The organism is Megasphaera jansseni, assembly GCF_047974155.1.
Taxonomy (GTDB): domain Bacteria; phylum Bacillota; class Negativicutes; order Veillonellales; family Megasphaeraceae; genus Megasphaera.
Map to the genome: position 1 here is coordinate 1 of NZ_JBHYRR010000024.1, position 49,621 is coordinate 49,621.

The following is a 49,621-nucleotide window of genomic DNA, read 5'->3' on the forward strand; positions in this document are numbered from 1 at the left end:
GAGTCAAACTGGTGTCTTTGTACCCGGATTTAAGCAAATGACCGATTGTTGTATATATGGAAGAGACTATACACTAGTTTTATTCACTTTTTCTTTTTTCGATGATTTCATCCATAATCTTTTTCGGTACTTCTTCATAGTCGAAGAATTCCATGTTGAACGTGCCTTTGCCCTGGGTCATGGAGCGCAGGACGGTGACGTAATCTTTCATTTCTGCCAGCGGGACCTGGGCTTTGACGACGATGATGCCCTTGCGGTTGCGATGGTGTTCCATGCCGAGGATGCGGCCGCGGCGGCTGCTGAAGTCGCCCATGACATCGCCCATGTAGTCTTCAGGGATGACGACGTCGACGTTGTAAATCGGTTCCAGGAGAATCGGCTTGGCTTCCGGTACGGCTTTCTTGAGAGCCTGGGCAGCGGCTACTTTGAAGGCCATTTCCGACGAGTCGACAGGATGATAGGAGCCATCGGTCAGGGTAACTTTGACGTTGATCATGGGGAAGCCGGCGATGAGGCCTTTTTCCAGGGTTTCGCGGACGCCTTTTTCAACGGCCGGGATGTACTGTTTCGGTACGGCACCGCCAAAGATCTTATCGACGAATTCAAAGGGTTCGCCTGTCGTCAGTGGTTCGATGTCCAGGAAGACATGACCGAACTGGCCGTGGCCGCCACTCTGTTTCTTGTGTTTGCCTTCGGCTGTCGCCTTGCTCTTGATGGTTTCGCGATACGGGATATAGACGTCTTCCTGTTTGGCTTTGACACCGTATTTCCGTTCAATCTTGGTCAGGATATGGTCGAGGTGGACGTCACCCATGCAGCGGACGATGAGCTGTTTGCCTTCACTGCTCTTTTCGACCTGGCACGTCGGGTCTTCTTCGCTGACGCGCAGCAGGGCGTTCATCAGTTTTTCTTCTTCGCCCTTCTTTTCCGGAACCAGGGCTACCGTATGCAGCGGGTTCGGGAAACGGATGGGGTCATAGACGACGGGGAAATCAGGAGCCGCGAAGGTATCGCCGGTCCGGGCATTCGGTAATTTCGGCAGGACGACGATATCGCCGGCAATGGCAGCCGGGACGGGAATCTGTTCTTTACCGACCAGGGTCAGGACTTTGCCCATCTTTTCTTCTTTACCCTGTGACATGTTGTATAATTTATCCCCTTCTTTGAGTTCGCCCGAGAAAATGCGGACATAGCTCAATTTGCCGGCAAAGGGGTCGATGAGGGTCTTGAATACGAAGGCCGTGAACGGCTTGTTGGGATAGACCAGGACCGGTTCGCCTGTATTCTTATCCGTACCCATCATGACTTTCTGCGAAGCATCGGGCATGTAGGTGATGATACGGCGCAGGAGTTCGGCCGTACCGATATGGTTGATGGCGCTGCCGCACATGAGCGGGCAAACGCGGCCGGTCAGCATGCCCTGGCGCAGGCCTTTGCGCAGTTCTTCGATGGTCAGTTCGTCACCGTTGAGGTATTTTTCCAGCAATTCATCGTCGCCTTCGGCAGCGGCTTCCATGCACATTTCGCGGACTTCGCGGGCTTTGGCCATGTATTCTGGCGGGACCTTGATTTCCGTGCATTCACCATTATTCCATTCCCAGGCTACCATCTTGCAGACGTCGATGATGCCGCGGAAATCCGTGCCTTCACCGATAGGGATCTGGAGCGGCATGATCGATTTGCCGAAGACAGCGCGCAATTTTTCCAGGCAGCCGAAGAAGTCAGCATGTTCGGCATCCATCTTGTTAACGTAGACCATGCGCGGCAATTTCAATTCGACGCCGTAGTCCCAGGCCCGTTCCGTATCCATTTCGACGCCCGATTCGGCCGAAACGACGAGCAGGATGCCGTCACTGGCACGCAAGGCCGCGCGGACTTCGCCGCAGAATTCGGAATACCCCGGCGTATCGAGGAAGTTCAGCTTATAGCCTTCCCATTCGCAGGGCGCAATCCCGAGCTGGATGGTGACATTTCTCTTAATTTCTTCCGGTTCATAGTCCATAATATGCTTGTTGTCTTTGCCGACGCCAACGGCATCGACAGCACCGCAGGCAAGCAGCAGGGATTCAACAACAGCCGTTTTGCCGGCGCCATCATGCGAAAGTACAGCAACGTTGCGAATTTTATCACTTGTGTATTCTTTCATAAAACAATCGCCTCCTATGGAATCTCAGTTAATATTATATATTCGAGATGAAGGGGGCAGATTCCTTTTTTAAGTTGCATTTTTCTGAAAAGAATTATGATTTTTTGTGGGACAGTGTGAAGCTCTTTCTTTATACAGCCAACAGGCCCTAACCAGCAAAAAGGGACCGTCGCATGATGGCAGAAACCTTCATGCGACGGTCCCATAACATATCACCCCATGCATTGTGTAGAAGAGGTCAGGAGGAAGGGGCGATAGTGTCAGCTAAAGCAGCGGCTAGTTGTTCCAGTTCCTGCGCTTTATCGGCATGCATGGCCGAGGCCAGCGTCAGGCGTTCGTTGAGGACCGTCATGTCTTTCAAATTCTTGTCGATGAAGTCCTGCATCAGATCGCCGGATTTAACGGCCCAAGAACCGTTTTCAATGATTGCAATCGTCCGTTTCTGGACGTGGAGGCCCTTCATATGTTCCAAGAAATCGAGCATAACGGGATAGATACCCAGGTTGTAAGTGACCGAAGCCAGGACGAGATGGGAATATTTAAAAGTCTCGGCAATGAGTTCAGAAACATGGGTATTCGAGACGTCGCAGAGGCGTACTTCCGTGATGCCTTTTTCGCAGAGACGAGCAGCCAAGTTTTGGGCAGCTGCCTCTGTATTGCCATACATCGAAGCATAGGCGATGAGGACGCCTTTCGTCTCCGGTTCATATGTGCTCCAATGTTGATACTTATCCAGCAGATAGGCAAAGTCCTTCCGCCATACGGGCCCGTGAAGCGGGCAGATATACTTAATTTTATCCAGGACTTTTGCGGCTTTCCCTAGCAAGAGCTGGACGTGGGGGCCGTATTTGCCAACGATATTCGTATAATAACGGCGGGCTTCATCAATCCAGTCCCTGTCAAAATTGACTTCATCAGCAAAAAGCTTGCCGTCGAGCGCGATGAAGGAACCGAAAGCATCGGCCGAATAGAGAACGCCGTTGGTCAGGTCCAACGTCACCATCGCTTCCGGCCAATGGACCATCGGGGCTTCGACATAGGTAACGGTATGCTTGCCGAAACAGGTCGTATCCCCTTCTTTGACTTCAATCAATTCCTGTTTATCAATGGAAAAACCAAACTGCCGCATGAGCATGAAGGATTTTTCAGTACTGATGATTTTGACCTTCGGATAGCGGAGGATGATCTCTTCCATGCTGGCACAATGGTCCGGTTCCATATGGTTGATGACCATGTAATCCAGCGTCCTTCCCTGCAGCACGTGCTCTACGTTTTCCAAGAACTGGCGGCAGCATGACCAGTCTACGGTATCGAACAAAACCGTCGCCTTGTCGAGAAGGACGTAGGCATTATAAGAAACACCTAATGGAATAGGATGGATATTTTCAAATAAATGCAGTCTGTGGTCGTTGGCTCCGACCCAGAAAACATCTTCTGTTACTTTACGAACGCAGTACATAGATTATCGTCTCCTTTCGCCGGATCATTCCTGAATAAAATGACTTTTTTCTTCGGCACATTCCGGGCATACCCAATCGTCCGGCAAGTCCGCAAACTGTGTTCCCGGTGCAATATCCGCTTCTTCATCGCCAAATTCCGGGATATATTCGTAGCCACAGCCGTTGCAGACGAAGCGTGGACCGATGGGTTCGGGTTTCGGGACGACCGGGCGTTTCATCTTAATCATCGGCGGCGCTGGTTTCTTTGCGTCCCGTCCCAATGCGTCCGCCAGCAAAGGCAGGATTTCCCGGACATCACCGACGATGCCGTAATCGCAATTCTTAAAAATCGGTGCATTGCCATTTTTATTGATGGCAACAATCGTCGAAGCTTCCTTGATGCCTTTCAAATGCTGTTTCGCCCCGGAAATCCCGCAAGCGATGTATAGATTCCCCGTGAATTTCTGTCCAGACATGCCGACATATCGATTCAAAGGCACATAGCGCAATGTTTCTGCAACCGGACGGGATGAGCCGATAGCTGCGCCTGCCGCCTGCGCCAGGTCTTCGATGAGCTTCATATTTTCTTTTTTACCGATTCCCTTGCCGGCCGAGACGACGCGTTCTGCCTGGACAATCGGCGTATCTGCCGGAATACCGACTGAAAAATCATATCCATCATGGCGCAGGGCCTCTGCCAGCGCTGCCACTTTGTCTTCAGCACTGCCGTCGCGAAAAATCTGATTCTTGCGGATACCCGTAATAGGCGCCGCTTTTTTCACGGCCGAGCGGCTTTCACCGTGGCTGGCTTTTCCTAATTTTCCCAAAAGATGGGCAGCGATGACGACGCGCTGGATTTCATTCGTCCCTTCGTAAATCGTCGTAATCTTGGCATCGCGATAAGCCCGTTCAACGTCCATCCCTTTGAGGAAACCAGAACCGCCAAAGACCTGCAACGCATCGTTAGCAATTTCAACGGCTGCATCAGAAGCATACATCTTGGCCATAGCGGCTTCCATACTGTACGGCTGGTGTGCCTCTTTCAATTCGGCTGCGGAATAGACGAGGAAGCGGGAAGCACGCAGTTTCGTCGCCATATCAGCGAGTTTGAAGGAAATCCCTTGATGGACGCCGATAGGCTGGCCGAACTGGATGCGTTCTTTCGCATAATCCAACGCACTTTCATAGGCCCCCTGAGCAATGCCCAGGGCCTGCGAAGCGATGCCGATACGGCCACCGTCCAAGGTCGCCATAGCAATTTTGAAACCCTGTCCTTCCTTTCCCAACAGGTTTTCTTTCGGCACTTTGACATCATTGAAGATCAATTCTGCCGTCGACGAAGAACGGATACCGAGTTTATCATAATGGTCACCAAAGCTGAAACCGTCCCAACCTTTTTCGACGATGAAAGCAGAAATCCCTTTCGTCCCGATGTCCGGCGTCGTTACAGCAAAGACAACGTAGACATCCGCTTTCGGAGCGTTAGTGATGAAGATTTTACCGCCGTTAAGTACATAATAATCTCCTTTATCGACAGCTGTCGTTTCCGTACCCCCTGCATCGGAGCCGGCATTTTCCTCGGTCAGGCCGAAAGCGCCTAACTTTTCCCCTTTTGCCAAGGGTACTAAGTATTTCTTTTTCTGCGCTTCATTGCCAAACGCTGCAATGGGATACGTGCCCAAGGACGTATGAGCTGAGACGATGACGCCGACACCCCCGTCGACACGGGATAATTCTTCGACAGCAATCGCATAGCTCATCACATCCAGGCCGGCACCGCCGTATTCTTTCGGATAGGGCAGGCCCAGCCAGCCCTTCTTTGCCATTTCCTTGACAATATCTGCAGGAAATTCATTATTCTGATCCAAGGAAAAAGCAATTGGTTTTATTTCAGCTTCCGCAAAACGACGGATTTCCTTGCGTAATGCTTCATGTTCAGCAGTCGTTTGAAATAACATTAAGTACTCCTCCTTCCAATGATGTCCCAAAGACTTTTGGCACGCAGCCTCTGATTGATTTCTTCCTGGACGGCATGTAAGTTCAGATGAATCTTACAGATACCATGTGTACGGCGCCATTCACAGTCGTAATGACCTTGCATACAGGCCGTCACATTCGTATCGCCTTCCATGACGCAAATCAAGTCGTAGAGACTGACGTTTTTCAAATCAGCCGTAAGTTGACAGCCGCCTCCGGGGCCTCGTTCAAGCCGGACCCAACCGGCCAGTGATAATTTTTTTAAAATTTTGTAGGTAATCGCCTGAGGAACGCGTTCATTTTCTGCCAGGTCCCGGACACAGTGCCGTGTCTGGTCAGTCAAAGTCCGCAGCATCCGAAGCGCATAATCTGTTTGTTTGTTCATGAACATAACGGATTCTCCGTATTTATTAATTTTAATTTTCCGGTACGTCTGTATCATAATTCAGTGGACTAAAAAAGTCAAGAATAATGACCATGCTAAAATCTAAAGAAGAACCAGGTTAATATGCGTTTTATTTACAGCTTTCTGCTGCTTATCCTTGCAAAACCAGAAAGAAGCGCAAAAAAAAAGACTAATTCTTATCTATTATGAAAAGAATTAGTCTTTTGAACGTCCCCTTAGCGTAGCCGCCATCGTCATCTCATGAGGTTCATTTTTTTCAATACCAAAGAAACCATCAGTTCGACGCCGACAGGCAGGCAGGCTTCATCGACGGCAAAATGGGTGTTGTGCAGGGGATAGACTGTATCACCGGGCTTGGTTGCGCCGAGCCAGAAGAAGCCGCCATCGAATTTCTGGAGGTAGCCGGAAAAGTCTTCGGCCGTCATCGCCGGTTCCTCTACGTTGGCCAGTACATCTGGTCCAAAGCATTCCTGGGCGACCTTAGCAACAAAGGCTGCCTGTTGCGGAGTGTTGCGGACTGCGGCATAGCCCCGTTCATAGTCGAGATGGCTGACCGTCCCGTACATGGCATCGATGCCTTTGAGCGTATCCTGGAGATGGGCCTCGACGGCATCCTGGGCTTCTGCGTGATACGTCCGGCATGTCCCTTCGATTTCGACCGTATCGGCGACGACGTTGTAGCGCGTACCGCCGGTAATCTTGCCAAAAGTCAGGACGGCCGGATAGAGGGGATTGACGCGGCGGCTGATGATGGTCTGGGCTGCCGTCAGGAACTGAGCGGCGGCGACAATGGTGTCGACCCCTTTGTGGGGCATGGCGGCATGGCTGGCCTTACCGTTGAGGACGATGCGGATATGGTCCGAAGCGGCCATCATCGGCCCTGGCAGGACACCGATCTTGCCGCTGGGCAGGGTCGGCCAGACGTGGAGGCCGTAAACGGCATCGACCCCGTCGAGGGCACCGGAAGCCACCAGGCCTTTGGCCCCGCCGACAGGCGATTTTTCTTCGGCCGGCTGGCAGATGAAAACGACCGTACCGGGAATGTCCGCCTTCAGCTGGCTCAAAACTTCTGCCGCGCCGAGGAGGATGCTCATGTGACCGTCATGGCCGCAGGCATGCATCTTGCCGGCAAAATTAGACGCAAAGGGCAGGCCCGTTTCTTCCGTCATGGGCAGAGCATCCATGTCGGCCCGCAAGGCGATGACCGGGCCTGGCCTGCCGCCTTTGAGCGTCCCCAGGACTGCCGTCGTACCGGCGACGTGCTCCTGTACGTCGATGCCGAAAGAACGCAGCTTGGCTGCCATAAAGGCAGCCGTTTCCACTTCCTGGCCGGATAATTCCGGATTTTCATGAATGTGACGGCGCATGGCGCAAATATCAGGCACAGCCTGCTTTACTAAGTCTTTGATAGTCATTTTATCGATCATGGCAAACCCTCCCATGTGTGAATTATTATTTATTAAATATGATTAATAATACCACATAATATAAAGAAATACAACGACTCCCCCTCTCTTTTTCAAGAGCTGGCCCAGCTCCCATAAGTGCGTTATAATAAGGTTGCAATGTCACACATCATCATGTACAGAGGAGGCTTATTCATGAAAGCATTTGATACAGAAAACAGCGTCTGGGCCCGCTTCTCGCCGGAACAGCGCGGCCAGATGGAAGCCTACAGCGTCCACTACCGCCAGTTCCTGGACACGGCCCGGACCGAACGGCTGGCCAACCAGGAAATCATCCGCCAGGCTAAAAATGCCGGCTTCCAGCCGCTGACTGACTTCACCAGCCTGAAAGCCGGTGACAAGGTCTACTGGGACCAGAAAGGGAAATCGGTCATCTTGGCCGTCATCGGCTCCGAGCCCATCGAAAAAGGATTGAAAATCGTCGGTTCCCATATCGACTGCCCGCGTCTGGACGTCAAGGCCATGCCGGTCGTCGAAAAGAATAAAATCGTCTATTTCAAGACCCATTACTATGGTGGCTTGTTAAAATATCAATGGGTCTGCCTGCCATTGTCCCTGGTCGGCGTCGTCTATAAAGCCGACGGCAGCCGCGTCGATGTCTCCATCGGCGAAGACCCGGGCGATCCGGTCTTGTTCATCAACGACCTCCTGCCCCACCTGGGCAAGGACCAGGCCGCCAAAAAGCTCTCCGAAGCGATCAGCGGCGAAATGCTCATGCCGTTGGCCGGCACGAACGGCGAAGGGGAAAAGACGAAACCGGCCATCCTCTCCCTGTTAAAAGAAAAATACGGCATCGAAGAAGAAGATTTCACCAGTGCCGAACTGGAAATCATCCCGGCCGTCAAGAGCCGCGATGTCGGCCTCGACCGGTCGATGATCATGTCCCACGGCCATGACGACCGCGTCTGCTCCTATGCCAACCTGGCGGCCATCCTCGATGCCGCGCCAGGCGAAAAGACACAGGCCGCCCTCTTTGCCGATAAAGAAGAAATCGGCTCCGTCGGCAATACCGGCGTCCACTCCTCGTATTTCCCGGATTTCATCGCCGAACTGCTGTCCCTCCAGGGCCATGACGAAGAAATCTGGCTGCGCCGGACCCTGCGTAACAGTGAAGTCCTGTCGGCTGACGTCTGCGCTGCCTTCGACCCGGTCTTTGCCGATGCCTATGAAGAACAGAATTCGGCCAAGCTCGGCTACGGCATCTGCCTGTGCAAATACACCGGAGCCCGCGGCAAGGCCGGCAGCAACGATGCCAATGCGGAATTCATGGCCAAGATCCGCCGCATCTTCAACGAAAAAGAAGTTCCCTGGCAGGTCGGAGAACTGGGCAAGGTCGACCAGGGCGGCGGCGGTACCATCGCCTACATCATGGCCGACTGGGGCTGCGACGTCGTCGACTGCGGCGTAGCCATGCACAGCATGCACGCTCCCCTGGAAATCGTCGCCAAAGCCGACGCCTACAGCGGCTACCTGGCCTATAAAGCATTCTTTGAAAGTAAGTGATGAAAAAGGCGCTGTCTTCCTGCGACAGCGCCTTTTTTAGGGGTTAGGGGTTAGGGGTTAGGGGTTAGGGGTTAGGGGTTAGGGGTTAGGGGTTAGGGGTTAGGGGTTAGGGGTTAGTGGGATGGTATGAGCCTTCGTGCGATAGTCCCTTTTTTCTGTAGGGGTCGCCACGTGGGCGACCCCCGAGTATTTGAATCGTTCTCTTAGCAAACTAGCCGGGAAATCGTACATATCCTGACGCGGGCTCGCCACGTGCGAGCCCCTACATCGTCATTCATAAACAGAGACCGTGCCTAATGGTATCCGCTTTCCCGGAGCCCTTTGATAGTTTGGTAAAGGCCGTACATGTAAAGGGCGACGGCGGTCCAGGCGAAGCAGAAGGTCAGGCGCAGGGGCGGTGTGATGGTTTCGCCGCTCAAGAGGCCGATGACCAGGGTGATGCTCGGCGAGAGGTACATGAGCATGCCGCCAGTCGTAATGGGGACGCCTTTGACGCCGGCTGAAAAGAGCATCATCGGAATGGCCGTGACGACGCCTGTCGCCGGCAGGAGCAGCCATTGCCAGCCCTGGAAGGTCCCGACAGCTCCCATGCCGTGATATTCGCTGAAGGCAATGAACAGCAGGGACAGGGGTACCATGGAAAAGGATTCGATGAAGACCGAAACCTGGCTGTCCAGGCGGACTTTCTTTTTCAGCATGCTGTACGTCGCCCAGGTCAGGCAGATGAGGAACGATAGCCAGGGGACGACGCCGTACAGGCAGAAGGCCAGAACCAGGCCGGTAGCGGCGACGACGACGGACAGTTTCTGGACCGGCCGCAGCCGTTCATGGAAGATCAGTCCGCCAAAGAAGACGAGGACGATAGGATTGATGAAATAGGCCAGGCTGGCCTGGAGGATGAATCCCTGTGTCGTTGCGTAAATATAAGACCCCCAGTTCAAAGTGATGAAGATACAGGCCCCGGCAATATACGGCCATTGCCAGCGCTCCTGTCGGACCCCTTTCAGGTCGGGCAGGAGCTTTTTCTGCAATATCAGTAAAAAACAGAAGACCGAGGCCCAGATAATCCGCGAGGCCAGGGTGTACAGCGGCGGCAGCTGCCGCAATAGCAGCCAGAAAGCCGGCAGTACGCCCCAGATGGCCTGACTCAAAATGAAATAGATATAACAGATTTTGCTCCCGTCCATAAGACATCTCCTTTACCTCACTCATTGTTCCTACTATCATGCAATAAGTAGTTGCGTTTGTCAATAACGAGGGCGATGTCCCTGGCGGGAGCGCTGTTAGTCTTCTTCGATATGATGGGAGCCGTATTTTTTGAGTACCAGTTCGGTCAAATACTGGGCCGTCGCTTCGACGCCGAGGAAGCTGCTGTTGATGAGCAGGTCCGTATGGTGGAAATCGCCTGGCAGATAGCCTGCGTAGCGAACCTGATAAGCATCGCGGGCCCGGTCGACGTTGCGTATCATTTCCTTGGCCGTCCGTTCGTCCATTTTGAGCCGTTCGACGCAGTTTTTGAGCCGTTCTTTATACGGCGCATAGATAAAGATGCGCAGCAAATGCTTAGAACATTTCAAGATGGAATCCGAGCAGCGTCCGACGATGATGCAGGACTTGGCATCGGCCAGGTCCAGGATGATTTTCTTTTCGACCTGGAAGAGTTCATCCTGTTTCCGCGATTCATCGTGCCCCAAGGGGAAACACATGCGCCAGAAGCGGTTCGGCTTGGCCGATTCTTCCAAATCACTGGCCATGGACAGCGACATGTTCATCCGTTTCGCTGCCGCTTCAATGAGGTCACGGTCATAAAACTCGACGTTCAAGGCTTCTGCCATTTCTTTGGCAATGGGCCGGCCCATGCTGCCGAACTGGCGATTGATGGTAATGATGAATTTTTCCATGCCACTCCCTCCTTATGACAAGAAACGGCTCAGGAAATTGCGCGCCCGTTCCGTCTTGGGGTGGCTGAAGAACTCAGCCGGCGTCGTATCTTCCTGGACGATGCTGTCGGCCATGAAGACGATACGGTCCGATACGTCACGGGCAAAGGCCATTTCATGAGTCACGATGACCATAGACATACCATTGTGGGCCAGGTCGCGCATGACGTCGAGGACGCCGCCGACGAGTTCCGGATCCAGGGCCGACGTCGGTTCATCAAAGAGGATCATCTTAGGATTCATGGCCAGGGCACGGGCAATGGCGACGCGCTGCTGCTGGCCGCCGGAGAGCATATCCGGCATCTTTTCGGCCTTGTCGGCCATATCGACTTTTTTCAGCATTTCCATGGCAATGTCATGGGCGTCGGCTTTCTTCATGTGCTTGACACTCTGCAGGGCCAGCATGACGTTGCCGACGACGTTGCGCAGGGGAAAGAGGTTGAAATGCTGGAAAACCATGGTCACTTCTTCGCGCATCTTGCGGATATCATAGCCAGGCTGGAGGATGCTCTGGCCGTTGTATTTGATGTCGCCGCCTGTCGGCGATTCCAGCAGGTTCAGGCAGCGCAGGAAGGTACTCTTGCCGGCTCCGGACGGTCCCAGGATACACGTGACTTCATCGTCTAGGGACAGGCTGATATCGTTCAGGACCAGGTTATCACCATACTGTTTCTTCAAATGTTCAATTCTCATCATTTTACATCAGCTCCCATCTTCTGTTCACAGACATTGACGGCTACGGTCAGCAGCGAAATCAAGACTAAGTAGAACACGGCCAGGACCGTATAGCTTTCGACGAATTCAAAGTTCGACGAAGCATACTGGCCTGCCTGATAGGTCATTTCGGCGACGCCGATGACAGTCAGGATGGACGTATCCTTTACGGTAATGATGAACTGGTTGCCCAGTGCCGGCAGCATGGTCCGAAAAGCCATGGGCAAGATGAGCTTCATGACAATCTGGAACTTCGTCATCCCCAGGGACATGCCGGCTTCCCACTGGCCTTTCGGCACTTCCAGGATGGCACCGCGGACGATTTCCGAGATGTACGCCCCGGCATTTAGGGACACGCAGAGGATACCTGCCGCTTCATGAGATAAATGGAGGCCAAAGAGTTTCGGCATGACGAAATAGATGTACAAGGCCTGGACCAGGATTGGCGTACTGCGGATGATCCAGACGTAGAAAGCGCTGATGCTCTTGAGGATACGTATATTGCGGGCCCGGGAAAAACCCGTAACCAGCCCGATGAAATAGCCGATGACGATACTCGTCACGGAAATGACGACGGTCCAGAACAGGCCGCTCGTAACGACACCGACGATGATATCCAAGTGTTCCCAGTTAAACATAAGATTCCCCCCTTATAGCAAGAAGTCCGGCAAAAGTACGACTCTTGCCGGGCCACTGCTGACTGGCTGATGTGTTAGACGTTCAGCCACTTATCTTCCAGTTTCTTGATCGTCCCGTCTTCCTGCAATTCTTTCAGGGCCTTGTCGAATTCAGCTTTATACGGGCTGTCTTTCGGCAGGGCGAAGCCATCGGGTATCTTGGCCGTTTCATCGCCTAAGAGGGTCAGGCCGCTGTCGGGATGTTTCTTCAAATAATAGACGGCATTCGGTTTATCCTGCATGAGGGCGTCGGCTTTGCCCTGTTCGACTTCCATAAAGGCCGCGGAAATAGCCGGGAAGACGACGATTTCTGAATCCTTGCAATGTTCCGTGACGTACTTATGGGCAGCCGTCCCTTTTTCAACGGCAATCTTCTTGCCTTTCAACTGATCGACTGACGTGATGTTTTCATCCTTGCGGACGACGAACTGCAGGCCGGCGTTTTCATAGGGTTCGGTAAAGTCCATCTTCTTCTTGCGGTCTTCCGTAATGCAGACCTGGCCCATGCCGATATCGTATTCGCCATTGGCGACGGCCATGAACATGTTGTCATATTCCGTCGGCGTGACCTTGTAGGTGAAGCCCAGTTTCTTGGACATGGCATCGAGCAGGTCCAGATCGAAGCCGACGAGGTTGCTGTTTTCATCTTTGAAAGCAAAGGGCGCATAGATCCCAGTCGCTACTTTCAATTCTTTCCCCTTCAGGCTGGCCTTATCGCTGCTGCCGCTTCCCCCGCCGCAGCCAGCTAAGACGGATATGGATACGACGGCGCTCAGGCCGGCTAAGATCGCTTTTTTTACCTTACTGTTCATCATCATAATCAGGCACCCCTCTTCACATGTATGACTAGAATCTATCATTCAGGTCTTATGACCGGAACTGTCTATTCAGGCTTGAATCTGGAAACCGTGACGGAACGGGTCCGTCTCATCGAGGACCAGGCAGTTGATGCCGGTAATATAGGCACTGCCCGTAATCTGCGGAATCGCCGCGGCCATGCCGCCGACGTTGGCATCATCTACGATACGGGCTTTGAACAAGGTCCCCATGATACTTTCATAAACGAAAAGTTCATTTTTCTTCAATTTCCCCCGCAAGTACAACGACGCCACCTTGGCGCTGGTACCGGTCCCGCAGGGGCTGCGGTCGATCTGGTAGTTGCCGAAGACGACGGCATTCTTCATGGTCGCTTCGGGCCGGTCGGCCTGGCCGTAAAATTCGACTAAATCGACGCTGTGGATGTCCAGTTCGGGATGGGCCACGACTTCCTGGTCGTTGACGGCCCGGAGGATGTTCATTCCCGTGTCGATAATCGTCCGGATATTGTCCGGCTCTAAGCGCATCCCCAGGGCATCGGCATCGACGAGGGCGAAGAAGCTGCCGCCAAAGGCGATGTCCAGTGCAACGTGGCCTAAGCCATCGACGGAAACCGTGACCCCTGTCCGGTATAAGAAACAGGGCACGTTGGTAATGGTCACTTCCACGGCCCGGCCTTCTTCGACTTTGACGTGGGCCCTGATGAGGCCTGACGGCGCATCGAGGCAGATGTCCGTATAGGGTTCGTGGACGGGTATCATCTGTTCATTGACCAGCACCGTCGCCACGCCGATGGATCCGTGGCCGCACATGTTCAGGTATCCGCCGCTGTCCATGAAGACGACACCGACGTCGGCTTCTTCGTGGACCGGCGTCATGAGGATGGCTCCGAACATATTCGTATGGCCCCGCGGTTCCAGTAAGATGGCCTTGCGATAGGCATCATAGTGCTTGGCGATGTACTGCTTCTTTTCCATCATCGTCCTGCCTGGCGCATGAGGAAATCCATTGACGACGATGCGCGTCGGTTCACCCATGGTATGCGAATCGATGACCAGGAATTTTTCTTCGCCCTTCAGTTTTTCCATCAGGCGTTCCTGATTAGCATGCCACATCGAATCTCCCCTTTCACTCCTTAAAACGAGCAACGGCGTTTATCTGTTATGGAGATAAACGCCGTTGTTTATTTTAATTTTTATTCTTATTTATTTAATATTTTTAAGAACATATTTATTATACTATTATTTTTATATGCGTGCAACGTTTAACTTTATTACATTTTTATTACGCGTCGTTGTTACACATTGTGACGGTATTCATAGGGGAGGACTTTCAGGCCATTATAGCTCGGGCAGTCGCGGACCCATTCCAGGGATTCCTTGAGGATGGCCGTCTGCATGGGGATATTATTCGGTTCGCCGGCATTGGAGCCAATGGGGACATGCGGCGCCGTAATGCGCGGAGCCCCTTGCTGGCGGGCAATGGGCGGCAGGGCGGCGATGACACAACAGCTCATGCCTTCGGCTTCACAGCAGCGGGTAACGATGGTAGCCGAACGATGGCAGGTCCCGCAGCCGCCGGTGCAGAGGACGATGTCGACGCCCTGGGCTTTGAGCTTCTTGGCGATTTCCGGGCCCGTTTCATTGCGGAATTTTTCGACGTTGCCGCCGCCGCCCATGAAGGTATACGTTTCTTCCGGCAAGGATCCGATGAAGCCTTCTTTAACCAGTTCGTGCAGGCGGTCGATGGGGAACATGGCGTTGACGTCTTTGTTGATATCGGAGTTATCGAAGCCGCCGTGAGTAACCATCAGGTTCGACGATGGCGTATCGAAGGGGATGACACGATAGGTAAAATCCCCGGACGTATTGAATGGTGTCTGGTCTTTTTTATGGATGCCGCCAGCGGTAATAAAGGCGACTTTACATTCATTCAGTGGTTTCTTTAATTCAGTAAATACCGGTTTCGGTGTAACGGGAACGAAGATTTCCGAACGCATCCCTTCTACAGTCGTTAAGTTCATAACTACCCCTCCTATAGTTCATCTACAGCCGCCATGGGGCTGATGTAAAATTCAGTATATTCTCCCTCTTTCAGGGCTACATCGGTAAAGACCCAGCGCCGCGGTACGGCAATGGTGGCCAGGCCGCCGAGGCATTCGGCTTTGATGGCCGTATCGTTGACTTCGCTGAGGACACCGCCGGCCAGGACCGGCGTGAATTCCCGGTCTTTTTCGAGCGGCGCATAATCGTAATCGAGCGGGGCCTCTACGATTTGCATATAGCTAAAATAGAATCGGAATTTCCGGCCTTCCCGGGGCTGGTGAAGGAACAAAGACGGTGCAGCGTGGATCACGCCCAGTCTCCCTCTCAGGTTGAGAGCCACGTCGTCAGCAGCGGCCTTGGTCACAGTCCCTTCCATGAGTACCGGGTTGAGCTGATAGTCGAGTTTGGCCATCAGTGGAGCGTCCCTTTGTCGAGGAGGACCGTTTCCGGGAGACCGAGGAGTTTATTATTGGCGTTGATGACGGCATTGTCCCATTTCTTCGGTGCCGCCGCAATGGGGACGCCGGCCATCTTATTCTTGAGCATCTGAATCGCACGGGCTGCGACTTCTTTGGTGACGCACGAGCAGCCGGCTACGTCGTTTTCAAAGCCGCCCTGATCCATATTTTCTTCGACCATGGCATCGGCATAAGGATTGCCGACGACGAGCTGGCCCTGATAAGCGCAGAAGGAAACGCCGACGACGGGGATGCCCCGCTTGCCAGCCTGGCCGATGTGCTGGATGAAGTCGATGTGGTTGTTGCCAAAGCCTTCAGTCGTGATGATGCAGCCGTCGATGTCGAGGCTTTCCAGGAGCGAGCCTAAGCGGTCGGAAACCCAAAGTTTTTCGTCATTGACCTGCGGCGAGCCGACGAAGACGACGCCGATGAGGTCCAGTTCATCATCATTGGCCAGGCCTTCGACTAAGGGTTCACGGATATAATGACGGGTCATTTCTTTCGTAGCCGGCCCGATGCAGGTCAGGGCATGGATGGAGCCGTCGCGGACCTGGTTCGGTGTCAGGACGATCGGCACGTTGCCGAGGTCGACATTCTTCTGGCCGCCCATGACGCCGCACGGTTCATTAGGGCAGAGGACGTTGTCGTGCATAGCCCCCTGGCCCATGATTTCCTTGACCAGGACGACGCGGGGATTGCCCTTGCGGCGCAGGTCTTCGCAGACTTCTTCGCGGACGACTTCGCCGTCATATTTTTTCAATTCATTGCGGACAGCCTGGATGATGTAGTCTTCACATTTATGAGCGGCAAAAGGTCCGGGGCGGGTCATGCCGGTGAGGCGCTTGATGACGGCATGGCAGCGGATGATGATGTCGCCTTCATCGGCACAGCCCGGATGGCCGAAATACATTTTTTCATCGAGGAAGCCTTCGGACGAACCGAATTCATGAATCTGGACGCCGTCTTCGTCGACGCCGGTAAGCATGAACACGACGCCGTCGGCGACTTTGGTGACCCCTTCACCGAGTTCGCCTTCGACTTTCGTCGCGATGGGCGCGACGTCCATGATGGTATCGGTATAGACGTGGCGTTTATCTGGATAAATGACATCGAGGCTCATGCTGACGCAGAGCGGATCTTCTTTGACGGCTTTTTCGACGATAGACCCGTCGATGAAGATTTTCCCGTTTTCGATGGCCGTCTTGTCGCTGATTTCGACATCGGTAATCTTGATGTGTTTCTTGATGAGCTTGCGGATAACCTTCTTTTCACCCGTCTTTTCTGTCGGCACTGCCGGCAGCGGACCGGCAGCGCCCAAGATGGTGCCGGCCGGGATATCCAGGCTCAAGCCTTCCAGTTTATCTATCTTCAAGTGAATCGTTCCCGACGGTGCGGCAGCGGCCGGTTTGGCCGGAGCGGCTTCAGCCGGTGTGTCAGCCGGAACGGCGGGTACGGACTTGGCATTGACTTTATCCAGGACTTCTTTGGTAATCGGCGTCAAGGCTTCGACATCCTGCAAGAGCGTACTGCCCAGGACTTCTTCAATGGTCAGGCCGTCGTCACTGAGTGTGAGCAGGCCGGCATCGACCATGTCGTCGAACAATGTCGGGTCTTCCAGGTCATCGGCTCCGATGACTGTCCCCTTGGCCCGGCGGCAGCAGAAAACAGCAGGATCTGTAAGGTGTTTCTGTAAGGTATCTTTCGTAATAGACATACAATCACTCCCCCTGTGTAGTATGAGTTACGCCTTGATACGGCGGATCAATTTATGATGGACTGCCCGCAGGGCTCCATCGGTACAATGGTAGACCGGCAGATGCAGCTGCGGCGCACAGGCCATGACCGTGTTGGTGCAGTCTGTGCAGTTACTGATGAGCAGGGCCTGGGCCCCTTCTTTCTTCAGCGTCATGACCCGCTGGACCTGTCCCGGACAGTGGCCGGGATTGTCGCATTTGCGGACGCCAGGCTTGACTTCATGGGCCTGCTTGCAAAAGGCTACGCCGGCTACGGCCGACCCCATCGAGGCCGCCATTTCCCGAAGCCGTTTCTCATCGGCACCGCAGGCACAGACGAGAAGTCCGATTTTTTCTGGTCCTGGCAGGAACGTTTCCGTGGCGATGATGCCGCCCGTCGTCTTGACGATAGGCGCATCCAGCGTCGTCCGCTTGCCCATGAACGGGCCACCCATGATGAGCTCGCCATATTCTTTACCCAGGCCGCCGGCCTTCTCCAGGACGTCGCTGACGGCCATGCCCAAGGGCAAATCGTGGAAAACCTGGACTTCCGGGCCGTTCAGCTTGCCAGCTACGGTCACGTCTTTATCGATGAGCGGTTTCTTGTCATCGACGGCTTCGGCGATACGCTGGAGCGTTTCCACATTGATGATGACGGCGCCGGCTTTCGACGGCAGGCTGCCCGCATCGAGGAGCGTCCCCAGGACTTCCCGGACGACGGCCCGTTCTTCACCGACAGGATAGACATTGGGCAAAAAGTGAAGGCCTAGGCGGTCATCATCGGCGATGACCTGCTGCAAAGCCCGGACGGCGCTGCCGTGGATGGCCTTGATGGCGATGACGCCTTTATCGGCATGGACGAGGTCCATCGCCAGCCGCAGCCCTCGTATCATCGGTCGGCAGTCCTTTTCCAGGGCGTCTATATTATGGTTCAGAATGGGTTCACACTCTGAAGCATTGGCAATGACGACGCCGCCATTCAAAAAGGGAACGGCCAGCTTCTGATACGTCGGGAAACCGGCACCGCCTAAACCGACGATACCGGCCTGACGGATACATTCCAGTGGAGTCTGTGCCGTAAGGGGCACGTACTCTTTGGGCTGGACGTCGTCAGCTCGAACGATGACGGCATCATCCGTCACTTCCCGGACCGTCCCGGATACACTCGTATAAACAGGACTGCCCAATCCATCCCCGGCCGCAGCCAGGCATTGGCCACGCCGTACCCGGTCCCCAGCCTTTACCATCGGTACTGCGGGAGCTCCGATGTGCTGCGAAAAGGGAAAAACAAAGGGTCTCACGTCCGTCCACCTCCTAAGCTCATGATGTTTAGATTCTTGCTCCGCTTGATGTCCTCAAGCATGGCCTTAGTATAGTCTCCGGACAGGTTGAAAAAAACAGGAAAACTTGAAATTTTCATGAATTCACCTTATTCACCTTATTTTTTATTAAGCCATTCTGTGTTAAAATAAAGAAAATAGCCGTCTGCGGGGAAATCACAAGGGACGGCTGCCAGATAGAGGGGGAATGATGCATGATCGTAGAAACCTACCCGATTGCATTGAAGAAATTCATGAAATTCACGAAAATGAAGTCCGTGACCCTGGCCGAATACATCGGTTACGATGTATCGTATATCAGCAAATGGATCAACGGGGCCAAGCTACCGTCATCACGGGCTATCGAACGCGTCAACGAAGATGCGGCTGCACTCTTTGCCGAAACGATTGAAAAACTCGATCGCCGCGAAGACTGCTGCCGCTATTTTGCTTTTCCCGACAACACGGAAGACCTGGCCTTTGCCATCAGCGACTACCTGAGCCGGGCTTACCGCACGTCGCTCCAGAGCGGGCGCACGGAAAAGGCTAAAAAGTCCTGGCCTGTCCGCATCGTCACGAGCCATCAGAAAGTGGCCCACTTTTTAAAAGATTTATTCCGAAAAAAACTCCCGACCCTGACGGGCAAGGAGGAATTGGTCATCTATGGAGAATTCTTCGATTTTTATGACGATGGCTTCTGGTCCTATCTCGACGTACCGGCCAACTACAAGCGGCTGCGCATCCGCGTCGGCCTGGACAAGGAAAAATTGCGCCGCCATCCCGAATACGTCCCGCGGCTCTATGCCGTCCTCAACCGCTTCATGGACGCGGAATTCACCTTTTACGATTTCTCCGCCCTGAGCGACGCCAACCTCATCATCCTCAAGGACCAGTTCGCCATCTCCTACTCGCTCCAGAGCCATCGCGGCATGATGATGTGTTCTTATATGGATGACCCGGCCGTCGTCCACGACATCTACGAGCGCTTCGGCGTCCACCACACGCCAAAGCTCCTGACCCACATCCAGAGTCCCTGGAACGACGACTATGGCTACCGCACGTCCTTTTATGAAACGTCGCGGTTCTGCTTCTTCCTGACCAACGGCATCGAATACCTCCTGCCTCAGGAAGTCTTCGACCGGCTCATCACTGAATCGCCGGCAGAACGGGCCGGCAATATCGAGCGCCTGCGCATCACCTGGGAAGAAATCATCGCCAAAGCCCGCGTATCCATCATCGTGCCGACACCGTCCTTCATGCGCTATCTGGAAACGGGCCACATCGACCTGACCGACGTCCAATACACGCTGACGCCAGGGGAACGGATCGACCATCTGAAGGCCATAGCCCGGACCTTGAACAAAAGCCAGGGCATCACCTTATCGACGATGCATCTGTCGCCGGCCTTCCTGGCCTATAAAGAGGCGAACTTGTCGTTCTACTCGAACTACCGCATGAGCTTCTTCAAAAAGAACACCCTGGCCATGAACAGCCAGACCGACCCATTCTACATCATCGTCGATAAGGAATTGGACGCCATGGTCCTGGACTTTTTCGATAAGATGACGAAATCGGCTTACTGCCACGCCTGCAGCGGCCAGGAACTGGAAGAAAAAATCAAGATTTACCAGGACATGCTGGAAAAAATCACCAGTTTGGCCGGGGCATAGAAAAAGAGGCTGTCGCATTAAGACAGCCTCTTTTTACGTTGATCGTAGGTCGTTCATCGTTTGTTGTATGAGATTAAAAATATCAATCCATCGCGATGAACGATGAACTATGAACGAAAAACTTTTAAGTTTAAGGGGCCTAGCATGAAAGCAAAAGCCTTCGTGCGACAGCCCCCTTTTAAGTGGTTAGCTGTAGGGGTCGCCACGTGGGCGACCCGCCGGGGATTCGGTAACTATCCTGGGCGGGCTTGCCACGTGCAAGCCCCTACAGACTACAAACTATTATTTACATGGAAATCTTGCTGGTCTTGGTCCAGATACCCATCTTTTCTGCGTCTTTGATGAGTTCTTCACGGAAGTCCGGATGAGCGATGTTGATCAGGGCTTCGGCGCGTTCCCACGTCGATTTGCCTTTCAGCAGGGCTGTACCGTATTCAGTGACGATGTAGTGGACAGCCGAACGCGGTGTCGTGATGACCGTGCCAGCCGGGAGAGTCGGTTTGATCAGGGATTCTACATGGCCATCCTTGAATTTACGCGTCGAATGGACGCAGATGAAGCTCTTGCCGCCGTTGGATGCATAAGCGCCCTGAGCGAAGTCAAGCTGGCCGCCGGTGCCGCTGATCTGCTGATAGCCAGCCGTTTCTGCGTTGACCTGGCCATAGAGGTCGAGGTCGATGCAGCCGTTGATGGAGATGAATTTATCGATGCTGGCGACGACGCCGACGTTGTTGACGTAGCTGACCGGTGCGTTGAATACGATCTGGTTATCGTTGATGAAATCATAGAGGCGCTGTGTGCCGCCGGCAAAAGCATAGATAATCTTGCCTTTATCGCGGTTCTTGTTGCCCGTAATCTTGCCGGCTTCATAGAGGTCGACATAGGAATCAACAAGCATTTCCGTATGACCGCTCAAATCCTTAACATCCGATTCAGCCAATTTACGGCCAACAGCCGACGGGATACCGCCGATGCCGAGCTGTAACGTACTGCCGTCTTCGATCATGGGGATGATGTAATCGGCAATCTTGTCATCAACTTCTGTCCCGGCACGGTTGGGAATCTGAGGCATCGGATGGTTCGAGCCTTCGACGACATAGTCGACGTCGCAGAGGTTCAATTCCGTTTCATAGCCCAAAGCTTTCGGCATGTTCTGGTTGACTTCGAGGATAATCGTCTTCGCTGCACGAATCAAGCCGCGAAGGTCAGAAGCCTGAGGCCCGAGGTTGAAGTTGCCCCACTGGTCCATCGGATGAACCTGGATGATGAGTTTATCAATGTTTTCCCAATACTTCGGCAATTCGTTGAAGAGGATAGGAATGAACCAGCAGCGGCCAGCTTTAGACATCTTACGTTCAAACCCGTTCATATGAGCCGTTGCGAAACGGATCTGTTCGTTCGAGTCACTGTTGAGATAAGCCGCATAGGGTTCATCTTTGACGACGGTCGTAGCGACGATTTCAACGCCGTGCAATTCTTTTGCCCGTTTACCGATTTCGATGTCGATATCATACGGAGCAGCGCAGCCGAGGCCATAGGAAACGCGGTCGCCATCTTTGACGAGAGCCGCAGCCTGTTCGGCCGTAATCAATTTCTTCTTATACTCTTCAGGAATTTGTGAAAGTTTGTACATTCTAAAGTCTCCTCCTTCATGACTTTGCAATAGTAGTATGAGATAACCTTATATATAGTATAAAACTTTCCTGCGGCGACTGCAATCACATTTTGTGAAAAATATTACAAAACGGCGTGTTTCCTTGAGGAATAAGCCCTCATTCCCGAAGGATATAGCGGATAAACGCCAGGCTGAATTCGTAAAGCACGATGATTGGCACGGCCAGTAATGACTGCGTAACCATATCGGTCGTCGGCGTAATGATGGCTGCGACGATAAAGGACAGGACGATGACATATTTCCGGACCAGCTTCAACTGTTCCGACGAAACGAGTCCCATCTTGGCCAGGGCGATGAGCAGCAGGGGCATATTGAAAATTACTCCAAAGGGCAGGACCATGAGGAGTGCGAAATCCAGATAGCCTTCCAGGGACCACAAGGGCTGCACATCAGATGTCGTAAAAGTCATGAGGAAATGCAGGCTCTGCGGCAGGACGACGACAAAGGAAAAAGCCAGTCCGCCAAGGAATAAGAGGACCGACGCCGGCACGAACAGGACGAGGATCTTTTTTTCATGTGTCGTAAAGGCGGGCAGCAGAAAGGCCCAAAACTGATAAAACAAAATGGGCGACGCCAGTACGGCGCCGCTCCACAAGGCAATTTTCATATAAATCAGAAACGCTTCTGCCGGCCGCATGACATACAAGGTCGACGCCGGCGAAGTTACAAAGGCGACGATATCATCAATACGCCATACACTGACAGCCATGCCGATGACGACGGCAATGGCGCTTTTAATGAGACGGCTGCGCAATTCGCTCAGATGGTCGACAAAGGTCATGATTTTTGAGCAGATTCAGCAGCCGTATCTTTTTTGGGTGCCGGTTCTGCTCCGTCACCTGCCTTTTCGTCCGCTTTGGCATCCACTTTAACATCTGCCGCATTGACAGCTTCCTTGAATTCCCGCAGGCTCTTCCCCAGGGCGCTGCCGATGGTCGGCAGTTTCCCCGGTCCAAAGACGACGAGGGCGATAACTAAGATGAGCAGTAATTCCGGAGCTCCTAATCCAAACATGACAGTCCTCCTAATCAATAGAAATCAATTCATACTTATCGTTCCCCATTTTCAGGTCCCGCATCGCCTGCAGCTGATGGAGGCCATGGCGGGATTCGATGCGTTCGATTAAGTCGTGCTTATCCGACGACTTCCGGTCATAGACCAAATCGACGCTGGCCTGGTCGACGGCTAAGATATCTGTCGAAGCCAGCATCCCCAAATCGGCGATTTTCGGTTCTGCCGCAGAAACACCGGCACAGTCACAGTCGACGGACATGCGGCGCAATACGTTGAGGAATACGATATGTTTGCCAAAATAATCGACAGTAGCCTTGCCCGAATCGGCCATGAGTTCCATGAACTGGTCCTGCATCGGCATCGAGGCCCATTCCTTATTTCCCGGCGGCATCGGGCCCGTGAGATATCCATGGACCTGGCGCTTGCCGACCTGTCCGGACGCACAGCCGATGGCGATATTCTTCAGGGAACCGCCATAACCGCCCATGGCATGGCCTTTGAAATGGGTCAGGACGATCATCGAATCATAATTGACGATATGGCCGCCCATGGCGACTTCCTTCAAATGCTTGCCGCCCCGGACAGGCAGGTTGACAGACCCTTCTTCATCCATGATATCGACAGGGCAGAAATTCCAGCCATTGACTTGCAGTGTTTCCCGGTGCGAAGCCGTCGTATAGCGGTCCCCTTTATAGAGGGTATTGGTTTCTACAATCGTGCTGTTCGGGACGTGGGCCATGAAAGCTTTGACCATATCCCGCGGCAGGATGTTTGGGCCATGTTTTTCGCCGGTATGCAATTTGACGGCTACTTTGCCATAAATCCCTTCATTGATTTTATCATAAAGGGCAATCAGATGGGCCGCATCAATATGCTTGGTAAAGTAGACCCTGGCCCGTGACCCCTGGCCGTCATCCTGACCGGTGACCTTCTTGGCGCTGACTACCGGCGCCTGGGCCAAAGCCCGGGTAATCCCGGCATTATATAAAAATGCCCCGGCAGCGGCCGTCCCTACGACTTTCATAAAATCTCGTCTCGACATGTCTTTCATAACAATCATCCTCCTTACAAACTATCGCTTTTATTTTTTCGTAAGATAGCCTTCAAAGGCCCCTTGCGTCTGTAATAAGTAATTCATGCCTCCCGTCACATGCCCTACGGGAAGGAGGTTCGGTGACGGATCTTCTTTCTGACAGAAGATGACCAGGGACTGCGTCTGGGTATCAAAGGCGATATCGCCGATATCCGGCTTCATACCGGTCACGTCTTCGTTAGAAACGACGACCGGCGGCAGTCCCGGCAGGACAATCCGGTCTCCCTGGCGCTGAAGCGGTACGACCAGGGGCTGACGTTCAGAAAATTCTAAAGCCGCCGGCGTATCATATAAGCCAAGTACGGCATAGCCACCTTCAAAGGAAAGGCGCGATTCGGCAACATATGAATGAGCATCGCCGAAAATAAAAGCGTTATGTCCGGCCGCCGGCTGGCAGTTAACCTGTTTACAATGGACATAGCCCGTCAAAAAGAATAAAAAAACGGCTGTTATCAGGCCGAGTACGGCAAATCCTGCCTGTTTCCTGCTGATCATCCCCATCATCTCTTCCTCCTCGTGAAAAACATAACCTTAACTGTTTATATTGTACCGGGTAGGCTAAAAAATAGCTAATACCTATACATTTTCTCTAGCAATGCCCAAAGCGTATGTCTGGATGAAATTCTGCCTTGCATTTACTATACAACCGGGAGTAAACTCCAGGTCAAGTTATTTTTATTTACTTTTAAAAAAAGCTAGTATAAAATAAAAATATTCTGGTTATCTTTCGTTTTGAGAAGGGATTTATACTATGTATCATTCACAAGCCAAGGGCACGATACTGCTGCTCATTACGGCACTGATCTGGGGTGCGGCCTTCGTCGCCCAGAGCGTGGGCATGGACTATATCGGTCCGTTTACCTTCAGTGCCGCCCGTGATGTCATCGCCATCATCGTCCTGATTCCCGTCATCCTGCTTTTTACCGATAAAAGGGCAGACGGGACCTATCCGCCTATCCTGCAACAGTTGAAGCCGGACCGCATCACCCTCATCGGCGGTGCCTGGTGCGGCCTGGTCCTGGGCGCTGCCGACACGTTACAACAAGTCGGGATTTCGATGACGACTGCCGGAAAAGCCGGGTTCATCACGGCCTTATACATCGTCCTCGTCCCCCTCATGGGACACTTCATCGGCCGCAAAGTCCCGCGGATTATCCTGGCTTGTGTCGCCCTGGCCATCGCCGGCTTTTACCTCTTATGTATCAACGGCGACTTCCAAGTCTCTTTCGGCGATTTTCTGGTCCTCTGTTGTGCCATCTTCTTTGCCCTGCACATCCTGGTCATCGACCATTTCCTGTTAAAAAAAGCCCACAGCATCAAGCTGTCCTGGGTCCAGTTCGCCATCGCCTTTCTCTTCTCCGGTACCCTGACGGTCCTCTTCGAAAAGCCGGACTGGGGCGCGCTGTGGGCTGCCAAATGGCCCCTGCTCTATGCCGGCGGCCTGTCCAGCGGCGTCGCCTATACCCTGCAGATCGTCGGCCAAAAATATACGGAACCGACGACGGCGACGCTCATCATGAGCCTGGAATCCGTCTTTGCCGCCCTAGCCGGCTGGCTCATCCTGGGAGAAGTCATGACGGCCAAGGAACTGACAGGCTGTGCGCTCGTCTTCGCCGCCGTCATTTTAGCGCAGGTCCCCCTGCCACACATCCCGTTCCTGCGGAAGGAGTAACGGATACGGTCCGTTTAAAACCGCAAAAAAAGCTGCCTATGCCAAGGGGCATAAGCAGCCGTGAAAATCATCTATTAAATTTTATTGCTCCGTCTCCAGATGCGCTGAGCTTCGGCAGCTTTAATCAAATCTTCGCGCACGTCCGGATGGGCGATATTGATCAGGGCTTCTGCCCGCTGCCAGGTAGCCAGGCCGGACAGGTTGGCTATGCCGTATTCCGTGACCATGCACGGGGCCTGGGTCCGCGGCGTCGTGATGATATCGCCGGCCGTAAACTTCGGCAGGATGTTGGAATGACGGATTCCATTCTTATCGACCCGGCTCGACGGCATGGCCAGGAACGCTTTGCCGTGGTCCGCCGCATAAGCGCCGGTCACGAAATCCAGCTGACCGCCAGTCCCGCTTATCTGCCGTGTCCCGGCCGATTCAGAGCAGACCTGGCCGTAAAGGTCGACGGCGATACAGCTGTTGATGGAAATGAAATCGTCGAGCTGACGAATCGTTTCCGGGTTGTTGACATAATGCATCGGAGCCGACAGGACATCTTGATTGCGGTCCAAAAATTCATAGAGCTTTTTCGAGCCCATACAAATCGAGAAGACGCCTTTCCCCCGCTGGAAAGGCTTTTTATTGTTGGTAATCTTTCCCGCCTGGTACAAATCGAAATAACCGTCACTCATGAGTTCCGTATGCATCCCTAAGTCTTTCAGGTCTGAATCCGCAATGAGGATGCCCAAGGCGTTGGGCATCCCGCCGATGCCGAGCTGCAAGGTAATCCCATTATGCAGGTAAGGGAAAATTTTTTCAGCAATCTGCCGGTCGATAGCACTCGGTTCCCGGTTGGGTGCCAGACTGATGGGTTCCTGGCTTTCGACGATGGCATCGACTTGAGAGACATGGATATGGTCGCTCCCCATACCGAAGACGACAGGCATGGCCGGATTGACTTCGACGATGATGTGTTTCGCCACGTCGAGCATTTCCTGCATACATCCATTCGTCAGGCCAAAGGAAAAGTTCCCCTGCCGATCCATAGGCGCTACGGTAATCATGGCTACGTCGACCGGCGCAAAGCCCTTCGTATAATAAGAACCGCAGTCGCGGAACAGCATCGGTTCGTGGTAAGCCCGCCCGGCATCGAGGTACTTGCGGTCGATACCCGAACAATGCCAGAGATTGTACGTAAAGGTTTCATTGTCCGGATCGGCTTCCAAAATAGCCACGGGCTGACACGAAATCGCGTTGCGGACTTTAATATCCTTCAATTCAGCATGACGGCGGGCCAACGCTTTATCCAGGGCTGTCGGATAGGAACAACTCATCCCGTAATCGACCCAGTCGCCATCTTTGACGAGTTGTACTGCCTGATCAGCCGTGCAGCGTTTGGCTTCATATTCCTTGCAGATATCCATAATCGTCCCCCTCACTGCCTGACCGCTTCCATACCGGCGTCAAAGGCTTTTAAGTTGATGTCGACAAAAGCCGGTTTCACCGTCCTGGCAATGATGTGCTTCCAGTCGATATCGTGAAGGCCCAGGGCCTCGATGAGGGCCCCCAGTAAGACGATATTCGCGCTCTTGGGATTCCCCAGCTTCGTCGCGATGTCCGTCGCCTGAATGGCCATGACGGGTACATGTTTCTTCAATTCTTCAATGATTCCTTCCGGATACTGGCAGGTGCCGGAAAGGACGGGCAGGGACGGTATCTGTACCTGATTGACGACCATCTTTCCCTCTTTCTTCAGGAATCTGGCATACCGGGCCGCTTCCATTTCTTCAAAAGATACGAGGATATCGGCTGAACCTTCGCCGATAATCGGTGAATAGACCTTTTGGCCAAAGCGGACCTGTGTGCTGACGCTGCCACCACGCTGGCTCATACCGTGAACTTCGGACATCTTGACATCGTACCCGTGTTCAATCAGGCCGATGGTGAGGATTTTGCTGGCTAATATCGTACCCTGCCCGCCGACACCGACGAAGAGTACACTTTTTACATCTGACATATCATTTATCCCCCTTTCTGGAAATGGCCTGAACCGGGCAGACTTGCATACATACCGTACAGCCTACGCAATCAGACTGGGCAATACTGGATTTTTTCGTTTTACTGTCATAGCGCAGGGCCGGGCAGCCGGTGGAAAGGCATTTCTTACAGCCGATGCACGTATCCGTATCGACGACGCAAGGCGTCTTATCGAGGTTGAACTGGGCTTTGTCTTCTTTCGAGAACTTCTTAAGGACACAAGGCCATTTCGTAATGATGACCGACGGTTCCTCTTCGATGGCAAAGGCCCAATCCAAGGTTTCTTTCATCGCTTTCAGGTCCAGGGGATTGACCGTGCGGACATGCTGGATGCCCAGGGCTTTGACGACGGCTTCGACGTCGATGAGCGTAGCCGGTTCCCCTTTGATGTTATAGCCGGTCCCAGGGTTATCCTGATGACCGGTCATGCCGGTAATGCGGTTATCCAGGATGACGCAGATGGCATTAGAGCCATTATAGGCCACTTCCGTCAGGGCGTTGATGCCCGTATGGAAGAACGTCGAATCACCCATGCAGGCGACGACGCGTTTTTTCTGCTCACTGAGCTGGAGACCATAGCTGAACCCGTGGGCTACCGAAAAAGCACTGCCCATGCAGATAGCCAGATCCTTGGCATCGAGCGGCGCCGCCCCGCCCAACGCATAACAGCCGATATCGCCGACCATGACCGTATCTTTCCGTTTCCCCAATTCGTAGAAGAAGCCGCGATGAGGACACCCGGCACAAAGGGACGGCGGTCGGGGGACGAAACAGGAATCGGGGACTTCGACGCCGTGCTGCTGCTGTTTCAGGATGCCCGCCGATACGATGTTGGGGTTGAGTTCATCAATCTTGGGGATGACGTCTTTGCCGTGGCAGGCAATCCCGGCCTGACGAATCTGTTCTTCCATAAAAGGATCCAGTTCTTCGATGACGTAGAGTTCGTCGACCTTATCGGCAAAGGCTTTGATTTTCTGCATCGGCAGGGGATAGGTAAAGCCCAGTTTCAAATACGAAGCCTGATCCCCAAACACTTCCTTCGCATACATATAAGCCGCCCCGGCAGCGACGATGCCGATTTTCGTATCGTGCATCTCTACTTTATTGAAGGGACAGATTTCGGAATAACCCTTCAATTTTTCTTCCCTTTCTTCGACGACGTAGCGGCGTTTCTTGGAAATAGCCGGTACGGCATCCATCTTTTCCCGCTGTTTCTGATAGAGGACCGGCGGCACTTCCTGGCGAGCCTTTTCCTCGACGAGGCTCTTGGAATGGCAGACACGGGTCGTCATGCGTATCATGACTGGGACCTCATACGTTTCGCTGACTTTATAGGCTTCTTTCGTCATGTCGATACATTCCTGCGAATCCGACGGCTCGAACATGGCAATTTTGGCAAACTTGGCGTAATTCCGGTTATCCTGTTCATTCTGGGACGAATGCATGCCCGGATCATCGGCCGAGACGAAGGCAAAGCCGCCGTTGATGCCTAAATACGTAAAGGTGAACAGCGGATCGGCTGCGACATTGACGCCGACCATCTTCATGGCCGCAAAAGAGCGGACGCCGGACATAGAGGCACCGATAGCCGCTTCCATGGCTACTTTTTCATTGGGCGCCCATTCAGCATACATATCATCATAGGCAGCAACATTTTCCAAGATTTCCGTACTCGGGGTCCCGGGATAAGCGGAAGCAAAGGAAACACCGGCTTCATATAAGCCTCTGGCGATGGCTTCATCACCGGTCAATAACTTTTTCATAATCCATACCTCCTCCATCATTTGTCAGTTGACATCTTTCAATAATATGTATGTAATATCCATGCCAATTCATTTGATGCGATAGATAGGCTATTTTCCCCGAAAACACCCTTGACGATACACACTTTAAGTAAAATATTTTTTACTTCCTTTACATTTCTTTCTTCTTTCTTTATGATGGAGAGAGGAAATGAGGAGGAAACGAAATGGAGAATATTGCTTTTTTGATTGCTGATGACTTGATGCAGCAGTCTGTCTATACGATACTGCAAATTTATAAAGATAAACTGGAAGCCCATGATATTACGACGACAGCCACGATCATCGACTTCCCCCACCTGGTCGAACAGGCCCGGGAGCTGGTCCAACAGGGGGCCAAGGTCATCATCACCAACAGCGGCTCTCACCAGATACTGACCAAGGCCATCGACAGCGTGCCCATTCTCTGTCTTTTCAGTTCGACCAACGATGCCTTATATACCCTGCGCACGATTGCGCCGAAATACGAAAAAATCCACTTGCTGCTCAATGAAAATTTCATGTTCAATAAGGACGCCTGCCCGGAAGAGCTCCGTAAAAAAATCGTCTTTTATCCCCGTTACAGCCTGGATAAGACCCATCTGGAACTGCTGGAACGGCTCCGGCAGATTCCGGTCACGCCGGATACGGCCATCGTCGGCTGTCCCCTGCTGCCGCAGATTGCCAAATCGAGTCCCATGCCGATTTATTCCATCCGCCCCAGCGAATCGACGATGCTCTCGGTCCTGCTCTACGCCCAGGAACTCCTGGCCTTCCAAAAGAAGGACAACGAGCAGTTATCCATGATGTCGTCCATCTTATCTCATGTCACGGACGGCATCATCCTCTATTCCAAAGGCGGTGCCATTTCTCACATCAATGAACGGGCAGCGTCCTTCCTGGGGATCCCGGTGACGACGAAGAATATGCGCCATATCTTTCCAGACTGGACCGAAGGGTCGAGTCCGTCTTTCCACGAAACGATTCTCCAGCGGCCGCCGTATACGCTCATCGCCAATTCCGACTATTTCCTCATGGACAGTACGTCCCAATACATCCTGACCATCCGGGATGTCACGGAACTGCAGCGGCTGGAAAAAAATATCCGCTATAAACTCTCGAAGACCGGCCTGACGGCGACACACCATTTCGAGGACATCAAGACCGTCGACGAGGGCATGAAACACGTCATCCGCCAGGCTGAAGTCATGGCCAACTACAACGCGCCCATCCTCATCCAGGGCGAAAGCGGGACGGGGAAGGAACTCTTCGCCCAGAGCATCCACAATGCCAGCGACCGGCGTCACGGGCCTTTTGTCGCCATCAACTGTGCGGCCCTGCCGACAGACCTCCTGGAAAGCGAACTCTTCGGCTACGTCGGCGGCTCTTTTACCGGTGCCCGGAAGGAAGGCAAGGCCGGCCTTTTTGAAATGGCCCATAACGGGACGATTTTTCTCGACGAAATTAACAGCATGGCGCCGAGCCTCCAGTCGAAGCTCTTGCGCGTCCTGGAAACGAAGCAGGTCATGCGCCTCGGTTCGGACTATGTCATCCCCCTGGACATCCGCATCATCTCGGCCAGCAATGCCGACATCATCGCTGCCGTCCAGGCCGGCAAATTCCGGCGCGATTTATTTTTCCGCATCAACACCCTGCGCCTGACGCTGCCGTCTCTGAACGAACGGCCGGAAGATATCCTCTATTTATTTTCTTATTTCCTGGAAAACTTCACCCATCGCAGGCCCACGCTCAAGCCGGCATTAAAAAAAGCCCTCATCCAGCATGACTGGTGGGGCAATATCCGTGAACTGCACAGCGTCGCCTTGCGTTATTATATTTTCGGGAATACGCTGGACGATACTTACGATGCCTTATTCGATATGCCTGATGAGGAACGGAAAAAATCCCTGCTGGACACGGCTTCGCTCAGCCTGAACCTGAAAAACCTGGAAAAGACGATCCAGCAAATCCTCATCGAGGAACTGCAAGAAAAAGGCTATAGCCAGAAGGATATAGCCAAATTGCTCAACGTATCGCGGCAGACGATTTTCAACAAAATGAGGCCTTAGTCAGAAGACCGCCAGCGGCGCCGGATACGGCTGTTGGGGATGTTCAATTTTTGCCGGAACTTAGTCACCGTCCGCCGGGCTACGGAAATCTGGGCAGATGCAAAATATTCGGACAAGTCCTGGTCGGAATAGGGGTGGCTTTTATCTTCGCTTTCGACGAGGGCGGCGATTTTCCTCATGATGGCCTTATCGGATACACGGGCCCCGTCTTCTTTGTCAACGGTATAGGCAGTGGCCAAAAAAGACTGCAGCGGATAGACCTGGCCTTCAAAGAGGACATAGCGGTGGCGGCAGACGCGGCTGACCGTAGCCGTACTGAGTTTCGTTTCCTCGGCGATGTCCTTCTGCCGCAGCGGCTGTAAAGGCTTATGGGCTAAGAAATAGTCTTTCTGGTGCGTCATCAGGCAGGTCACGACTTGTTCGATGGAATGATGGCGATAGGCCAGGGCCGATGCCAAATCGTTAAAATCCCGGCGGGCCTTGCGGATATAGGCCAGGGTCTCCTTGTCGCCCTGAGCGGCATACTGGTCGTATAAGTCATCGCGGAAATAGACATCGGGGATTTCTTCGAGGGACCGCATAGCCAGCTGGCCTTTCTCATTGCGATAAATCTCTACGTCCGGCCGGATATAGACTTCTTCCTGCGCAATCTGGCCGGCCGGCTGGAGAGACAAGGTCTTGAGGAAATCGCGGATGGCCTGCAGCCCTTCTGGGGACAGGGACAGGGCAGCCTGGATTTTCTGCCATTTCCCCTGTAAAAAGTCGTCATAATGCTGCGCCAGCAGGGCTTCCGTCTTGGCCGGTACCTTGCGGCTGCGCCGGGTCTGGATGAGCAGGGCTTCGCGCAGATCCCGGGCGGCAATGCCTGGCGGGTCAAAGGACTGGACGAGTTCCAGCCCTTTTTTCATGTCTTCCAGGCTGAGATGATAGGCCGACCCCAGTGAAGCCAGGTCGCCCTGGAAAAAGCCCTTATCGTCGAGGGAGCCGATGACCAGGCCGGCGGCCAGCAGCAACGGCCGGGGCAGGGGCTGGATGCGGAGCTGGGCCATGAGCCGGGCTTCCAGGGAATCACTGCGGCTGCGGATATTGTCGATGGCCTTATCGCCCTGATTCCCGGCTGGGCGGACATCGTGATAGCGGATGTCCAACAAGGGATTGTCCGTCACTTGTTCCTGCAAAAAATCAGCCAGATCCTGGGCGTGGAGGGCCAGCATCTGAATGGTCAGGCGCTGGACCTGCAATATTTTCGCTTTCTGTTCGAGTTTCAACGATAAGTTCGACATAATGCCCCTCTTTCCGGTGCAGATTATTTCTTCACCATGGCCTCTAAGATACGATGGGCTTCGTCCGGTTCATGGTCCTTGATGATGCGGCTCACCGTATCATATCCCAAAGCCCCGATATAGGCCGCCCCAAAGGCAGCCGATGCCTGAAGGTGATGCTGACACTGGTCTTCCCGTACCGTCAGGCCTTCGACACCATTTTTCTCGAAGATGCGTACCGACTGGATCAGGAGCTGGAGACTTTCCAGCAGGCAGTCGGCGATGAGCGGTTCAAAGGCATTGAGTTCAAATTCGCCGTGAGCCGCCGCCATGGCGATAGCGCTGTCATTGGCCATGACCTTCATGGCGCACTGCATGACCATTTCCGGGATGACCGGATTGACTTTGCCCGGCATGATGGAGCTACCCTGCTGGCGGGCAGGCAGGCGGATTTCACCGATACCGCCATGAGGGCCGGAGTTCATGAGGCGCAAGTCGTTGGCGATTTTCATGAGGTTGACGGCCAATGCCTTGAGCAGGCCCGACACTTCGACGAAGACGTCGTTGTTCTGCGTGAGATCGACGGGATATTCGGCCGCCGCCAAGCCAATGCCCGTCAGCTGGCGCAGCTGTTCGATGACTTCGTAGCGGTACTGCCGCGATGCCGTATCGGACGTGCCGATAGCCGTGCCGCCGAGGTTGACCATGCGCAGCCGTTCTTCAATCTTGTACAAGCGCCAGCGGTCACGGGACAAGGCCTGGGCATAAGCGCCGAATTCTTCGCCGACCGTCATGGGGACGGCATCCATGAGTTCTGTCCGTCCCAGCTTATACGTCTTTTCATAGGCCTGCTCTTTGCGCTGGAAGGCTTCCTGCAAATCGGCACAGGCCTGGCTCAGCTCCCGCAGCCGGCGGATAGCGGCAATGCGCAGGGCCGTCGGATAGACGTCATTCGTCGACTGGCCGCGGTTGACGTCGTCCAGGGGATGGATGACGTCATATTGGCCCGGCTTTTTCCCCAATATGACCAGCGCGGCGTTGGCGATGACTTCGTTGACGTTCATGTTCGTCGATGTACCGGCGCCGCCCTGCAGGGCCTCGGTCACAAAAGCGTCATCATACTGACCGGCCAGGATGGCGTCACAGGCCGCGGCAATAGCCTGGTAAATCCCGTCTTCGCGGACGCCCAGGCGGGCGTAGGTCAGGGCAGCGGCCTTCTTGACCGTCACCATGGCATAAATGAGCGGCATAGCCGTCCGCTTGTGGCCTAAGGGGAAATTATCCAGAGCCCTGGCCGTATTGATGCCGTACATCATGCCTTCCGGCAATGCCACTTCGCCCAATACATCGCGTTCGATACGCTTTTTTTCCATCCGAATCCCCCCAAAACGGGCGCCCCCTCTACGGCGGTCCATTTCAGCAACCGTCTTGCCATTCCTTACAGTCATGACCTGACGGGCTGAAAAGGCACGTGGTCGCCCCTACAATTTCTACAAACTACAAACTACAAACTACAAACTATTTTACACCAGCGACTGCAAGTACGGGAAGACGCTGAGGCTGCGTTTCAGGATGCCCTGCATGTAGGCGATGGCGATACCGTAGTTGGTGATCGGCACCGCTTGGTCGGCAGCGCACTTCATGCGGTACTGGACTTCCCGGCCATTGAGCATACAGCCGCCGCAATGGATGACCAGGGCATAGGGCGACAGGTCATCCGGGAAATCGCGGCCGCTGGATGTCTCGATGCGGATATCCTTCTGCGTATAGTTGCGCAGCCAGCGGGGAATCTTGACCGTGCCGATGTCGTCGCATTGGCGATGGTGCGTACAGCCTTCGGCAATGAGGACCGTATCGCCATCTTGCAGCTGTTCGATAGCCGTGACGCCGCGGACGGCCGTTTCCAGCAGGCCCTTGTGCCGGGCCATGAGGATAGAAAAGGAGGTCAGGCGCACCTCTTGCGGCGTATCGGCCGATACTTTGGCAAAGACCTGGCTGTCCGTAATGACCAAGGCCGGTTTCTGGCCCAGGCAGTCCAGTGTATGGCGCAGTTCATATTCCTTGACGACGATGGCAGCGCTGTCATTATCGATGATTTCGCGGATCGTCTGCTGCTGGGGCAGGATGAGGCGCCCTTTCGGCGCGGCCGTATCGATGGGGACGACGAGGACGACGAAGTCGCCGCCCTGGATGAGGTCGCTGACGATAGGTGCTGCCGTATCGACGGGTTTCAGGCGGGCCAGCCGTTCTTTCAATTCATGGATGCCCTCTCCTTTCAGGGCGCTGACATAGATTTCATGGTCCTGTGCGATTCCTGGCTGGTCCAGCAGGTCCGCCTTATTATAGACGACGAGATAGGGCAGATTTTTATTGCGGATGAGTTCCAGGACCTGTTCATCAGCCGCCGTCCGCCCTTCAGCCGCATCGATGATGACGACGGCTATATCCGTCTTGTTGAGGACCTGTTTCGTCCGCCGCACCCGTTCTTCTCCCAGGGCGCCGACGTCATCGAAGCCCGGCGTGTCGATGATGACCACCGGCCCTAAGGGCAGGAGTTCCATGGCCTTGTAGACCGGGTCCGTCGTCGTGCCCTTCGTCGCCGACACGATGGACAGGTCCTGTCCGGTTACGGCGTTGACGACGCTCGATTTCCCGGCATTGCGACGGCCAAAGAAGCCGATGTGGACCCGTTCACCGGACGGCGTATCATTCATCCCCATAGTATCGCTCCTTTCCTAAGCCTGGAGCAGCTTTTGGGCTAACTCCCGATAAATCTGGCTGACCGGCAGGTCCGGATCGCCTTCGACGACGGTCATGCCTTTATTTTCATAATACTGGATGTCCCTGCTCCGGGGAATATCGGCGACGATGGGCAGGCCGTGTTCGTCGGCAAATTTTTTGACCAGTTCGTATTCGTCATCGACATTGCGCCGGTTAAGGATGATGCCCTTGACCTGAGCATAGCCGCGGCTCTTGAAGTTTTCAACGGCCTTGATGATATTGGCCGCTGCATAGAGGGCCATCTTTTCGCCGGACGTGACGATGAAGATTTCATCGGCATAGCCGTCGCGGATGGGCGCCGAAAAACCGCCGCAGACGACGTCGCCCAAGACGTCATACAAGACGACGTCAGGCTGGAGCTTCTGAAAGACTTCCTGTTCATCCATGAGGTCGAAGGTGGCAATGATACCCCGGCCGGCACAGCCAAGACCCGGCGTAGGGCCGCCCGTTTCGATGCAGAAGACGCCGCCGAACCCTTCCTTGCCGATATGTTCGAAGTCCGGACCCTCCGTATGTTCCCGATAGTAGTCCATGACCGGCATGACGGGATGACCGTGCAAGAGGTTCAGCGTCGAATCGGCCTTGGGGTCACAGCCGACCTGGACGACTTTCTTGCCCATCATGGCCAGGGCGGCCGACACGTTGGCGGCCGTCGTCGACTTGCCGATGCCGCCTTTCCCATAAATTGCAAATTTCCTCATAAGTCTTCCTCCTCACGTCAATTTATCTTTCATCCATGCCGAAAAGGACGGCCCGACAAAGATGGGCATATCGGCGTGATAATGCCGTCCTGAATAAGCTTCATGGGGCATGGAAATGAATTTTTCCTTCTCATCCGGCAAGAGCCGGGCATAAATCGGGTCGGCAATGACCCGGCGGGCCTTGCGGCATTCCTGCCGGATGACGTCTTCGACGCTGGCTACTTCGATTTTTTCCAGGAGCCACCGCGGCGCATCGGCAATGGGGCAGAGCGTGCGGATGTTCTCGATGCCCATTTCCTGCCGGAGCATGGCCTTCATCGACAAGAGATAGACCGGTTCGCCGATGACCAGGACGTCACAAGGCGTATCATCGTAGACGGGTTCCGTCTTCCAGGCATTGAGGTCGGCCAGGGCATACTGGGCTTTGATATACTTTTCCTGACCCGTAAAACCCGTAAGGTACGACGAATCACAAGTCCGCAGGGCTTCCAGCCAGTCGGCCGTCCCCTTTTCACCCATAGGGATGCCGACGACATAAGGGATACCGTACTTGTCGCGCATATACTGGGCCAGGTAGAAGGCCGTCGATGAGAGGACGGCATTGACGTCGGCATTGGCCGCTTCGGCCAGCGTATCCAGGGTATCGCCCATAGACCACGAACTCTGCAGGGTAAAACCGGCGTCGGTGACGATTTGCTTGAGCGTCGTCGCATTGCCGACGACAGAAAAGTCCAGCGGCGTCAGGCCCAGGAGATTGACCCGTTTCGCCGGCTTCTGCGGCTTGCGATGGGGCACTTTCAAAAAGGTCTTGGCCAGCCAGACATAGGCGCCGCCGGCACCGGGCAGGTAACTGTGGATGCCGTCGGTCCGGAAGCCCAGCGTCGGCAGTCCCGTCCGGGCCGCTACCAGGCGCTCGATGGCCTTGAAGTCCGTGCCGATGGCATTCGGCATGGGACTGCCGCCGATGGCGACGAAGCGGGGATGAGCCGCTTCTACGGCTTCGGCGATATTGTCGATGAGGCGCTGGTCATTGCCCTGGATAGTATCGATTTCATTGATGCCCGACACGTAGACCATGCTCGGCGTATCGTACCACCGCGGTTCATCATGCGTATCGTATGTCGAATTACAGCCGTCGGCATCGTGCATGACGATGAGCCCGCCTAATTCAAAGAGCGACGACGCAATGCCGAACATGTCGACGGCATACGTCGATAAGACGCGTTGTGCTTGTTTCAACCATGACACCCCCAGGCTTTTATTTGAATGATATCCCGCATCTTGGGATTTTCGGCGGCATGGGCCTGACCGATCAAATCTAAAATCTTCAGCAGTCCCGTATAGCCGTAGAAACCGCCGTTTTCAACGAGGTTGACGAAATACTTCGTATCCGTGAAATACGCGGCCATCTGGCCGATGGCCAGGACTTTCCCGTACTTCTTACTGTCATCGCGCGGCAGGAGGCGGCGCTTGAAGTGCGACGTCGAACGCAGGGACAGGTCCGGATAATGGGCCTGCAGGAACTGGAACGTTTCCTCTTCATCCGGCGACATTTCGTCAAGGTAGATAGCGTAGACGTTGAAGCCATGAGTCAAGAGAAACTTGGCCATTTCCAGCGGCCGCGGCGTCGCCGTATAGTCGATGGCGATGTGCGTGTCGCCGACTTGTTCCTTCAGAGCCTTGACTTTCTCTTCAATAGCCCGTTCATAGGCGTCGCAGTCCGGCATCGTCAGTCCTAAGGCGTCTGCCGCGGTTTGCAGGTTGCGGCGCATCCGTCCGTACTCATAGGCATAGGGCAGATACAGGGCCTGCTGATCCAGGCGTTTGCCCATATCCTGAGCCGCCGGACCGGCATTTTCCAAAAAGTAAATATTAGCCACCGATTCACCCATGGCCTTATATTCTTCATAAGTCTTACAGGCGGCGAAATCGTGGATGGCGTAACCGCCCTGGCGGAGCATGGCCGTCAATTCGTTATCTTCGTCGACGGGATAGTAATTGACGACATAGTTGACAGCCTTCTGTTTCGGCAGGGGCTGGACGGCCCGTACGAGCTGGCGCCGGCCGAGGATATCCGGCGTATAGCGCCGCTGCAGGGTCGGTATCATATAACCGTCGATGAAATCGATATCCGGGTATTTCTGGCGCAGCGTCCCGTAAACGACGCGCAGGTCGATATTGAGGAAGTGCTGCATACAGCTGGTAAAGCCTTCGATGCACTTCGGCCGTTCGGGCATATCGTCGATGATATGGGAAATGCCGTCGATCATCATTTCTTCCAGGTTGCCTTTGATCAGATTTTCATTGGTCAAGGTAACCGTAGAAAAGCGGCCGGCTCCGTCCGGGACTTCATCAGCCGACAAGACGACGCCGTGAAGGCAGCAGGCGCAGCAGACGTAGACTTCGTGGCAGCCGGGGATGAGCATGGGCGAATGGGCAATGGTCCAATGGCCCCGGGCTGGTGAAGCATATTTCAGGCCGATATGGAAAGGCTTGGGAAAAGACGCCTGGCCGATGGCGGTTTCGGCACCGTCCGGCGTGACATGATACCGCGGCACCTGAGGCGGATGAATTTCATTTTCGTAAATCATGCTCTCCCTCCTCCTTAGCAGATGCGCGGCAGCAGTTCACCGCCTGGCGGCGGCAGCAGCGTTTCCGCGCCGATTTCCGTACGCATGATGACCCGGCCCGGCTGGTCAGCTGTGACTTCGCCGATGATGGCCGCGTCTTTTGAATATTTGCCCTGGCGCAGGGTGGCGACGATATCGCCGGCAACGGCTTTAGGCGCAAAGATGACCAGGCGGCCTTCACAGGCCAGGTAGAGCGGTTCCAGGCCGAGCATGCCGCAGACGCCGCGGACGGCCGGGTCGACAGGGATGGCCTGGCTGTCCAAGTGGATGCCGACCTGGCTCTGACCGGCGATTTCATAGAGGACCGTACCGACACCGCCGCGGGTCGCATCGCGGATGACGTGGATGTCCTTGGTCGTATCCAGCATGGCTTCGACTGTCCCCCATAAGGGCGCGCAGTCGCTGGTTACATCGGCATCGATGCCGAACTGATTGCGGGCCAGGAGGATCGTACAGCCATGGCGGCCGACGTCACCGCTGACGATGACAGCATCGCCGGGCCGGGCCAGGGTCCCTGACGTATGGACGCCGTCTACGATCTGGCCGATCCCCGTCGTCGTGATGAACAGGTGGTCGACCTGGCCTTTCCCGGCCACTTTCGTATCGCCGGCGACGATGCGCACACCGGCTTCAGCTGCCGTCTTGGCCATGGCCGCCGCATATTCTTCGACTTTCGCCAGGGGGAAGCCTTCTTCGATGACGAAGGCGCACGACAGATATAAGGGCTTGGCGCCCATACAGGACAAATCGTTGACGGTCCCACAGATGCTCAGTTTGCCGATATTGCCGCCTGGGAATTCCGGCGGCGAGACGATGAAGCCGTCTGTCGTGAATGCCAGATTGGTCCCGCCTATGGGCAGGACTGCGGCGTCGTCCCCGGTGAACTGAGGATTGGAAAAATGAGCTTTAAAGACACGGTCGATGAGTTCGGCAGTCTGTTTACCGCCGGCACCGTGGGCTAAGGTAATGACATCACTCATGTAAATTGCCTCCATATAAATAATAAGCCGAGCAGGCCCCTTCGTGGGAAACCATGCAGGCCCCTACGGGATGTTCCGGCGTGCAGACCTTGCCAAAGAGCGGGCACTGCGGCGGCGTGCATTTTCCCTGCAGGATATCGCCGCAGCGGCAGGCCGGGTTGGCGCGCCCATCCATAGCGGGGACGTCGTATTTCCTGCGGGCATCGCAGGTGGCAAAGGCGGGCCGCAGCTGTTGGCCCGACTGGGGAATGACGCCTAAGCCGCGCCATTCCGAATCGCACGGTTCCATGACTTCTTTCATGAGGGCCTGGGCTGCCGGACTGCCTTCGTCCTTGACGACACGGGGATAGCAGTTCTTGAAGAAGGGCTTCCCCTGGGGGAACTTGACCAGGATGACGGCAAAGGCCGTGAGCAGTTCTTTAGCCGTAAAGCCGGCGACGACGCCGGACACGCCTTCCTTCAACATGGCTTCGCCGGCGCGGGTCCCCATGACGGCGTCGACGTGGCCGGGATAGAGAAAGACATCGGCGCTGTCCTTCATGGCTTCATAGGCCATGGGCATGGTCTTGTTGGCTGTGAGCAGAGAAAAATTCGTCACTCCATCGGTTACAGCCTGCTTAACGGCCAGGCACGACGGCGGTGTCGTCGTTTCAAAGCCGACGGACAAGAAGACGACGTCTTCTTCCGGGTGCGCCTTGGCATAATCGTAGGCATCAAGGGGCGAATAGACGATTTCCACATGGCCGCCCTGACTGCGGGCATCGGCCAGGCTCATGGTACTGCCTGGGACGCGGACGAGGTCGCCAAACGTGCAGATCGTAACACCTTTTTCCAGGGCCAGCCAGACGGCCTGGTCGATATAGCCGACAGGCGTGACGCAGACCGGGCAGCCCGGTCCGGAGATGACGTCGATCTGGGGCGGCAGTATCTGTCGGATGCCCTGGCGGAAGATTTCATGGGTGTGGGTCCCGCAGACTTCCATAATGCGGATTTTTGGCCCGTCATAACTGCGGATGATATCCAGGGCCGTCCGTTTCTTTGCTTCTGCCATCAGTCCAGGTCCTCCAGGATATCATCCGTTTCGTCGGCATCATTATCGGTAATCTTGGCGATTGCCATGCCGGCGTGGACCATGACGTAGTCGCCAGGGTCGAGTTCATCAATAAGGGCGGCCGATACTTCCCGTTTGGCACCAGAAGCATCGACGAGAGCCATCCCATTCTGTATTTTCATAACACGTGCCGGTAAACCTACACACATGATAATTCCTCCTTTATGTATAAATAGTTAATTTCGTTCATCGAATGACGGGCAACCTCTCAGACCGCCTGCGGCGGCCAGCTCCCCTATTAGGGGAGCCTTGCGACCTGCGAACTGCGACCTGCGGCCTGCGAATACATGTACGACGTCATCACCATCAGTCCGGGCGGGCAACCTCTCAGACCGCCTGCGGCGGCCAGCTCCCCTATCAGGGGAGCCTTGCGACCTGCGGCCTGCGGGCCGCCTTGCAGGCGGCCCCTACATATACGCGGCATAGACCGCTTGTCCCAGGGCGATGCCGCCGTCGTTGGGCGGGACCGTACTGTGTCTGAGGACGGTGAAGCCCAGCTGCTGCAAGGTCTGGTCGCAAAGGCGCAGGAGCAGGCGGTTCTGGAAGACGCCGCCGCTCAGGGCTGCCGTAGTCAGTCCCGTTTCCTCGCGGACAGCCAGGCAGGCGCCGGCAATCATGGCGGCCAGTCCCTGATGAAATTCATAGGCCAGGCAGCCAGCCGCTTCCCCGGCCAGGCGGCCTTCCAGGATTTGGCGGACCAGAGCGCCTGTCGGCAGGAGCAGCCGGTCCTGCCCATGGAGGGGCGCCATCGGCGCCACGCCCGCTGCGGGATGGTCTTTTTCCCAGGCTTCCGCCGCAAACTGGAGGGCCATCGAAGCCTGGCCTTCAAAAGTCGAAGCCCGGCAAATCCCCAAGATGGCACTGATACCGTCAAAGAGGCGGCCGGCACTGGTCGACAAGACACTGTTGACCTGCTGGTCGGCCAGAAAGAACTGGGCCTGCCGTTCCGCTTCACTGCAAAGGTGCAGGGCCTCAATCATGGCCGCAGCCTGGCTGCGGTCCTTCTGCAGGCTGTCGATGAGGCTGACGGCAATGCGCCAGCCTTCACGGGCGGATGCATCGCCGCCGCGCTGCCAGAAGGGCTGGATGGACGCGGCCCGCTGAAAATCGTGGACGTCGCTGACCAGGACTTCGCCACCCCAGATGGTCCCGTCTGTCCCGTAACCGGTACCGTCAAAGGCTACGCCGATGACAGGCTCTTCCCAGTCGTTTTCAGCCATGCAGGACAGGATATGGGCATAGTGATGCTGGACGGGAAGGACGGGCAGGCCCAGTTCGTGGGCTACAGCCGTCGTATTATAGCGCGGGTGCAAATCGCAGGCGACGACAGACGGATGCGCTTCCAGGAGCGTCGTCATCCGCCGGATGGACTGGCGCAGGGCTTCAACAGTCCGTATATCGGCCATGTCGCCGATGTACGGCGAAGGATAGAACAGGTGATTGCGGCCGATACAGAAACAGTTCTTCAGTTCCCCGCCGATAGCCAGGACATCTTTCCCACTCCCCTTTCCATAGAAGAAAGGCAGCGGCGCATAGCCCCGGGAGCGGCGTATCATATAGGGCCTGCCATCATACCAGTCCATGACCGAATCATCGGCCCGCAGGCGGATGCGGCGGTTGTGGCTCAAGATGAGGTCGCAGAGGCCGGATAATTCCTTCCGCGCTTCTTCGTCATCGTGACAGATAGGCGCACCGGATTCGTTGGCACTGGTCATGACCAGGGCATCGGGCACGACGAGGCCATCGTCATAGGTGAAGAGCAGGAGATGGAGCGGCGTATACGGCAGCATGACGCCGACAGACGGATTACCCGGCGCAATGGATGGCGCCAGGGTCTGACTGCTTTTCTTGGGCAGTAAGAGAATCGGCTTCTGGTGCCCATCGAGGACTTTTTCTGTCCCGGCGGGGACGACGCATTGGCGGCGGACGGCGTCGAGGTCCTTCATCATGACGGCAAAGGGCTTCACAGGCCGCCGCTTGCGCTGCCGCAGGGTCTGGACAGCCTGTTCATTGCGGGCATCACAGCAGAGGTGGAAGCCGCCGATACCCTTGACGGCGATGATTTTCCCATCGACAATAGCCTGTCTGGCGGCGATGATAGCCTGGCGGCGCCGTTCGGGCCGGTCCAGGAGATAGACTTCCGGACCGCAGTCGTTGCAGCAGACCGGCTGGGCATCGTAACGCCGCGTTTCGGCGTGGGTATATTCATATTCGCACTGGGGACACATGGGGAATTCGCCCATACTCGTCCGTTCGCGGTCATACGGCATGGCATCGAGGATGGTCAGCCGCGGGCCGCAGGCCGTACAATTGATGAAGGGATGGAGATAACGGCGGTTGGTCTTATCGAAGAGTTCCTGCTTGCAGGCGTCACAGATAGCGATGTCCGGCGACACGAAGATGTCCCCTTTTTCTTTCGCACTTTCAACGATGGAAAAGGCATCATACGGCGGCCTGTCTTCGGTCGTCGTGACGACCTTCAGGATAGCCGACCGCTCGGGAGCCTGGCCTTCCAAATCGTCGCGGAAGGCAGCCAGCGCCGATGGAGAGCCTTGGGCCAGGATTTCCACGTAAGAGCCCTTATTGCAGACGGTCCCGCAGAGGCCATGAGCCGCTGCGATGCGGCTGACAAAAGGCCGGAAACCGACGCCTTGGACGATGCCGAAGACACAAATCCGTTCTGTACGCATCTTATCCCCTCCCGGATACGGCAAAATGCGGAAAATCGACGTACTGGCCGTGGAAGTTCGGCAAAGCCCGGCGGAAATAAGCATCGCCGAGAATGATATCGAACTGGTCGTTATCGGCCAGGCGGCGCAGGTCGTCTTCTTCACGGAGCTGGATATGATCCGTTGCCGGCTGTCCAGGGAGCCCCATGAACCACGAAGCCGTCGTCACATAAGCAGCTCCTGCTTCTTCGGCCATCGCCGCCATAGCCGAGGCGGCCACGTGCTGATGGATGATGAGGACGTTCTTGCCAGAAAAGAGATTGTCGTCGAAATCGACGACGGCATCGAGGCCGAAGTAATGGAGCTCATAAGGCGTGCCGAAGGTCTTCTTCAGATATTGGGCGGCTTTCAGGCCGGCCGGTGATACGACCAGGTTGAGGGACGCCTTGCCGGCTTTGCGGTAATCGTCGATTTCATCGAATAAGAGGATCTGCTGCCAGCCGTCTTCGACCAGGGACTGGCTAATCCATTCAATATCGCCGGGATGCATCAGTTCCAGCGGGACGGCGCCGAGGACACCGACCGTATCGGCTTCGGCCTGCTGCGCCGGGTCGGCCAGGGCTGGGAACAGGGCATCGTAAGCTTTTTCCATGCCCTTGTCGTAGTGATCCATGCCCGTCGTATCGACAGTGATGACCGGTATGGACAGTTTCTTTTCGGCCATATGCTTCAAGGCCTTATAGTCCGTACCGATGACCGACGGGACCGGCGTACCGACGATAGCTGCAAAGTCGGCGTCGATTGTTTCAGCAGCCTGGCAGAGTTTGTCGACCAGACGGTCATCGCGGCCGAGGATGGCGTCCATATCGCGCAGGCCGGCACTGAAGACGGCGCTCTTCTTGCCGCTGAACCAGCGCGGTTCATCGAAGCCGCAGATATTGCCGGCACAGCCGCCGGCGTCACAGATGACGACGATGCCGTTCAGTCCGTAGAGGACGGCAGCCGCGCCGGAATCGTCCGGTGCAAAGGGTGAAATATATTTCCATAAACCTTTCATGGATGTTTCCTTTCCAACAAAGCCTGATCCAGTCCCTGTAACAGGGAAATGACTCCGGCATAGCCGAAGGGCTGGATATCTTCATCCCAAGCGAGATGAGCGGCCTGTTCATGATAATATGCGGCATCTTTGCCAATAGTGACGTCGACAGGATGGTCCTGTCCCCGGTAATAGAGCATGGACGGCGACAAGTTGGAGTATACCTGGGTATCCGGGCTCAGCTGGGCCAGGTGGCGGAGATAGACGAAATCGTCGGGTCCCAGATTAGCGTAGATTTCGCGGATGACGAAACCGTAGCGAGTCAGGGCCAGGGCCATTTCAAAGGCATTGCCGTTCTGCATCTCGCCGATGGCGACGGTCGTTCCGCTGTATGTCTCCCGCACCTCCTGGACGACGGCCTGGGCCCGTTCATGCCACGAACTGTCATCGATTTCCGTTCCCAGTACCTGTGCCAGGGCCTGATACTGTTTATGGATCTGAGCGACCTGGTAGAGCCGGGTCAGTTCGATACTGGGAATACCCAGGCGCTTTTCCATATCCTGGGCAGCCAGGCGCGATTCCGGGTTGAGGACCAAATTAACATTGGCCTGGGACATGGCCTTATAGGCCGCAAAGTCGGAACAACGGGAAATCTCATTGATCTGGTTGAAGCCGACGCCTTTCAGGATGGCGTACAGCTCACAGTCGTCCTGCAAGGGCGCGAAATAACCTAAGAGATTGATTGTCCGGCGGCGGCGCGGCTGTTTTTCCAGCAGCGAGTAAATGGCCCGGCGGACGTCGACCATCGGCGGTTTGCGCCCTTCTCGTGTCAAAGCGTACATATAACAGGGCACGACGGGCAGGCCCGCTTCCTTTTCAGCTTTGCGGCAGACCCGTTCCATATCGGTCCCCAGCAGGGCGTCGACACAGGTCATGCAGATCATGACGACCGACGGCTTTTCCGCCAGGCTGTCGACGACTTCACAGACGGCTTGAGGTATTTTTTTCAGATGGCGGCCCGTGACGATGTCCGTTTCATCCATGATGTAGAAGAAGAAACGGTCGCTGTAGCCTCCCATCTCACTGAGGATGGTCGTATTGCGGCCACAGCATCCCGGCCCGACCAGGAGCATGACCGATCCGGGAATGGACAGGCCTGCCCGCTTGACACCGAAGCCCTGGGCCCCAGGCGAGTTAAAAGCCAGGGCAGCCGGCGAATTATAGATGAGGTGCGTCGACGTAATAAGTTCAGCCGGGATATCATCGCGGCCGCGCGCCACTAAGTCCTTCACGGTAATAGCATAAGGTTTTCGTTCTGTCATAATCATTCCTTGTCTTGTAATAATTTTTGAGCCAAATCGAGGAAGATACGGCTGATAGGCAGGTCTGGGTCGCCTTCGATGACGGTCTGGCCCAGATCTTCATAACGGTTGATATCGTCGCTGCGGGGAATATCGCCGACGATGGAAAGGTGGGCTTTTTCCGCAAAGGCCCGGACCTTCGCTTCTTCGTCAGGGACGTTGCGGCGGTTCAGGATGATACCCCGGACTTTGGCATAGCTGCGGTCGGCAAAATTCGCCACGGCCGTACTGATGTTGTTGGCTGCATAAAGGGCCATTTTTTCGCCCGACGTGACGATGAGGACCTGTTCCGCATAGCCTTCGCGGATAGGTGCTGCAAAGCCGCCGCAGACGACGTCACCGAGGACATCGTACAACACGACGTCAGGAGCGTATTGTTCAAAGAGGCCTAAATCCTCTAACAGAGAAAAGGTGGCGATGATGCCCCGGCCGGCACAGCCCAGGCCCGGCGTAGGACCGCCCGTTTCGATACAGAGAACGCCGCCATAGCCGATGCGGGAAATATCCTCGATTCGTTCCGGGTCTTCATCGTGTTCCCGCAGGTAATTCATGACCGGCTGGACGGGGTGGCCGCCGAGCAGGTTGAACGTCGAATCGGCCTTGGGGTCACAGCCGATCTGGATAACTTTTTTGCCTAAATAGGCGAAGGCAGCGGCCAGATTACTGGTCATCGTCGATTTCCCGATGCCGCCCTTACCATAAATCGCAATTTTCAGCATACGCGCCTCCTACTGCGGCATAGGCGGGTAAATCGTCTTGGTGCTGACTTCCGGGAGCATCCCTAATTTCCCCGACAAGGCACTGATAACATCCTGCGGAGCATCGACGATGAGACTGATGACGTTGATATCCTTGTCCTTATAAGGGACACCCATGCGGCCGACGACGTACTGGCCATATTCATGCAGGATTTCATTCAATTTAGCTGATTCTTGGCGATTGCCTACGATGATACCGATTAAAGCGACTCTCGTTTCCATATTCGTACCTCCTAAAGAAAAAGGCGCTGCCTATGAAGACAGCGCCTTTTGAGTTTTTAGTTTGCAGTTTCAAACTTTATACTACAGACTATAATCAAAAGGGACCGTGCATAGCGGCAAAAGCATGCGACAGTCCCTTCGGATAATAGTGCTTTCGCCTCGTCTGCGCAGTCAAATCTTTGCAGAGGAGCACGGCTGCTTCATAGATGAAGTTTTCCGTCAGGCAACCCTTACGGAGCACTTATTTACCCTATTATTATAACAGATTTAGTCTAATTTGGCGAACAAATTACTCATTTTTCCCCGCTAAGAAAGCGTGGTATTTTTCATTGAACGTAGCCTTGTTCAACTCTTTTTCCCAGCAGGCGACGACAACCGTAGCCATGCAGTTGCCACAGACGTTGCAGATCGTGCGGATCATGTCGAGGAGCCGGTCGATGCCGAGCAGGATGGCGACACCTTCTGTCGGCAGATTAAAGGCCGCTGCCGTCGCGGCGACGACGATGATGCCGGCACCGGGAACGCCGGCAATGCCCTTAGTGGACAACATGAGCGTGACCATGACCAGCAGCTGTTGTTCAATGGGCATCTGGATGCCGTAGAGCTGGGCAATGAATAAGATACCGGCCGAACTGTACAGCGTCGAACCGTCGAGGTTAAAGGAATAGCCCGTCGGCATGACGAAGGTGACGATTGTCTTGGGGACGCCCAATTCTTCCAGGCGCTTCATGGCACCGGGCAGGGCCGCTTCACTGCTGGCCGTCGAGAAAGCCAGGAAGAGGATGTCCTTCAAGGCACGGATGACGTGGAAGAAATTGATACCCGTAAAGACGCTGGCAATGAGAGCGACGACGCAGATGAACAGTGCCGTAGCGCCGGCGACGGACAAGATGAGTTTGCCCAAGGGAATGAGCATGGCAATGCCATAACTGCCGACGGTATAGGCAATCATGGCAAAGACACCGATAGGCGCGAAGTGCATGACGTAGCCCGTGACTTTAAACATGGCTTCAGCCACACTCTGGCAGATATCGACGATGGTTTCACCTTTCCCGCCGATATGAGCGACGGCGACGCCAAAGAAGCAGGCAAAAAAGATAATCTGCAACATATCCTGCCGGGCCATGGCATCGACGATATTGGTCGGGATGATGTGGACGGCGTAGTCGACGAGGTCGACACTGTGCTGGCTGGCAGCGGCAGCATTGGAAGCATTGGCAGCTGACGCCGATAAGGTGACGCCAACGCCGGGTTCTGCGATGTTCATGAACAGCAGGCCGATGGCCAGGGCAATGGTCGTAGCGAACTCGAACCAAATGATGGCCTTGCCGCCTAAGCGGCCGAGCTTTTTAAAATCGCCTGTGCCGGCAATGCCCATGACCAGGGTACTGAAGATGAGGGGGACGACGATCATCTTGATCATGCGCAGGAAGGCATCACCGAAAGGTTTCAGCTTATCGCCGAAATCGGGAAACAAATAACCGACCAGGGCACCGAGGGCCAGGCCGATCAAAATTTGGGAACTCAAGCCAATTTTTCTTTTCAAGGCTGTATCTCCTTTTCTCTGGTAATAAAAAAACAGCAGATAAATAAAATTGTATGCTATTTTCGCCAAATACACAAGGTTTTGTACGTATCTTTTCGTCACAAAAAGATAACTTCTTGACACAGCGGGTACAGCCTCTTATAGTATAGTAAAAAGAAGAACAGGAGTTGAGCGTATGATTTGTCCTAAATGCGGTACGGAACTGCGCGATGGCGTCCTCATGTGCCCGATTTGCGGCACCAAACAGGAAGTGCCGCCGCCAGTTCCCCCTAAAAACATACAAAATAACCCGAAAATCTTTACCAAGACCCGGGTTATTAGTGTCATCATCATTGCAGCCTTTATCATCATCGGCTTGTGCAAGGTGTTCTTATTCAAATGATTTTAGATTCGGGAAATGACAGCATCGTCGTCAATGAAAATGCCGTTGTTTCCCATATCACCGGAAAAACGGTCTGTTTCCACTGCGGCCTGGATTCCCATAAGGGTATTGCGGAAATGGAGTGTCCCTCGACTATAACGGTCTCCATCAGCACCATTAAAACCGTCGATATCGGCGCGTTCTAATAACATCTGGCGCGTATCTTCCGATAAGTCGCCCCATCTCATTCCCAACAAGGTCCGTGAAAGCATAACCATCCATCCTTTCGTTTAAATTTGACAAAGAGTAAAAAAAGAGCAAGGGCAGAGTGTGTACTCGTAAGACATCTTTGTCCTTGCTTTTATTCTTTGTATCCATTATATATTTCACAATAAGAAAAGTCAATCCGTTATGTGAAAAATAATGTGCCATTCGCAGGCCGCAGTTCGCAGTTCGCTGTCAGCGGTTAGCAGTTAGCAGTTAGCCATCGCAGTCCAGCGGACTGCTCCGTAGGGGCTTGCACGTGGCAAGCCCGCTATGACTATGTGAGCATAACGTATGCTTG

General features: G+C 54.5%; 43 protein-coding genes and 1 pseudogene. 5 read left to right on the top strand and 39 right to left on the bottom strand.

The features are described from left to right. Positions 1-79 precede the first annotated feature (79 nt). From fusA to ACE418_RS09605, 5 genes are all read right to left on the bottom strand, one after another. Positions 80-2,146, bottom strand: coding sequence for an elongation factor G (fusA, locus tag ACE418_RS09580; RefSeq protein WP_416450400.1), 2,067 nt, complete (start codon positions 2,144-2,146; stop codon positions 80-82). Positions 2,147-2,384: 238 nt separating this feature from the next. Continuing rightward, positions 2,385-3,605, bottom strand: coding sequence for an FprA family A-type flavoprotein (locus ACE418_RS09585; RefSeq protein ID WP_416450401.1), 1,221 nt, complete (start codon positions 3,603-3,605; stop codon positions 2,385-2,387). A 24-nt stretch (positions 3,606-3,629) separates the two neighbouring features. After that, the gene (locus tag ACE418_RS13655; RefSeq protein WP_458575134.1) at positions 3,630-5,543 is read right to left on the bottom strand and encodes an acyl-CoA dehydrogenase family protein; all 1,914 of its coding nucleotides are present in this window, start codon (positions 5,541-5,543) and stop codon (positions 3,630-3,632) included. Further along, positions 5,543-5,947, bottom strand: coding sequence for an RrF2 family transcriptional regulator (locus tag ACE418_RS09600; RefSeq protein WP_416450402.1), 405 nt, complete (start codon positions 5,945-5,947; stop codon positions 5,543-5,545). Before ACE418_RS09600 ends, ACE418_RS13655 begins: the two co-directional genes overlap by 1 nt. A 254-nt stretch (positions 5,948-6,201) precedes the next feature. Then, entirely contained in the window at positions 6,202-7,395 is a 1,194-nt protein-coding gene (locus ACE418_RS09605) for a M20 metallopeptidase family protein (RefSeq protein WP_416450403.1), read from the bottom strand. 174 nt (positions 7,396-7,569) lie between these two features. Between ACE418_RS09605 and ACE418_RS09610 the strand changes: the two genes are divergently transcribed. Further along, complete coding sequence (locus tag ACE418_RS09610) at positions 7,570-8,937, top strand: aminopeptidase (protein WP_416450404.1); 1,368 nt, start codon at positions 7,570-7,572, stop codon at positions 8,935-8,937. Between the two features lie 293 nt (positions 8,938-9,230). On the opposite strand, the gene rarD is transcribed toward ACE418_RS09610, so the two are convergent. The 10 genes and pseudogenes from rarD to prdC all read right to left on the bottom strand — a co-directional run. Next, positions 9,231-10,124, bottom strand: a complete 894-nt coding sequence (gene rarD / locus ACE418_RS09615; protein ID WP_416450405.1) for an EamA family transporter RarD — start codon at positions 10,122-10,124, stop codon at positions 9,231-9,233. 96 nt (positions 10,125-10,220) lie between these two features. Next, positions 10,221-10,838 carry a cytidylate kinase-like family protein gene (locus ACE418_RS09620; RefSeq protein ID WP_416450406.1) on the bottom strand — a complete coding sequence of 206 codons (618 nt, stop codon included), beginning with the start codon at positions 10,836-10,838 and terminating at the stop codon, positions 10,221-10,223. Positions 10,839-10,850: 12 nt separating this feature from the next. Further along, positions 10,851-11,573 (bottom strand): amino acid ABC transporter ATP-binding protein, encoded by a 723-nt coding sequence (locus tag ACE418_RS09625; protein WP_014015389.1) that lies wholly within the window; start codon positions 11,571-11,573, stop codon positions 10,851-10,853. Then, positions 11,570-12,229, bottom strand: coding sequence for an amino acid ABC transporter permease (locus tag ACE418_RS09630; RefSeq protein WP_416450407.1), 660 nt, complete (start codon positions 12,227-12,229; stop codon positions 11,570-11,572). The genes ACE418_RS09625 and ACE418_RS09630 overlap by 4 nt, the downstream gene beginning before the upstream one ends. A gap of 74 nt (positions 12,230-12,303) precedes the next feature. Further along, positions 12,304-13,086, bottom strand: coding sequence for an ABC transporter substrate-binding protein (locus ACE418_RS09635; protein WP_416450408.1), 783 nt, complete (start codon positions 13,084-13,086; stop codon positions 12,304-12,306). 69 nt (positions 13,087-13,155) lie between these two features. After that, positions 13,156-14,199: a proline racemase family protein gene (locus tag ACE418_RS09640; protein WP_416450409.1), complete on the bottom strand. Its 1,044-nt coding sequence runs from the start codon at positions 14,197-14,199 to the stop codon at positions 13,156-13,158. A 182-nt stretch (positions 14,200-14,381) separates the two neighbouring features. After that, the gene (gene prdB / locus ACE418_RS09645; protein WP_416450410.1) at positions 14,382-15,107 is read right to left on the bottom strand and encodes a D-proline reductase (dithiol) protein PrdB; all 726 of its coding nucleotides are present in this window, start codon (positions 15,105-15,107) and stop codon (positions 14,382-14,384) included. Positions 15,108-15,118: 11 nt separating this feature from the next. Next, entirely contained in the window at positions 15,119-15,541 is a 423-nt protein-coding gene (locus tag ACE418_RS09650; RefSeq protein ID WP_416450411.1) for a CBO2463/CBO2479 domain-containing protein, read from the bottom strand. Further along, positions 15,541-17,301: a D-proline reductase (dithiol) proprotein PrdA gene (prdA, locus tag ACE418_RS09655; protein ID WP_416450412.1), complete on the bottom strand. Its 1,761-nt coding sequence runs from the start codon at positions 17,299-17,301 to the stop codon at positions 15,541-15,543. The genes ACE418_RS09650 and prdA overlap by 1 nt, the downstream gene beginning before the upstream one ends. 27 nt (positions 17,302-17,328) lie before the next feature. Beyond that, positions 17,329-18,648 (bottom strand): annotated as a pseudogene (gene prdC / locus ACE418_RS09660) (proline reductase-associated electron transfer protein PrdC); the annotation flags it as partial. 206 nt (positions 18,649-18,854) lie between these two features. Here prdC and ACE418_RS09665 point away from each other — a divergent pair. Further along, on the top strand, positions 18,855-20,309 hold the full coding sequence (locus ACE418_RS09665) for a transcriptional regulator (protein WP_416450413.1): 1,455 nt from the start codon (positions 18,855-18,857) through the stop codon (positions 20,307-20,309). Between the two features lie 286 nt (positions 20,310-20,595). Here ACE418_RS09665 and ACE418_RS09670 read toward each other — a convergent pair whose 3' ends face one another. The 5 genes from ACE418_RS09670 to ACE418_RS09690 form a co-directional block, all read right to left on the bottom strand. Further along, positions 20,596-21,942, bottom strand: a complete 1,347-nt coding sequence (locus tag ACE418_RS09670) for an acetyl-CoA hydrolase/transferase family protein (protein WP_416450414.1) — start codon at positions 21,940-21,942, stop codon at positions 20,596-20,598. A gap of 139 nt (positions 21,943-22,081) precedes the next feature. Next, the gene (tatC, locus tag ACE418_RS09675; RefSeq protein ID WP_416450415.1) at positions 22,082-22,765 is read right to left on the bottom strand and encodes a twin-arginine translocase subunit TatC; all 684 of its coding nucleotides are present in this window, start codon (positions 22,763-22,765) and stop codon (positions 22,082-22,084) included. Then, a complete protein-coding gene (gene tatA, locus ACE418_RS09680; RefSeq protein WP_416450416.1) occupies positions 22,762-22,998 on the bottom strand; it encodes a twin-arginine translocase TatA/TatE family subunit in 237 nt (78 codons plus the stop codon). Before tatA ends, tatC begins: the two co-directional genes overlap by 4 nt. 10 nt (positions 22,999-23,008) lie before the next feature. After that, entirely contained in the window at positions 23,009-24,049 is a 1,041-nt protein-coding gene (locus ACE418_RS09685) for a DUF362 domain-containing protein (protein WP_416450417.1), read from the bottom strand. Between the two features lie 30 nt (positions 24,050-24,079). After that, positions 24,080-24,595 carry a cyclophilin-like fold protein gene (locus ACE418_RS09690; protein ID WP_416450418.1) on the bottom strand — a complete coding sequence of 172 codons (516 nt, stop codon included), beginning with the start codon at positions 24,593-24,595 and terminating at the stop codon, positions 24,080-24,082. Between the two features lie 247 nt (positions 24,596-24,842). Between ACE418_RS09690 and ACE418_RS09695 the strand changes: the two genes are divergently transcribed. Beyond that, positions 24,843-25,763 (top strand): DMT family transporter, encoded by a 921-nt coding sequence (locus tag ACE418_RS09695; protein WP_416450419.1) that lies wholly within the window; start codon positions 24,843-24,845, stop codon positions 25,761-25,763. Between the two features lie 74 nt (positions 25,764-25,837). On the opposite strand, the gene ACE418_RS09700 is transcribed toward ACE418_RS09695, so the two are convergent. The 3 genes from ACE418_RS09700 to iorA are packed head-to-tail and all read right to left on the bottom strand — an operon-like array spanning position 25,838 to position 29,551. Continuing rightward, the gene (locus ACE418_RS09700; RefSeq protein WP_416450420.1) at positions 25,838-27,175 is read right to left on the bottom strand and encodes an acetyl-CoA hydrolase/transferase family protein; all 1,338 of its coding nucleotides are present in this window, start codon (positions 27,173-27,175) and stop codon (positions 25,838-25,840) included. Between the two features lie 11 nt (positions 27,176-27,186). Continuing rightward, complete coding sequence (locus tag ACE418_RS09705) at positions 27,187-27,768, bottom strand: indolepyruvate oxidoreductase subunit beta (protein WP_416450421.1); 582 nt, start codon at positions 27,766-27,768, stop codon at positions 27,187-27,189. Position 27,769: 1 nt separating this feature from the next. Next, the gene (iorA, locus tag ACE418_RS09710) at positions 27,770-29,551 is read right to left on the bottom strand and encodes an indolepyruvate ferredoxin oxidoreductase subunit alpha (protein ID WP_416450422.1); all 1,782 of its coding nucleotides are present in this window, start codon (positions 29,549-29,551) and stop codon (positions 27,770-27,772) included. Positions 29,552-29,757: 206 nt separating this feature from the next. On the opposite strand from iorA, the gene ACE418_RS09715 reads away from it, so the two are divergent. Next, positions 29,758-31,638, top strand: a complete 1,881-nt coding sequence (locus tag ACE418_RS09715) for a sigma-54 interaction domain-containing protein (RefSeq protein ID WP_416450423.1) — start codon at positions 29,758-29,760, stop codon at positions 31,636-31,638. Here ACE418_RS09715 and rpoN read toward each other — a convergent pair. The 15 genes from rpoN to ACE418_RS09790 all read right to left on the bottom strand — a co-directional run bounded on the left by rpoN (position 31,635) and on the right by ACE418_RS09790 (position 48,695). Continuing rightward, on the bottom strand, positions 31,635-32,921 hold the full coding sequence (gene rpoN, locus ACE418_RS09720) for an RNA polymerase factor sigma-54 (RefSeq protein ID WP_416450424.1): 1,287 nt from the start codon (positions 32,919-32,921) through the stop codon (positions 31,635-31,637). The genes ACE418_RS09715 and rpoN overlap by 4 nt on opposite strands. A gap of 23 nt (positions 32,922-32,944) precedes the next feature. Then, positions 32,945-34,273 carry an aspartate ammonia-lyase gene (locus ACE418_RS09725; protein ID WP_416450425.1) on the bottom strand — a complete coding sequence of 443 codons (1,329 nt, stop codon included), beginning with the start codon at positions 34,271-34,273 and terminating at the stop codon, positions 32,945-32,947. Between the two features lie 150 nt (positions 34,274-34,423). Further along, the gene (gene hydF / locus ACE418_RS09730; RefSeq protein WP_416450426.1) at positions 34,424-35,620 is read right to left on the bottom strand and encodes a [FeFe] hydrogenase H-cluster maturation GTPase HydF; all 1,197 of its coding nucleotides are present in this window, start codon (positions 35,618-35,620) and stop codon (positions 34,424-34,426) included. A gap of 15 nt (positions 35,621-35,635) precedes the next feature. Further along, positions 35,636-36,382 (bottom strand): nucleotide-binding protein, encoded by a 747-nt coding sequence (locus ACE418_RS09735; RefSeq protein WP_416450427.1) that lies wholly within the window; start codon positions 36,380-36,382, stop codon positions 35,636-35,638. A 12-nt stretch (positions 36,383-36,394) separates the two neighbouring features. After that, the gene (locus tag ACE418_RS09740) at positions 36,395-37,621 is read right to left on the bottom strand and encodes a nitrogenase component 1 (protein ID WP_416450428.1); all 1,227 of its coding nucleotides are present in this window, start codon (positions 37,619-37,621) and stop codon (positions 36,395-36,397) included. Then, positions 37,618-38,973, bottom strand: coding sequence for a nitrogenase component 1 (locus tag ACE418_RS09745; RefSeq protein WP_416450429.1), 1,356 nt, complete (start codon positions 38,971-38,973; stop codon positions 37,618-37,620). Before ACE418_RS09745 ends, ACE418_RS09740 begins: the two co-directional genes overlap by 4 nt. Positions 38,974-38,987: 14 nt before the next feature. Next, on the bottom strand, positions 38,988-39,992 hold the full coding sequence (gene hypE, locus ACE418_RS09750) for a hydrogenase expression/formation protein HypE (protein WP_416450430.1): 1,005 nt from the start codon (positions 39,990-39,992) through the stop codon (positions 38,988-38,990). Beyond that, positions 39,985-41,043, bottom strand: coding sequence for a hydrogenase formation protein HypD (gene hypD, locus ACE418_RS09755; protein WP_416450431.1), 1,059 nt, complete (start codon positions 41,041-41,043; stop codon positions 39,985-39,987). Before hypD ends, hypE begins: the two co-directional genes overlap by 8 nt. Further along, positions 41,043-41,252, bottom strand: a complete 210-nt coding sequence (locus ACE418_RS09760) for a HypC/HybG/HupF family hydrogenase formation chaperone (protein ID WP_044505205.1) — start codon at positions 41,250-41,252, stop codon at positions 41,043-41,045. The genes hypD and ACE418_RS09760 overlap by 1 nt, the downstream gene beginning before the upstream one ends. A 258-nt stretch (positions 41,253-41,510) precedes the next feature. After that, complete coding sequence (gene hypF / locus ACE418_RS09765; RefSeq protein ID WP_416450432.1) at positions 41,511-43,793, bottom strand: carbamoyltransferase HypF; 2,283 nt, start codon at positions 43,791-43,793, stop codon at positions 41,511-41,513. A 1-nt stretch (position 43,794) separates the two neighbouring features. Next, positions 43,795-44,829: a nitrogenase component 1 gene (locus ACE418_RS09770; RefSeq protein ID WP_416450433.1), complete on the bottom strand. Its 1,035-nt coding sequence runs from the start codon at positions 44,827-44,829 to the stop codon at positions 43,795-43,797. After that, on the bottom strand, positions 44,826-46,130 hold the full coding sequence (locus ACE418_RS09775; RefSeq protein WP_416450434.1) for a nitrogenase component 1: 1,305 nt from the start codon (positions 46,128-46,130) through the stop codon (positions 44,826-44,828). The genes ACE418_RS09770 and ACE418_RS09775 overlap by 4 nt, the downstream gene beginning before the upstream one ends. A 2-nt stretch (positions 46,131-46,132) precedes the next feature. Then, positions 46,133-46,888 (bottom strand): nucleotide-binding protein, encoded by a 756-nt coding sequence (locus ACE418_RS09780; RefSeq protein ID WP_416450435.1) that lies wholly within the window; start codon positions 46,886-46,888, stop codon positions 46,133-46,135. A gap of 9 nt (positions 46,889-46,897) precedes the next feature. Then, positions 46,898-47,149 carry a TM1266 family iron-only hydrogenase system putative regulator gene (locus ACE418_RS09785; RefSeq protein ID WP_416450436.1) on the bottom strand — a complete coding sequence of 84 codons (252 nt, stop codon included), beginning with the start codon at positions 47,147-47,149 and terminating at the stop codon, positions 46,898-46,900. A 289-nt stretch (positions 47,150-47,438) separates the two neighbouring features. Then, positions 47,439-48,695, bottom strand: a complete 1,257-nt coding sequence (locus ACE418_RS09790; RefSeq protein ID WP_416450437.1) for a dicarboxylate/amino acid:cation symporter — start codon at positions 48,693-48,695, stop codon at positions 47,439-47,441. A 175-nt stretch (positions 48,696-48,870) separates the two neighbouring features. Here ACE418_RS09790 and ACE418_RS09795 point away from each other — a divergent pair, with 175 nt between their 5' ends. Next, complete coding sequence (locus ACE418_RS09795) at positions 48,871-49,077, top strand: zinc-ribbon domain-containing protein (protein ID WP_020311925.1); 207 nt, start codon at positions 48,871-48,873, stop codon at positions 49,075-49,077. Positions 49,078-49,079: 2 nt separating this feature from the next. On the opposite strand, the gene ACE418_RS09800 is transcribed toward ACE418_RS09795, so the two are convergent. After that, positions 49,080-49,304, bottom strand: coding sequence for a hypothetical protein (locus ACE418_RS09800; protein WP_416450439.1), 225 nt, complete (start codon positions 49,302-49,304; stop codon positions 49,080-49,082). Between the last annotated feature and the right edge of the window lie 317 nt (positions 49,305-49,621).

Bases quoted from the DNA above. Each gene is read 5' to 3' on its own strand.
- fusA (WP_416450400.1), bottom strand. From the start codon at position 2,146: ATGAAAGAATACACAAGTGATAAAATTCGCAACGTTGCTGTACTTTCG.
- ACE418_RS09585 (WP_416450401.1), bottom strand. From the start codon at position 3,605: ATGTACTGCGTTCGTAAAGTAACAGAAGATGTTTTCTGGGTCGGAGCC.
- ACE418_RS13655 (WP_458575134.1), bottom strand. From the start codon at position 5,543: ATGTTATTTCAAACGACTGCTGAACATGAAGCATTACGCAAGGAAATC.
- ACE418_RS09600 (WP_416450402.1), bottom strand. From the start codon at position 5,947: ATGAACAAACAAACAGATTATGCGCTTCGGATGCTGCGGACTTTGACT.
- ACE418_RS09605 (WP_416450403.1), bottom strand. From the start codon at position 7,395: ATGATCGATAAAATGACTATCAAAGACTTAGTAAAGCAGGCTGTGCCT.
- ACE418_RS09610 (WP_416450404.1), top strand. From the start codon at position 7,570: ATGAAAGCATTTGATACAGAAAACAGCGTCTGGGCCCGCTTCTCGCCG.
- rarD (WP_416450405.1), bottom strand. From the start codon at position 10,124: ATGGACGGGAGCAAAATCTGTTATATCTATTTCATTTTGAGTCAGGCC.
- ACE418_RS09620 (WP_416450406.1), bottom strand. From the start codon at position 10,838: ATGGAAAAATTCATCATTACCATCAATCGCCAGTTCGGCAGCATGGGC.
- ACE418_RS09625 (WP_014015389.1), bottom strand. From the start codon at position 11,573: ATGATGAGAATTGAACATTTGAAGAAACAGTATGGTGATAACCTGGTC.
- ACE418_RS09630 (WP_416450407.1), bottom strand. From the start codon at position 12,229: ATGTTTAACTGGGAACACTTGGATATCATCGTCGGTGTCGTTACGAGC.
- ACE418_RS09635 (WP_416450408.1), bottom strand. From the start codon at position 13,086: ATGATGATGAACAGTAAGGTAAAAAAAGCGATCTTAGCCGGCCTGAGC.
- ACE418_RS09640 (WP_416450409.1), bottom strand. From the start codon at position 14,199: ATGTGGCATGCTAATCAGGAACGCCTGATGGAAAAACTGAAGGGCGAA.
- prdB (WP_416450410.1), bottom strand. From the start codon at position 15,107: ATGAACTTAACGACTGTAGAAGGGATGCGTTCGGAAATCTTCGTTCCC.
- ACE418_RS09650 (WP_416450411.1), bottom strand. From the start codon at position 15,541: ATGGCCAAACTCGACTATCAGCTCAACCCGGTACTCATGGAAGGGACT.
- prdA (WP_416450412.1), bottom strand. From the start codon at position 17,301: ATGTCTATTACGAAAGATACCTTACAGAAACACCTTACAGATCCTGCT.
- ACE418_RS09665 (WP_416450413.1), top strand. From the start codon at position 18,855: ATGATCGTAGAAACCTACCCGATTGCATTGAAGAAATTCATGAAATTC.
- ACE418_RS09670 (WP_416450414.1), bottom strand. From the start codon at position 21,942: ATGTACAAACTTTCACAAATTCCTGAAGAGTATAAGAAGAAATTGATT.
- tatC (WP_416450415.1), bottom strand. From the start codon at position 22,765: ATGACCTTTGTCGACCATCTGAGCGAATTGCGCAGCCGTCTCATTAAA.
- tatA (WP_416450416.1), bottom strand. From the start codon at position 22,998: ATGTTTGGATTAGGAGCTCCGGAATTACTGCTCATCTTAGTTATCGCC.
- ACE418_RS09685 (WP_416450417.1), bottom strand. From the start codon at position 24,049: ATGAAAGACATGTCGAGACGAGATTTTATGAAAGTCGTAGGGACGGCC.
- ACE418_RS09690 (WP_416450418.1), bottom strand. From the start codon at position 24,595: ATGATGGGGATGATCAGCAGGAAACAGGCAGGATTTGCCGTACTCGGC.
- ACE418_RS09695 (WP_416450419.1), top strand. From the start codon at position 24,843: ATGTATCATTCACAAGCCAAGGGCACGATACTGCTGCTCATTACGGCA.
- ACE418_RS09700 (WP_416450420.1), bottom strand. From the start codon at position 27,175: ATGGATATCTGCAAGGAATATGAAGCCAAACGCTGCACGGCTGATCAG.
- ACE418_RS09705 (WP_416450421.1), bottom strand. From the start codon at position 27,768: ATGTCAGATGTAAAAAGTGTACTCTTCGTCGGTGTCGGCGGGCAGGGT.
- iorA (WP_416450422.1), bottom strand. From the start codon at position 29,551: ATGAAAAAGTTATTGACCGGTGATGAAGCCATCGCCAGAGGCTTATAT.
- ACE418_RS09715 (WP_416450423.1), top strand. From the start codon at position 29,758: ATGGAGAATATTGCTTTTTTGATTGCTGATGACTTGATGCAGCAGTCT.
- rpoN (WP_416450424.1), bottom strand. From the start codon at position 32,921: ATGTCGAACTTATCGTTGAAACTCGAACAGAAAGCGAAAATATTGCAG.
- ACE418_RS09725 (WP_416450425.1), bottom strand. From the start codon at position 34,273: ATGGAAAAAAAGCGTATCGAACGCGATGTATTGGGCGAAGTGGCATTG.
- hydF (WP_416450426.1), bottom strand. From the start codon at position 35,620: ATGGGGATGAATGATACGCCGTCCGGTGAACGGGTCCACATCGGCTTC.
- ACE418_RS09735 (WP_416450427.1), bottom strand. From the start codon at position 36,382: ATGAGGAAATTTGCAATTTATGGGAAAGGCGGCATCGGCAAGTCGACG.
- ACE418_RS09745 (WP_416450429.1), bottom strand. From the start codon at position 38,973: ATGATTTACGAAAATGAAATTCATCCGCCTCAGGTGCCGCGGTATCAT.
- hypE (WP_416450430.1), bottom strand. From the start codon at position 39,992: ATGAGTGATGTCATTACCTTAGCCCACGGTGCCGGCGGTAAACAGACT.
- hypD (WP_416450431.1), bottom strand. From the start codon at position 41,043: ATGGCAGAAGCAAAGAAACGGACGGCCCTGGATATCATCCGCAGTTAT.
- ACE418_RS09760 (WP_044505205.1), bottom strand. From the start codon at position 41,252: ATGTGTGTAGGTTTACCGGCACGTGTTATGAAAATACAGAATGGGATG.
- hypF (WP_416450432.1), bottom strand. From the start codon at position 43,793: ATGCGTACAGAACGGATTTGTGTCTTCGGCATCGTCCAAGGCGTCGGT.
- ACE418_RS09770 (WP_416450433.1), bottom strand. From the start codon at position 44,829: ATGAAAGGTTTATGGAAATATATTTCACCCTTTGCACCGGACGATTCC.
- ACE418_RS09775 (WP_416450434.1), bottom strand. From the start codon at position 46,130: ATGACAGAACGAAAACCTTATGCTATTACCGTGAAGGACTTAGTGGCG.
- ACE418_RS09780 (WP_416450435.1), bottom strand. From the start codon at position 46,888: ATGCTGAAAATTGCGATTTATGGTAAGGGCGGCATCGGGAAATCGACG.
- ACE418_RS09785 (WP_416450436.1), bottom strand. From the start codon at position 47,149: ATGGAAACGAGAGTCGCTTTAATCGGTATCATCGTAGGCAATCGCCAA.
- ACE418_RS09795 (WP_020311925.1), top strand. From the start codon at position 48,871: ATGATTTGTCCTAAATGCGGTACGGAACTGCGCGATGGCGTCCTCATG.
- ACE418_RS09800 (WP_416450439.1), bottom strand. From the start codon at position 49,304: ATGAGATGGGGCGACTTATCGGAAGATACGCGCCAGATGTTATTAGAA.